The sequence below is a fragment of the Cytobacillus kochii genome, from assembly GCF_020171845.1.
GTDB classification, from domain to species: domain Bacteria; phylum Bacillota; class Bacilli; order Bacillales; family Cytobacillaceae; genus Cytobacillus; species Cytobacillus kochii.
Window position 1 is genome coordinate 1 of the sequence record NZ_JAIVAM010000013.1, and the last position, 57,671, is coordinate 57,671.

The 57,671-nt window shown below is 36.9% G+C and carries 60 protein-coding genes, 1 pseudogene and 1 other annotated feature (1 of these 62 running past the window's edge); of the genes and pseudogenes, 57 read left to right on the forward strand and 4 right to left on the reverse strand.

Annotation, left to right across the window (positions count from 1 at the left end; translation table 11 throughout):
- The 5 genes and pseudogenes from LCM23_RS19960 to LCM23_RS19980 all read left to right on the forward strand — a co-directional run.
- Nucleotides 1-584, forward strand: a pseudogene (locus LCM23_RS19960) (hypothetical protein); the annotation flags it as partial.
- A gap of 19 nt (nt 585-603) precedes the next feature.
- On the forward strand, nt 604-861 hold the full coding sequence (locus LCM23_RS19965; RefSeq protein ID WP_224938511.1) for a hypothetical protein: 258 nt from the start codon (nt 604-606) through the stop codon (nt 859-861).
- Nucleotides 862-902: 41 nt separating this feature from the next.
- On the forward strand, nt 903-1,175 hold the full coding sequence (locus LCM23_RS19970) for a hypothetical protein (protein ID WP_224938512.1): 273 nt from the start codon (nt 903-905) through the stop codon (nt 1,173-1,175).
- Complete coding sequence (locus tag LCM23_RS19975; RefSeq protein ID WP_224938513.1) at nt 1,168-1,449, forward strand: phage holin; 282 nt, start codon at nt 1,168-1,170, stop codon at nt 1,447-1,449. The genes LCM23_RS19970 and LCM23_RS19975 overlap by 8 nt, the downstream gene beginning before the upstream one ends.
- Nucleotides 1,450-1,466: 17 nt before the next feature.
- Nucleotides 1,467-2,450, forward strand: coding sequence for an N-acetylmuramoyl-L-alanine amidase (locus LCM23_RS19980; protein WP_224938514.1), 984 nt, complete (start codon nt 1,467-1,469; stop codon nt 2,448-2,450).
- Nucleotides 2,451-2,487: 37 nt separating this feature from the next.
- On the opposite strand, the gene LCM23_RS19985 is transcribed toward LCM23_RS19980, so the two are convergent.
- Together LCM23_RS19985 and LCM23_RS19990 are read right to left on the reverse strand one after the other, a co-directional pair.
- The gene (locus tag LCM23_RS19985) at nt 2,488-3,219 is read right to left on the reverse strand and encodes a DUF4352 domain-containing protein (RefSeq protein WP_224938515.1); all 732 of its coding nucleotides are present in this window, start codon (nt 3,217-3,219) and stop codon (nt 2,488-2,490) included.
- A gap of 47 nt (nt 3,220-3,266) precedes the next feature.
- Complete coding sequence (locus tag LCM23_RS19990) at nt 3,267-3,485, reverse strand: helix-turn-helix transcriptional regulator (protein WP_224938516.1); 219 nt, start codon at nt 3,483-3,485, stop codon at nt 3,267-3,269.
- A gap of 154 nt (nt 3,486-3,639) precedes the next feature.
- On the opposite strand from LCM23_RS19990, the gene LCM23_RS19995 reads away from it, so the two are divergent.
- The 9 genes from LCM23_RS19995 (at nt 3,640) to LCM23_RS20035 (ending at nt 8,976) form a co-directional block, all read left to right on the forward strand.
- Nucleotides 3,640-3,822, forward strand: coding sequence for a hypothetical protein (locus LCM23_RS19995; RefSeq protein WP_224938517.1), 183 nt, complete (start codon nt 3,640-3,642; stop codon nt 3,820-3,822).
- An 11-nt stretch (nt 3,823-3,833) separates the two neighbouring features.
- Nucleotides 3,834-4,097: a hypothetical protein gene (locus tag LCM23_RS20000; RefSeq protein WP_224938518.1), complete on the forward strand. Its 264-nt coding sequence runs from the start codon at nt 3,834-3,836 to the stop codon at nt 4,095-4,097.
- A gap of 3 nt (nt 4,098-4,100) precedes the next feature.
- Complete coding sequence (locus LCM23_RS20005; protein WP_224938519.1) at nt 4,101-5,228, forward strand: FtsK/SpoIIIE domain-containing protein; 1,128 nt, start codon at nt 4,101-4,103, stop codon at nt 5,226-5,228.
- A gap of 127 nt (nt 5,229-5,355) precedes the next feature.
- The gene (locus LCM23_RS20010; protein ID WP_224938520.1) at nt 5,356-5,988 is read left to right on the forward strand and encodes a hypothetical protein; all 633 of its coding nucleotides are present in this window, start codon (nt 5,356-5,358) and stop codon (nt 5,986-5,988) included.
- 16 nt (nt 5,989-6,004) lie between these two features.
- Nucleotides 6,005-6,160, forward strand: a complete 156-nt coding sequence (locus LCM23_RS20015) for a hypothetical protein (protein ID WP_224938521.1) — start codon at nt 6,005-6,007, stop codon at nt 6,158-6,160.
- A 312-nt stretch (nt 6,161-6,472) separates the two neighbouring features.
- Nucleotides 6,473-6,994, forward strand: a complete 522-nt coding sequence (locus tag LCM23_RS20020; RefSeq protein ID WP_224938522.1) for a YceD family protein — start codon at nt 6,473-6,475, stop codon at nt 6,992-6,994.
- 149 nt (nt 6,995-7,143) lie between these two features.
- Nucleotides 7,144-7,317 (forward strand): 50S ribosomal protein L32, encoded by a 174-nt coding sequence (rpmF, locus tag LCM23_RS20025; protein WP_095369631.1) that lies wholly within the window; start codon nt 7,144-7,146, stop codon nt 7,315-7,317.
- 223 nt (nt 7,318-7,540) lie between these two features.
- Nucleotides 7,541-8,302 (forward strand): enoyl-CoA hydratase/isomerase family protein, encoded by a 762-nt coding sequence (locus LCM23_RS20030; RefSeq protein WP_224938523.1) that lies wholly within the window; start codon nt 7,541-7,543, stop codon nt 8,300-8,302.
- A gap of 92 nt (nt 8,303-8,394) precedes the next feature.
- Nucleotides 8,395-8,976: an RsfA family transcriptional regulator gene (locus LCM23_RS20035; protein WP_224938524.1), complete on the forward strand. Its 582-nt coding sequence runs from the start codon at nt 8,395-8,397 to the stop codon at nt 8,974-8,976.
- Nucleotides 8,977-9,089: 113 nt separating this feature from the next.
- On the opposite strand, the gene LCM23_RS20040 is transcribed toward LCM23_RS20035, so the two are convergent.
- Nucleotides 9,090-9,575, reverse strand: a complete 486-nt coding sequence (locus tag LCM23_RS20040; RefSeq protein ID WP_095369628.1) for an N-acetyltransferase — start codon at nt 9,573-9,575, stop codon at nt 9,090-9,092.
- 264 nt (nt 9,576-9,839) lie between these two features.
- Here LCM23_RS20040 and LCM23_RS20045 point away from each other — a divergent pair, with 264 nt between their 5' ends.
- From LCM23_RS20045 to LCM23_RS20055, 3 genes are read left to right on the forward strand one after another with little or no spacing between them, the layout of a single operon-like run.
- Nucleotides 9,840-11,186 carry an acetyl-CoA carboxylase biotin carboxylase subunit gene (locus LCM23_RS20045; RefSeq protein WP_224938525.1) on the forward strand — a complete coding sequence of 449 codons (1,347 nt, stop codon included), beginning with the start codon at nt 9,840-9,842 and terminating at the stop codon, nt 11,184-11,186.
- 23 nt (nt 11,187-11,209) lie between these two features.
- The gene (locus LCM23_RS20050; protein WP_095369626.1) at nt 11,210-11,422 is read left to right on the forward strand and encodes a biotin/lipoyl-binding carrier protein; all 213 of its coding nucleotides are present in this window, start codon (nt 11,210-11,212) and stop codon (nt 11,420-11,422) included.
- A gap of 13 nt (nt 11,423-11,435) precedes the next feature.
- Nucleotides 11,436-12,977, forward strand: a complete 1,542-nt coding sequence (locus LCM23_RS20055; protein ID WP_224938526.1) for an acyl-CoA carboxylase subunit beta — start codon at nt 11,436-11,438, stop codon at nt 12,975-12,977.
- A gap of 88 nt (nt 12,978-13,065) precedes the next feature.
- On the opposite strand, the gene LCM23_RS20060 is transcribed toward LCM23_RS20055, so the two are convergent.
- On the reverse strand, nt 13,066-13,512 hold the full coding sequence (locus LCM23_RS20060; RefSeq protein ID WP_224938527.1) for a PH domain-containing protein: 447 nt from the start codon (nt 13,510-13,512) through the stop codon (nt 13,066-13,068).
- Nucleotides 13,513-13,817: 305 nt separating this feature from the next.
- On the opposite strand from LCM23_RS20060, the gene LCM23_RS20065 reads away from it, so the two are divergent.
- The 40 genes from LCM23_RS20065 to carB all read left to right on the forward strand — a co-directional run.
- The gene (locus LCM23_RS20065; RefSeq protein WP_224938528.1) at nt 13,818-14,717 is read left to right on the forward strand and encodes a 2-dehydropantoate 2-reductase; all 900 of its coding nucleotides are present in this window, start codon (nt 13,818-13,820) and stop codon (nt 14,715-14,717) included.
- A complete protein-coding gene (locus LCM23_RS20070) occupies nt 14,714-15,103 on the forward strand; it encodes a DUF3397 domain-containing protein (protein ID WP_224938529.1) in 390 nt (129 codons plus the stop codon). The genes LCM23_RS20065 and LCM23_RS20070 overlap by 4 nt, the downstream gene beginning before the upstream one ends.
- A gap of 165 nt (nt 15,104-15,268) precedes the next feature.
- Complete coding sequence (gene bshC / locus LCM23_RS20075; protein ID WP_224938530.1) at nt 15,269-16,903, forward strand: bacillithiol biosynthesis cysteine-adding enzyme BshC; 1,635 nt, start codon at nt 15,269-15,271, stop codon at nt 16,901-16,903.
- 394 nt (nt 16,904-17,297) lie between these two features.
- Nucleotides 17,298-17,729 (forward strand): division/cell wall cluster transcriptional repressor MraZ, encoded by a 432-nt coding sequence (gene mraZ / locus LCM23_RS20080; RefSeq protein WP_095373480.1) that lies wholly within the window; start codon nt 17,298-17,300, stop codon nt 17,727-17,729.
- Between the two features lie 72 nt (nt 17,730-17,801).
- Nucleotides 17,802-18,734 carry a 16S rRNA (cytosine(1402)-N(4))-methyltransferase RsmH gene (gene rsmH / locus LCM23_RS20085; protein ID WP_095369621.1) on the forward strand — a complete coding sequence of 311 codons (933 nt, stop codon included), beginning with the start codon at nt 17,802-17,804 and terminating at the stop codon, nt 18,732-18,734.
- A gap of 30 nt (nt 18,735-18,764) precedes the next feature.
- Complete coding sequence (gene ftsL / locus LCM23_RS20090; RefSeq protein ID WP_095369620.1) at nt 18,765-19,127, forward strand: cell division protein FtsL; 363 nt, start codon at nt 18,765-18,767, stop codon at nt 19,125-19,127.
- Entirely contained in the window at nt 19,127-21,364 is a 2,238-nt protein-coding gene (locus LCM23_RS20095) for a penicillin-binding protein (RefSeq protein ID WP_224938531.1), read from the forward strand. Before ftsL ends, LCM23_RS20095 begins: the two co-directional genes overlap by 1 nt.
- 86 nt (nt 21,365-21,450) lie before the next feature.
- Nucleotides 21,451-23,397 (forward strand): stage V sporulation protein D, encoded by a 1,947-nt coding sequence (locus LCM23_RS20100; protein WP_224938532.1) that lies wholly within the window; start codon nt 21,451-21,453, stop codon nt 23,395-23,397.
- Between the two features lie 305 nt (nt 23,398-23,702).
- Nucleotides 23,703-25,175 carry a UDP-N-acetylmuramoyl-L-alanyl-D-glutamate--2,6-diaminopimelate ligase gene (locus LCM23_RS20105; protein ID WP_224938533.1) on the forward strand — a complete coding sequence of 491 codons (1,473 nt, stop codon included), beginning with the start codon at nt 23,703-23,705 and terminating at the stop codon, nt 25,173-25,175.
- A 124-nt stretch (nt 25,176-25,299) separates the two neighbouring features.
- Nucleotides 25,300-26,274: a phospho-N-acetylmuramoyl-pentapeptide-transferase gene (mraY, locus tag LCM23_RS20110; protein WP_095369616.1), complete on the forward strand. Its 975-nt coding sequence runs from the start codon at nt 25,300-25,302 to the stop codon at nt 26,272-26,274.
- Nucleotides 26,274-27,626 (forward strand): UDP-N-acetylmuramoyl-L-alanine--D-glutamate ligase, encoded by a 1,353-nt coding sequence (murD, locus tag LCM23_RS20115; protein ID WP_224938534.1) that lies wholly within the window; start codon nt 26,274-26,276, stop codon nt 27,624-27,626. The genes mraY and murD overlap by 1 nt, the downstream gene beginning before the upstream one ends.
- A 110-nt stretch (nt 27,627-27,736) precedes the next feature.
- Complete coding sequence (spoVE, locus tag LCM23_RS20120; RefSeq protein WP_224938535.1) at nt 27,737-28,837, forward strand: stage V sporulation protein E; 1,101 nt, start codon at nt 27,737-27,739, stop codon at nt 28,835-28,837.
- A 276-nt stretch (nt 28,838-29,113) separates the two neighbouring features.
- Entirely contained in the window at nt 29,114-30,211 is a 1,098-nt protein-coding gene (gene murG, locus LCM23_RS20125; protein ID WP_224938536.1) for an undecaprenyldiphospho-muramoylpentapeptide beta-N-acetylglucosaminyltransferase, read from the forward strand.
- A gap of 65 nt (nt 30,212-30,276) precedes the next feature.
- Entirely contained in the window at nt 30,277-31,185 is a 909-nt protein-coding gene (gene murB, locus LCM23_RS20130) for a UDP-N-acetylmuramate dehydrogenase (protein WP_224938537.1), read from the forward strand.
- Between the two features lie 162 nt (nt 31,186-31,347).
- Nucleotides 31,348-32,148, forward strand: a complete 801-nt coding sequence (locus LCM23_RS20135) for a cell division protein FtsQ/DivIB (protein ID WP_318247544.1) — start codon at nt 31,348-31,350, stop codon at nt 32,146-32,148.
- Nucleotides 32,114-32,827 carry a DUF881 domain-containing protein gene (locus tag LCM23_RS20140; protein WP_224938538.1) on the forward strand — a complete coding sequence of 238 codons (714 nt, stop codon included), beginning with the start codon at nt 32,114-32,116 and terminating at the stop codon, nt 32,825-32,827. The genes LCM23_RS20135 and LCM23_RS20140 overlap by 35 nt, the downstream gene beginning before the upstream one ends.
- A 57-nt stretch (nt 32,828-32,884) precedes the next feature.
- On the forward strand, nt 32,885-33,616 hold the full coding sequence (locus tag LCM23_RS20145; RefSeq protein WP_224938539.1) for a DUF881 domain-containing protein: 732 nt from the start codon (nt 32,885-32,887) through the stop codon (nt 33,614-33,616).
- Nucleotides 33,616-33,978, forward strand: a complete 363-nt coding sequence (locus LCM23_RS20150; RefSeq protein ID WP_095369611.1) for a small basic family protein — start codon at nt 33,616-33,618, stop codon at nt 33,976-33,978. The genes LCM23_RS20145 and LCM23_RS20150 overlap by 1 nt, the downstream gene beginning before the upstream one ends.
- A gap of 149 nt (nt 33,979-34,127) precedes the next feature.
- Nucleotides 34,128-35,411 carry a cell division protein FtsA gene (gene ftsA, locus LCM23_RS20155; RefSeq protein ID WP_095369610.1) on the forward strand — a complete coding sequence of 428 codons (1,284 nt, stop codon included), beginning with the start codon at nt 34,128-34,130 and terminating at the stop codon, nt 35,409-35,411.
- Nucleotides 35,412-35,568: 157 nt separating this feature from the next.
- The gene (gene ftsZ, locus LCM23_RS20160) at nt 35,569-36,735 is read left to right on the forward strand and encodes a cell division protein FtsZ (RefSeq protein WP_224938540.1); all 1,167 of its coding nucleotides are present in this window, start codon (nt 35,569-35,571) and stop codon (nt 36,733-36,735) included.
- A 368-nt stretch (nt 36,736-37,103) separates the two neighbouring features.
- Nucleotides 37,104-38,024 (forward strand): sigma-E processing peptidase SpoIIGA, encoded by a 921-nt coding sequence (gene spoIIGA, locus LCM23_RS20165; protein WP_224938541.1) that lies wholly within the window; start codon nt 37,104-37,106, stop codon nt 38,022-38,024.
- A gap of 38 nt (nt 38,025-38,062) precedes the next feature.
- On the forward strand, nt 38,063-38,782 hold the full coding sequence (gene sigE, locus LCM23_RS20170; protein WP_095369607.1) for an RNA polymerase sporulation sigma factor SigE: 720 nt from the start codon (nt 38,063-38,065) through the stop codon (nt 38,780-38,782).
- Between the two features lie 145 nt (nt 38,783-38,927).
- Nucleotides 38,928-39,707: an RNA polymerase sporulation sigma factor SigG gene (gene sigG / locus LCM23_RS20175; protein ID WP_191812371.1), complete on the forward strand. Its 780-nt coding sequence runs from the start codon at nt 38,928-38,930 to the stop codon at nt 39,705-39,707.
- 356 nt (nt 39,708-40,063) lie between these two features.
- Nucleotides 40,064-40,342, forward strand: a complete 279-nt coding sequence (locus tag LCM23_RS20180; protein ID WP_224938542.1) for a YlmC/YmxH family sporulation protein — start codon at nt 40,064-40,066, stop codon at nt 40,340-40,342.
- 59 nt (nt 40,343-40,401) lie between these two features.
- Entirely contained in the window at nt 40,402-41,220 is an 819-nt protein-coding gene (pgeF, locus tag LCM23_RS20185) for a peptidoglycan editing factor PgeF (RefSeq protein WP_224938543.1), read from the forward strand.
- Nucleotides 41,221-41,224: 4 nt separating this feature from the next.
- A complete protein-coding gene (locus LCM23_RS20190) occupies nt 41,225-41,902 on the forward strand; it encodes a YggS family pyridoxal phosphate-dependent enzyme (RefSeq protein ID WP_224938544.1) in 678 nt (225 codons plus the stop codon).
- A gap of 15 nt (nt 41,903-41,917) precedes the next feature.
- Nucleotides 41,918-42,409 (forward strand): cell division protein SepF, encoded by a 492-nt coding sequence (locus LCM23_RS20195; protein ID WP_224938545.1) that lies wholly within the window; start codon nt 41,918-41,920, stop codon nt 42,407-42,409.
- A 7-nt stretch (nt 42,410-42,416) separates the two neighbouring features.
- Complete coding sequence (locus tag LCM23_RS20200; RefSeq protein ID WP_224938546.1) at nt 42,417-42,683, forward strand: YggT family protein; 267 nt, start codon at nt 42,417-42,419, stop codon at nt 42,681-42,683.
- 163 nt (nt 42,684-42,846) lie between these two features.
- Complete coding sequence (locus LCM23_RS20205) at nt 42,847-43,623, forward strand: YlmH family RNA-binding protein (protein ID WP_224938547.1); 777 nt, start codon at nt 42,847-42,849, stop codon at nt 43,621-43,623.
- Between the two features lie 144 nt (nt 43,624-43,767).
- Nucleotides 43,768-44,283 (forward strand): DivIVA domain-containing protein, encoded by a 516-nt coding sequence (locus LCM23_RS20210; RefSeq protein WP_095369599.1) that lies wholly within the window; start codon nt 43,768-43,770, stop codon nt 44,281-44,283.
- Between the two features lie 74 nt (nt 44,284-44,357).
- Nucleotides 44,358-44,608, forward strand: a binding site (T-box leader).
- A gap of 97 nt (nt 44,609-44,705) precedes the next feature.
- Nucleotides 44,706-47,477: an isoleucine--tRNA ligase gene (gene ileS, locus LCM23_RS20215; protein WP_224938548.1), complete on the forward strand. Its 2,772-nt coding sequence runs from the start codon at nt 44,706-44,708 to the stop codon at nt 47,475-47,477.
- A gap of 384 nt (nt 47,478-47,861) precedes the next feature.
- Nucleotides 47,862-48,155 carry a hypothetical protein gene (locus tag LCM23_RS20220; protein WP_224938549.1) on the forward strand — a complete coding sequence of 98 codons (294 nt, stop codon included), beginning with the start codon at nt 47,862-47,864 and terminating at the stop codon, nt 48,153-48,155.
- An 88-nt stretch (nt 48,156-48,243) separates the two neighbouring features.
- Entirely contained in the window at nt 48,244-48,729 is a 486-nt protein-coding gene (gene lspA, locus LCM23_RS20225; RefSeq protein WP_095369597.1) for a signal peptidase II, read from the forward strand.
- Nucleotides 48,710-49,615 (forward strand): RluA family pseudouridine synthase, encoded by a 906-nt coding sequence (locus tag LCM23_RS20230; protein WP_224938550.1) that lies wholly within the window; start codon nt 48,710-48,712, stop codon nt 49,613-49,615. The genes lspA and LCM23_RS20230 overlap by 20 nt, the downstream gene beginning before the upstream one ends.
- A gap of 186 nt (nt 49,616-49,801) precedes the next feature.
- Nucleotides 49,802-50,344: a bifunctional pyr operon transcriptional regulator/uracil phosphoribosyltransferase PyrR gene (gene pyrR, locus LCM23_RS20235; RefSeq protein ID WP_224938551.1), complete on the forward strand. Its 543-nt coding sequence runs from the start codon at nt 49,802-49,804 to the stop codon at nt 50,342-50,344.
- Nucleotides 50,345-50,475: 131 nt separating this feature from the next.
- Nucleotides 50,476-51,753, forward strand: a complete 1,278-nt coding sequence (locus LCM23_RS20240) for a uracil-xanthine permease family protein (protein ID WP_224938552.1) — start codon at nt 50,476-50,478, stop codon at nt 51,751-51,753.
- A 203-nt stretch (nt 51,754-51,956) separates the two neighbouring features.
- Nucleotides 51,957-52,892, forward strand: coding sequence for an aspartate carbamoyltransferase catalytic subunit (locus LCM23_RS20245; RefSeq protein WP_224938553.1), 936 nt, complete (start codon nt 51,957-51,959; stop codon nt 52,890-52,892).
- The gene (locus LCM23_RS20250; protein WP_224938554.1) at nt 52,855-54,141 is read left to right on the forward strand and encodes a dihydroorotase; all 1,287 of its coding nucleotides are present in this window, start codon (nt 52,855-52,857) and stop codon (nt 54,139-54,141) included. The genes LCM23_RS20245 and LCM23_RS20250 overlap by 38 nt, the downstream gene beginning before the upstream one ends.
- Nucleotides 54,138-55,226, forward strand: a complete 1,089-nt coding sequence (locus LCM23_RS20255; protein WP_224938555.1) for a carbamoyl phosphate synthase small subunit — start codon at nt 54,138-54,140, stop codon at nt 55,224-55,226. The genes LCM23_RS20250 and LCM23_RS20255 overlap by 4 nt, the downstream gene beginning before the upstream one ends.
- On the forward strand, nt 55,223-57,671 hold the 5' portion of the coding sequence (gene carB / locus LCM23_RS20260; RefSeq protein ID WP_224938556.1) for a carbamoyl-phosphate synthase large subunit. It continues 770 nt past the right edge of the window; only the first 2,449 of its 3,219 coding nucleotides appear in the window; it begins with the start codon at nt 55,223-55,225; its stop codon lies off the right edge, out of view. Before LCM23_RS20255 ends, carB begins: the two co-directional genes overlap by 4 nt.

The following is a 57,671-nucleotide window of genomic DNA, read 5'->3' on the forward strand; positions in this document are numbered from 1 at the left end:
TTAATACAGATGGATTAGGGTTTAGTCGAGACGCTGGCAAGACATATCGAAGTGCAATTACCTATGAAGGGATAGTTGCTGACGCAATTACTTCAGGTAAATTAGATGCGAATAACGTTAATGTCACAGGAGCTGTTAATATTGTAAGACCAGATAATGCAGTAGCAGTTTTAAACGGCGTCATGCAGAGTGATTTTTTAATTGATCGTGCAACACCCTTCTATATGGATCCCGAAGTAACTGTTAGCAATAATTTCTTTATGACTCGTTCATTTACAAGTGTCATAGCCGATGCCTTGTATTTTAAACATTCTGGACGTTACCTTACACTTGTTGTATGGGCACGAACACTACAGGCTGGCTGTCGTGTAGATTTGGTTAATATGGATTCAGGAGAAACTGTAAAGGTGAATGCTACTTTAGGATTTCCTTATAACAACGTAGATGATTCCACTTTTCAAACTATAACAATTGATCTAGGGCGTCCAACATTTAGAAATATAGGTGTTTATCTTAAATTTAATAGTTATGCTTCAGGTGTCTCAACATATATGAGGTATACAATTAAAACAATAAGTGGGTGATAATATGTTAGAGGCATTTATGGACACAGATAATGAAGGAAATATTACTAAAACTTACTGTGGTATTAACATAGTAGCTAAAGAACCCTTTCCTTTCTTTTTTCGAATTGAGGATTATATGGAACATCAATTGTATAAATGTAAGGTAGTTATTACGGATGGTAAGCCAGAACTAGTGGTAAAAGATGGAGAAGTTATTGAAGTACCTGAATTAACGGAAGAAGAAAAACGCATCAAAGAACTTGAAGAAGAATTAGCGAGATTAAGAAATGGTTAAGCCGAGTAAGGCTTTTTTATTTTGCATAAGGGGGGAGAATTTTGACTTTTATCGGATTGACCATACAAGAATGGGCGGCAACTTTAGCTGTCGTAGGTACTCTCTTTGGGGGTATCTCTTATATTTTTAAGACAATTATTATCAAGCCATTAAGTGATGCAATTGCCAATTTGCAAAAATCTATAGATGAGTTCCGTGAGCAAATGAAAGAGAGTGATGATGATCGTAAAGCCATCCACATGAGAATTAACAGATTAGATAAAAGGGTGCATGGTCTAGAAATCCAGTTGAAAGGAGGTGAGAGACATGATTAATGATGTGGTAAAACAAATAGTGGGCTTCTTCTCAGCGATTATGCTGTTTTTAGGTACATTGAACATTGAATTTCAGTGGTTAACTGATGCGAGCATTAATGCCTTTGGTGTAGTCTTATCAGGTGGAATTCTTCTTGGTGTAAATTTGTACACGATTTATAAAAATCATTACGGCTTTACCAAAAAAGCTAAACAACAAAAGGCTTGGTTAGAAAAGGAAAATAAATTAAAGGCTGTCCAAAAGGGCAGTCTTTTTTATATCCAAAAATATTAAAAAGGAGTGTTATTTAAATGGCAGGATTATTAAATATACCAAAATTTGTGGACTTTAGAAACAAAGTGAAAAGGCATCCTGTTTTAAAGTTCCCTGTATTAAGTTTAAAAGGTAAAACGACATTAGCTATTCATCATAGTTTAACTAAACAAGGTCTTGCAGGTTCTAATGCTGAAAGCTATGCTCGTTATCATGTAGATACACACGGTTGGCCAAGCATTGGTTATAGTTATGTAATTGAGCCTGATGGGACAATTAAATTTTGTAATGACATCGAATTACGTACCTACCATGTTGGGGATCATAACAATTATGCCATCGGTATTTGTTTAACTGGTGATTTTAGATATGAGAAGCCTACTAATGAGCAAGAGGAAAGTTTACGTAACTTAGTTGAAGCGTTACAAAAGGCATACCCAACCATAAAATATGTAAAAGGGCATAATGAATTTAGCGGTTATTCATGGAAACAATGTCCTGTATTTGATTATAAAGCAGTGCTGAACAAAAAGGTTACGCCTTCAAAGCCGAGTGTTTCTAAGCCTGTTCCAAAACCAGTTGAAAAACCTTCAACGAAGGAATACACAGGCACAAGTATTATAGATTATCTAAAATCCATCAATGTGGATTCTTCCTTGGCTAATAGAAAAAAACTGGCTGCGAAGTACGGTATTGAAAATTATTCTGGCAAAGCGGCTCAAAACACAAAACTCTTGAATTTAATGAGAGGCAATACCAAACCAGCAACTAAGCCAAAACCGAAGCCGAAAAAAGAATATGTTACTCTACCAGCTTCAGCAAAGACATGGAGGACTTATAAGCTCAATGTAGCTCCAGTTACTAAAAACTCTGATTGGTCACTTACTCCTGCTGCATTTGGAGGGTTAACGTACGAGATCATTGATAAACCGCAGGCAAATGTCGTCACCATTAAAACATCTAGAGGTAAACGTAATATTTATGTCGGTTCTGATACTAGTGCTAAAATTTTTAAGAAGTAAAAAGTAAAAGCCCTTCCTATTGGAGGGGCTAATTTTATTACTCTTTGCCATCTTTCTTTTTTGCATCTTCCCAGTTTAAAACCTCAAATTTAATGCGTTTTTCTTCCCCTTCATCTTCCCAGTTCTCTGTTTTATAAGGAGGACTTATAATCATTGTTAACTCTTTAACGTCCTTCTCTAAGTCTTTTAACAACCACCATGTTTGACCTTCTTTAGTTACCTTCCCCAAGAAATCTCCACCAGCATCACCCATCAACATCAGATCAGATTCAACTTGCTCTCCTGTATCAGTTACTATGATTGCGCTATTGGGGTCGAAAGTTATGTCATCATCAGATGTGTTTTCAACTTTCATATCAACGATAACTGCTCTTGCTTTATCTTTATCATCAAACATAAATTTCATATCTTCGTTTGGTTCAACATCTAATATTGCTACGCTCTCGATAAATAATTTCATAGGTCCCATCTCGATAGGTTTTATTGGGGCATCAGTACCGTCGATTCCTACTTCATCACTAAAACCTACACCTACTGTCTTCATTATGCCGAATTCAGGATCAATAATTTCTCCAGTTTCTTCAAAGTGAGCTTCTTGCTCTTCTTCAGTTAGTTCTTTATCATTATCTTTTTCTTGATTTTCTATCCATTCAGATTGACTCATATCTTCTTCATTTTTTTCTTTATTTTCTGGTTCATTCGATGCTTCACTTTTACCACAAGCAGCTAAAAATAAAGAAATTACTAAAATAAATAATACTTTTTTCATTATTATCCCCCTAATTTTGTCTTTTTAGGTATTACATACGAATTATACTATAATTTGGATTCGGTTTTTTCCTCTTTTTCATTTTCATATAAATCATCGACTTTTACATTTAACATTTCAGCTAGTTTAAACGCCTTTTCTAATGGTGGAAACGAACGGCCGCTTATCCAATTAGAAAGTTGAGTCTGAGATATACCTAACTTTATAGCTACATATTTCTTCTTAAATCCTGCATTTTCAATCGCTTCGCCTACCTTACTTTTCATCAGCTCCTCACCTCAATATTATATTCTTGGCGTGTATTTAAATAACCTTCAAAATAATATTTTGAAAAAAATCAAAATAAAATTTAAAGTACAAGCAATTTTTTAGACGTTCGCCCATACACTGAACTAGACACTGAAGAAAGGATGATGACACATGGACCCGATAACATTTGGATTAGTAGCTATTGGAGTAGCTGGAGGTAGCTTGGTAGGGGTAACAATTATGGAGGGTTACGGCATTAAGGTTAATCAGACAGCAATTAACTTGGCTTTAGAAGTAACTAAATATGGAGGCATGCTATATCTGCTTCAACATTTAACGAATTTATTTTTATAGGAGGAATTTAAATGATTAATAACTTTATAAAGTCGTTTTTTGATGGATACAAAGAGGCGAGAATTAAAAATGGTTATTACAAAGATAGAGATTTCAGTGAGTTAGAAGGTCCCTATTTATTCAGTTCTGAACATCTAAATAACTTATATAACCAGGCGGATTGTGAAGAAGAATATGAGAGTATTTTAGATCACCTTTATAGACATGATGCGATTGATGTCGAATCCTATAGTTTACTTGAGAAAAAAATAATAGATAAGTATTGGGAGGGTTAATAAATGTTAGAATGGTTTGCTCCACCTTTACTAATTGCTGCTGCCGCGATGCTCCCAAAGAGAAAAATGTCAGACGGGAAAAAGATTGAGGAAATATTCAAGAATGCCAGAATTTGTGTGAAAGATGGAGAAACATATAGTTACCCGAAGTTATACAAAACAATTAAACAAGAGCATAAAACCACTTTTCTATATACACTACCACTCGGAATACCAAGCGAAATCTTTAATAAGATTAAACCTGTTTTTGAAGATGGATTAAATAAAGATATTGAAATTGAGTATGAAGGATTATTAAAAATAAACGTTTATAATCAAAAACTTCCCCAAAAATGGACGTTTGATAATAATATTCTTGCTCATAAATGGGAAGTGCCTATAGGGAAAAATCATGAAGGCACACTTTACCATGACTTTGATAAATATCCTCATATGCTTGTTGGAGGCGTTACTCGCTTTGGAAAGACAGTGTTTATTAAAGAGATTTTTTACTCATTAGCAATAACAAATCCAGATGATGTTGAGTTTTATATTTTAGATTTAAAAGGTGGTATGGAGTTCAGTAAATATGAAGGGTTACCCAATGTAAAATCCATTGCATGTGATTTGTTTGAATCAACTAAAACGTTAGCATACATTCTAGAGGATATAAAAAAGCGCCAAAAACATATGAAAAATAATGGTTTTACAAATATTGTTGATACTCCAATAAAAAAACGGACATTTGTAATTGTGGATGAAGGTGCTGAATTATCTCCAGACATTATTGCTGATAAAGACTTAAAGAAGTATGCTCGTTTTTGCCAAGGAGCCTTATCAGAAATCGCACGTATCGGAGGAGGATTGGGTTATCGACTTACATTTTGCACTCAGTATCCAACGCGGGAGGCGGTTCCTATGCAAGTGAAAATGAACATTGTAGCTAGATTATCTTTTATAGCTGCCTCACAAATAGCAAGCAGAGTAATTTTAGATGATAATGGTGCTGAAGAATTACCAAGCATACCTGGACGCGCAATATACAAAATAGAAAAAAATCGAGTTATTCAAGTACCATATATAAATGATGAGTTTATGTTAAAAAATTTAAGTGAAGTGATCACACAAAAACAAAAAAACATAAAACAATAGAGTATACGTAGTATAGTCCCAATTAAAAAGAACAATTAAAAATAACCCTTAACCTTAGTCACACATAAAAAAGAACAATACACTGAACAGTTCACCTAATGAACAGTTCAGAGAAAGGTGAAAAGAAATGAACATTGAACGTATAGAGCATATCCTATCAGTTATTGATAAGTTAGGTGTTGTGAGTATTAAACAGTTACATGAAATCTTAAAATTAGGATCATATCGTAATACGTGTAAAGTCATTCATGGATTAGGAGAATATTTACATGTGACTCGCTCCACTCAAAAAATTGTTTACCTAAATAAAGATGGTCGTGACCTTATTGGATCTGACAAAGAAATTAAAAAATCCATCTTATTTGATCATATGCTTTTATGTAACCACGCTTATATTTACTATGGATGTCCTTTCGACTGGAAAAGAGAATATCCAATTGAAACTACAAAGGAGCAAGGATATAACTTTGGCATACAAATTAAAGGATTAACTGTGGTTAATAAAGAAGTCATTATTCCTGATGCTGGCTTCACACGAAATGGATATGTAAATTTAGTTGAGATAGATAACATACGAAAAATGCAGGATAACCGAAAGAAAATAATGAAATATATTGAAATGTGGTCAGAAATACAAAATCATTTCAACTTAATGCCTAAACTTTGCTTCTTCACATGTAGTGATAAGCGCAAAAAAGAGATCACAAAACTATGTGCCAGCATACCGAGTGAAGTAAAAACCTTTAATGAGGTTAAATAGAAAATGAGGTGCTTTTATGAAAGCGATTATTAAACGTGGACCTTACACAGATATTAATATGAAGAAATGTTATGATATTCTCGCAGAGATAGCAAAGAAAGAACTAAGTTATGATAGCGAATTAAAGAGGTATCTTGAAAGGGATTTGGTAAGAAAAGAAGAAAAAACTTAATTGAAAGATATAATATGAAGGAACAAAATTAAAATTCAAGAAAGATAACAATAAGATTGCATATGGGTATAGAATGTGTAATAATGTCCTAGCTAAGAGTCCACTATTAAGAAAAAAAAGAGTGACCACCTAAGTGACCACTCAATGTTTGCGGGCAGTTCATTTTGTACACACTATGCACAAAGGGAGTTCAAGAAAACCCCTTTATATCAACAATATGCACAGTATGCACTTTTCAAGCCGTAAAGAAAAAATATTGACAAATAATTATATGAAAGCTATAATTACCTTTGTTGCCTTGGGGTGATTTATATGAAATGGACTTTAAGTCAGTTACAGAAATATCGAAGCAAGGACTTCTCTTTTGATGAAATCGTCAATGTGGATGAAGTAGTCAAAATGGATGCTGAAATCAGAGATGCATCGCCAATGAGGATTACTGGTCGAGCAGATATTGATTCTGAGAAAGTGATTATCCATTTTAAAATGGAAGGTCATTTGATTCTCCCTTGTTCTCGCACATTAGTTGACGTTAAATATCCAATTAATGTGGAAACAATTGAAACATTCCTCTTGAAAGCTAGTGATTATGAAACTGAAGAGGAAGTTCATCAAGTGCAAGGTGATGTAATAGACATGATGCCTATTATACATGAACTGCTTGTGCTTGAGGTCCCTATGCAAGTATTCTGCGATGATAGCGGTGAAGAGGGCGCTCCTCAATCAGGAAAAGATTGGGAGGTCATTTCCGAGCAAGAGAAAACGGAAAAGATTGATCCACGTCTTGCTGGACTTGCTCAGCTACTTAATCAAAAGGATTCTTCTGACTCATAACTGGAAGAAAACAGTGAAAACTGGTCTTAATAATTTTTTCTTCATAGTGTATGTTCAAAATATAGAGAGGCCTTTTCTACTCTATTTTATTAATAGAAGTTAATCCTCAAGTTTGAACGACTCTAAATCTCTATAAGGAGGTGGGAATAATGGCTGTACCTTTTAGAAGAACATCTAAAACTGCAAAAAGACAACGTCGTACCCATTTTAAATTACAGGTTCCTGGTATGGTAGAATGCCCAAATTGTGGTGAAATGAAACTTTCACACCGCGTTTGTAAAGCTTGTGGAACTTACAAAGGAAAAGAAGTTGTAAACAACTAATTTTTCATATGACAAAACGCTGGAGCAATAAAAGCTTCAGCGTTTTTTCTATTGTCAATTTAGCTGGCATAGTAGATAAGATATGTAGTGAAGTATTCTTGAGCACTTGTAATCACCTATTACGCATCATCCAAGGTATAAGCACAATGGACCTAAATGCTTTGCAAAACGGATTCCTAATTATCTTAGTTATATTATACTTTTTAAAGGAGATTTGATGATAATGAGCAGTTATCTAATACATAAAGAAGAAAATTTGCTTGTGTTCACGATTACTAGAGAACATAAGAGAAATGCCATTAATTATGAGGTAATGGATGGCCTACTTAAAGTAATTGAAATGACTAAACAAGAAGCAAACATAAAAGGCTTGGTCATCACTGGAGAAGGAGAGAGTGCTTTTTGCTCTGGTGGTGACTTATCTGCTTTTCAAAATTTGATCACTGCAGAAGATGCCTATAACATGCTATCTAAAATGTCAAAGATTTTATATAAGCTCACTACACTCAACAAGCCGACAATTGCCCTTATTAATGGAACGGCAGTAGGTGGTGGATGTGAACTAGCTACAGCATGTGATTTCCGCATCGCTAAAAAAGGAACGAAAATGGGCTTTATTCAAGGTACTTTAGCCATTACTACAGGTTGGGGCGGAGGTAGCCTATTGTTAGAGAAGTTGGAGAACGAAGTCGCTTTAAAGTTACTGATGGAAGCTAGGCCACTGCCGGCAGAAGACTTGTATAAAAAAGGTTTTATTCATGCTATTTATGATCAAGTGAGTATGGAAGTAGTGCAACAATTCTTTGCCAACATTAATAGAATTCATACAGATGTTTTATCTGCCTATAAAGAGATCCTTGTTCGTAAGTGGAAGGTCACACAATTAGAAAAAAGAATGGAAGAAGAAGTTCGCACTTGCTCGACCCTTTGGAGTATGGAAAGTCATCATCAAGCGGTCAATAAATTTTTAACAAAAAATAAGTAAATAAAGAAAACGAGTGAATATCCCATGTTTAAGTCTATCTTTTCTAGTATAAGCATAAGATGAAATAAAAACACTACTAGGAGGGGTTAGGGATGTCTTCTACTCGTCAAGATGCGTGGTCACAAGATGAAGATATTTTGCTAGCGGAAGTCGTTCTTCGCCAGATAAGAGGGGGAGGAACACAACTTCAAGCATTTGAAGAAGTGGGTAAAAAGCTATCGAGAACAGGCGCTGCATGTGGGTTTCGTTGGAACTCTTATGTAAGAAAGCAATATAAGAAAGCGATAGATGTAGCAAAGAAACAACGGAAAGAATTAAAGAACCGTAAAAAGGACCCAGAACTAACATCATTGGTTGTTGAAGAGGCGGCAAAAGATAAACAGGTTTCAAGCCACCAGCAATTAAGCTTTAATGAAATTGTAGAGAGCCTTAAATCTGTATATGAACAAGCGGAAAACGCCAATTCTGCTGAAAAAAACTCATTATCTCAGTATGAGGGCAAAATTATTTCTTTAGAAAAACAAACTTATTATTTAGCTGCTGAAAATGAAAGGTTATTAAAAGAAATACAAACATTGGAGCAGGATTATAAGGCGCTTGTAGAAATAATGGAGAAGGCAAGAAAAATGGTTGTACTAAAAACAGACGATCGCGAAAAAAATGTTCGTGTTTAGTTTCTATCTAACAATTACTAATGATACTATTTATACTTAAATTTCCTTATACAGTTTATTTCAAATTATAAACATAAAAGAGCACTCCATCCTAATGGAGTGCCTATTTATGTTTATTCGTCTTCTTTTAAAGATTCCTTTACCATACCTTCGGGAAACCATAGAACAGGATTTTCCCCTAAATCCCTATCCATATCATATTGGGCTGAAGTGAAGCCCATCTTTTCCCAGAATTCCTTTGACTTAATTCTCGTGTTTGTCTTAATAGGTAGGTTAAAGCTCTTGGCGAAGTTAACAAGTGCTGTTCCATAACCTTTTGATTGATAATCCTTCAATACTTCAAGCTTCCAAAGTTCTAAATAATCATGAGAAGGTTGGAAGTAACGGTCGAATTTAGCTTCTACTTTATAAAGGCTCATGCGGGCAACGAGTAGGTCCCCAAAGTAAATGCCATAAAAAGGCGATTGGCTTCCGTTTTCTATTATATTGCCTTCTAGATCCTCGAGCATTGATAATTCTTGAAGACCATATTCTTTAAACTTTTTAAAATCTTCTAAGGTTCTGTAATTTACTTTTAGTCTTTCAACTTTATAGCTCATGATTCATCCCCCTAAAACACCTATGTAATTTATTGAATGCGCTTACTCTATATCATTATATAACAATATTAAGAAAATTTCTTTAGTAAACTGTCATTCTTTTATCATTCAAGACATAAAAATGTATTGTTCAAAAATAAACGTAAGCGTTTTCAATAAAAAAGAAGGAAAAAGAGCGAACCTTGTAGAAATAGGGAATATTGCGATAAATTATATTTATTTGCATTTGGTTATTGTAACAACGAACGAAGGGAGAATAAATGATTGCAGAAAATTTTAATTGCCAATAGAGGAGAAATTGCCTTAAGAATTATTAAAACTTGTAAAGCACTGGGAATCGAAACGATAGCAATATACTCAGAGGCAGATGAAGGGTTGCCTTTTGTTATCGAGGCAGATCAAGCATTTCTCATTGGACCACCACCGGTCAATCAATCTTATTTAAATGTTGAGAAAATCATTCAAATAGCTTTAGCAGAGAAAGTTGATGCCATTCATCCAGGCTATGGTTTCTTATCTGAGAATGCAGAATTTGCTAGGAGAATTCATGCAGCGGGTATTATCTTTATCGGTCCAAACCCTGACACAATTGAAAAAATGGGAGATAAGATTATTTCCAGGCAAACGATGGAAAAAGCGGGTGTACCTATTGTGCCCGGTAGCAATAGTGGTGTTGTAACAGTCGAAGCTGCTCTTGCTTTAGCTGAAACATATGGTTACCCTATTATGCTTAAGGCAAGTGGGGGCGGTGGTGGAATCGGTATGGTGCGCTGTGAAACTGAGCAAGCGCTCAAAAATGCCTTCTCCTCGACAAAATCAAGAGCGAAAGCATACTTTGGCAGTGATGAAGTATTCGTAGAAAAGTGTATAGAGGGTAGTCGTCATATTGAGGTACAAATATTTGGTGATGATAAGGGACAAATTGTTAGCTTATTTGAAAGAGATTGTTCTATTCAAAGAAGGCATCAGAAAGTCATTGAGGAATCGCCTAGCCCTTCTCTATCAACGGAAACGAGGGATAAGATGCTTGAGACTGCTATTAAAGCAGGCGAGGCAGTAGGTTATAAAAATGCTGGTACCGTTGAATTTATCGTCGATGCGGATGAGAATTTCTACTTTCTTGAAATGAATACTCGTCTCCAAGTCGAGCATCCTGTCACAGAACAAATCACCGGGATAGACCTCGTGGAATGGCAAATTGAGATTGCTAAAGGGAATGAACTTCCCCTTAAGCAAAGTGAAATTAAATCAGTTGGACATGCGATGGAGTTCCGCCTGTATGCGGAAGATCCCGTTACATTTATGCCTTCACCTGGTACGATTAGTGAACTAAAATGGGGAAACCTTGATAGTGTCCGTATTGATTATGGCTATGTTGAAGGTTCTAAAGTAACTCCATTTTACGATCCAATGATAGCAAAATGTATTATAAACGGGGAGAACCGAGAGGAAACATTACAAAAGGCAGCACAATTTTTTAATGATCTAGAAATTTCCGGTATTAAAACGAATGCTCCGTTGTTTGTAGAAATTTTAGATGATCAAGATTTTAGTAAAGGTAAATATACAACTGATTTTTTGAAAAATAAATCTTTAATAAAAAAACAGTAATACAACCCAAGGAGGAAAAGAAAATGAAAGAAATCGTAGCAAATATGGCAGGTACAGTTCTTAATGTGTTAGTTGCAAATGGTGATGAAATTACTGCAGGGCAAGAAGTGCTTGTCTTAGAAAGTATGAAAATGGAAATTCCTGTTGAGAGCAATGAAGGCGGTAAGGTAGCTGAATTAAAAGTTAATATCGGTGATTTTGTAAATGAAGGCGATTCTTTATTAGTTTTAGAATAAGGAGAGATAAATCATGACAACGATACAAACATTAACAGACGATTTAAAAGAGAGACGAAAGAAAATTGAAGCGGGTGGTGCACCTAAATACCACGAAAAGCTGGAAGGCCAAAATAAATTATTTGCACGAAAGCGTTTGGAACTATTATTGGATGATGGTTTTTACGAAGAAGATGGTAAGTTTGCTAACTGTAGTGAGGAAGGATTGCCAGCTGATGGAGTCATCACAGCAGTAGGAAAGATTAATGGGCGCACAGTTTGTGTGATGGCGAATGATTCTACTATTAAAGCAGGATCATGGGGAGCTAGAACAGTTGAAAAGATTATTCGAATTCAAGAAACAGCTGAAAAACTTAAAGCTCCTTTGCTTTATTTAGTAGATTCAGCCGGTGCAAGAATAACTGATCAATTAGATATGTTTCCAAACCGTAGAGGTGCTGGGAGAATTTTTCATAATCAAGTAAAACTTTCAGGTGTTGTACCACAAGTTTGTTTACTATTTGGACCATCGGCAGCAGGCGGCGCGTATATTCCCGCTTTTTGTGATATTGTCATTATGGTAGACGGGAATGCTTCTATGTATTTAGGATCACCAAGAATGGCGGAAAAAGTGATTGGGGAAAAGGTTTCCCTAGAAGAAATGGGCGGTGCAAGAATGCATTGTTCTGTTAGTGGTTGTGGTGATTACTTAGCATACAGTGAAGAAGAAGCGATTACAGTTGCACAAAACTATTTATCTTATTTTCCGGGGAATTTTCAAGAGTTACCTCCAACTAAAGAATCTGTGGCGCCTAAAGCTGGTAAGTCTTTAGAAGAGATCATTCCTGTGAATCAAAATGCCCCATTTGATATGTATGAATGTATTGAACAACTCGTTGATGAGAATAGTTTTTTTGAAATGAAGAAATTATTCGCAGCTGAACTTATTACTGGAATAGCGAGAATAGATGGAAAGCCAGTCGGAATTATAGCGAATCAGCCAAAGGTTAAGGGTGGCGTTCTTTTCGTTGACTCGGCTGACAAAGCAGCAAAGTTTATCTCACTATGCGATGCTTATCATATTCCATTGTTATTTCTAGCGGATGTTCCAGGGTTTATGATTGGCACAAAAGTAGAAAGAGCAGGTATTATTAGACATGGTGCGAAGTTAATTGCGGCAATGAGTTCCGCGACAGTACCGAAGATTTCAGTTATTGTCAGGAAAGCTTACGGTGCGGGATTGTATGCGATGGCGGGACCTGCTTTTGAACCGGATTGCTGTATTGCCTTACCAACTGCTCAAATAGCCGTTATGGGACCTGAGGCTGCAGTTAATGCTGTTTATTCTAATAAGATTAATGAAATTGAAGATATGAAAGAGCGCATTGCGTATGTACAAGAAAAACAAAAAGAATATAAGGAAACAATTGATATTTATAAATTGGCATCGGAACTCATTATAGATGATATTATCGCTCCTGACGAGCTTAGAAGTGCCCTTATTAACCGCTTTGAGTTATACGCAACAAAAGATATACCAATCGTTTCGAGAAAACACCCAGTAAATCCAGTTTAAAGACCCTACCCTGACCTTTCTTAGGAGAGTAATCAGGGTTTTTTCTTTTATAGATATTGATTGATTGAATATCTGGAAAATGTACAACCTACCCATTGACCTTATCGGTGCTAATATTTAAGTTTTGCTTTCTCAGTTGATTGATAAACTCAGTTTTGTTTTTAGGTGAAATGGCAATTGTTTTGAACTTCCCATAATTAATTTCAAGTTTATCAATAGACAAAGCAGGAGCTGTAAACGGGTTTTTCGTTTCCGTAACGCTGTGTATTTCAGCTATCTTGATTGTCCACCTAAAAGGGCCATATTGAATAGTAAGAACATCGCTTTTAATTGTATACCCTGTCTTAAGCCAAATCCACAGCAGACATAATCCAATGAGCGATAAAGTAAAGATTTTTATCCATGGTTTATCTAGAAACGATGGGCTTATCCAAACACCGAAGTTTGGAAAGAAGATGGGTGGAATAATAAAAATCAATGCACATAACCAATAGGTTATTGACAACCATAAATCTTTCTTTGATGGAAAATACATATCATCATTTCCTTTCGTTATTATGCATACGCTTTTCTTGTTTAATCGGTTTCGTAAATGTTAAAAAATTTACAAGTATTTACTTATTAGCTCCTATCATTATTTATTTTTAAAAGTGATACGAATGTACTCTGTTTAGATCTATATGGTTTATTTGGGTGTAGAATTTCTTAGTAATAATTATGTTATAGCTAGTCAAACAAAAAAGAAAAATAGATGAAACTTTCAAGAAAAAAAGAATCGTCTCACCTTTCAATAGCTAAATTTGCTAAAATGAGACTAAATACATTGTAAGTGAAGTGATAATGATGAAAATCGGGATTATTGGCGGGGGTTCTATCGGACTATTATATGCTTTCTATTTAAATAAACAACATGAGGTTACTCTTTATGTGCGTTCAGATGAGCAAAAGGACATTATCTCCTTAGAAGGTATCTTTTTAAATACGAAAGAAAATCGGAGGAATGAACGTATTCATGTTGAATATATACATAATTGGAAAGGGCAAGACGAGATTACCTTTGTTGCTGTAAAAGAATATCACCTTGACTCACTCCTTGCCACTCTTAGCATACATACAAAAACGTTATTTATCTTTCTGCAAAATGGTATGGGTCATTTAGAAAAGCTCGAACGGTTAAAAAATCAACAAGTCTATATTGGTACAGTTGAACATGGTGCACTAAAGGTAAATAAAAATGAAGTAAACCATACGGGGTTAGGAGTAACAAAGCTTGCTCCTTTAACTGAAAATGCTGAACCCATCCAACTTTTAAATGTAATGGCTAATAGCGAAGATTTTCCATTCATGCTTTATCAGAACTATGAGGAAATCATGCTGAAAAAATTAGTTGCAAATGCTGTGATTAACCCTTTGACAGCCATTTTAAAGATAAGAAATGGTTTACTAATTGAAGATCCATCTTATTTTAAAGTATTTAAAATCTTATTTACAGAAGTAACAGCTGCGCTTTCAATTAAAGAGAGTCAAGAGATCGAAGCATATGTTGTATCAATTTGTAGGAAGACTGCTCATAATCAATCATCAATGTTCAAAGATATTGTTGAAGGCAGGAAAACAGAAGTTGATGCAATTGTTGGTTACTGTCTTACTCAAGCAAAGAAAAATCAAGAGAGTGTACCATTATTAACATCTTGTTATTTTATGATCAAGGGGATGGAGAAAAAGGGGGAGAAGGATTGAGTGTATTTTTATCCTCGATGATTGCGACATTTATTACTATACCATTTCTAGGGTATTTACTCGTTTTTATCATTTGTAAACAAGTGACGAAAAAGCATAAGAAATCTGTACATCTAGCTCTTGATATTAGCACATTGCTGCTCATTCTCTCTGTCCATTTTATGATTGCTTCAATTTGGAATCGCTCATACATTTGGTTGATTTTTCTTTTCCTTATTAGTACTGCTATACTTTATCTATTGTATTATTGGCGGGTTAAGCAAGAAATAGATTACGGTAAATTGTTCAAAGGATATTGGCGCATTAATTTTTTGTTTTTTCTCACTGCTTACTGTGTTTTAATAGCAATTGGTATTTTTAACAGAATTAGTCATTTGATGTTTTAAAAAAGACTCTTTAGTTGGCTAAGGAAATATATTATCATTATGAATGATGAAATCAAAAGAAGTTAAAATCTAGCCCATCATAAGCAAAGTTTTTTTCTTTTCTTTTCTGACAATGCTATACTCATAAAGATACTTGGAAAATGTGTTTAGAAAGGAAGTTCATAGATGGAGATTTTGCATCTCACAATACCGGCCACTAATCGGTTTGCAACAGAGTATACTGCTCAAGATGAGAAAATTCAGCCATACTTCCACTACCGTTATAATCATATTAGTGATTTAAAGAGACGTATAGAAGAACTTGGTCAGAGAAATTTTTCACGAGATAAGCTAGTAAGTCATATAAGTGATTTCATGAATGGCTTTCCAACATCTGAGAAGGTACAAGAATCTCTTAAAAAGCTAAATGATGATAAAAGTGTAGTTGTTATTGGAGGGCAGCAGGCAGGTATAATGACTGGACCTCTTTATTCCATACATAAAGTCATTTCTATCATTGCCTTTGCTAAGGAAAAAGAGCGGGAATTAAATATTCCTGTTGTACCTGTTTTTTGGATTGCTGGTGAGGATCATGATTATCAAGAGGTAAACCATATTTATCGTTATGAAAACAACCAAATGAAAAAGCTGGTTTATCCAGAATCACCGAATGATAAAAAGATGGTATCAAATATCGCTATTGATTCAGATGTTTGTATCAAGTGGGTTGACGACATCATTGAGTCATTTGGTGAAACCGCATTTACAAAAGATATTATGTCATTCATTCATAAGGCTATAGAACAATCGAAAACATATGTAGACATATTTGCTCATTTAATTATGGGGATGTTTAAAGAACATGGTCTTTTATTGGTTGATTCAGGTAATGCGCAATTAAGACAATTGGAAAAGGGCATATTAGCTGAGCAAATCAAAGCTTCGACAAAAATGACAACAGCTGTGCTTGAAAATCAACAGAGATTACAAGCTGATGGTTATGCAAAAATGCTAGAAATTAGTAAAAATGCTGCTAATCTCTTCTATTATGATGAAGTTTTTAAAGAGAGAATCCTACTTGATTACAATCATCAAACCCAATGTTTTGTGAATACAGATGCTAAAATAAGCTTCACATTAGAAGAAATGTTAACGATGGCTGAAACAACACCCGAGAAACTGAGTAATAATGTTGTTACAAGACCTTTAACACAGGAATTACTTTTCCCCACATTAGCGTTTATTGCTGGACCAGGGGAAATCGCGTACTGGGCTGAACTGCAAAAAGTATTTGAGCAGTTCTCTTTAAAAATGCCGCCACTTGTTCCGCGCTTGAATTTTACGATTTTAGAGAGAGCAATTGAATCGGAAATGACAGAGCTTGGATTACAATTAGAAGACGTGTTAATGAATGGTACTGAAGAACGAAAGAATCAATTTCTTCAATCAGTCCAAAGTAAAGAACGAGATGAAATCTTAAGCGAATTACAAGCGAAAATTGAAGAATCTTACAAACAGTTGTTAGCTTATACTTCAGAGAAAGAAAAGGGTATGTACCCACTCGTAGAAAAAAATCAAGCACTTGTACAAAAGCAAATTGCATTTATACAAACTAAATTTAAACAATCGACTGAGCAAAAATATACAAATATACTCTCGAAATTTGATCGTATCCAATCTTCCGTAAAACCAGACGGTATCCCACAAGAAAGGGTTTGGAATGGACTTTATTTTATCAATAAGTATGGTTTATCATTCTTCTCCCGGATTCTCGATCATGAACTACCTTTTGATGGTACGCATAAAGTGATGAAGGTATAAAGCAAAAGACTTAAATACTTCTCAATATTAGAGGAGGATTTAAGTCTTTTTTTGTGCACAAAGTAAAATAATAGGCACATAAAAGGTGGGAGAGGTTTAGGCTAGCCAAACGACAAGGGAAGATTTTGTAGTTGTCCGTAAGAATATGTCTTTGTCGATTTTTAAAATGTGTGACTAACGAATCTTCTTCTTTTGACAATTCTCTTTCAGCTTAATTCAAAATGAAATGGATAAGGTAAAAAAAGCAAATATTTTTGTAAAAAGATAGCGAAAGAAAAATATTTGAAAAATAAAAAAACAGCAGGAATTTATTGGACGTGAGCGAATCATTTAAAATAGTGGAGGAAAGTGGGGGAATGTGGTACATTTGTGTTAGAAAGTGGGTGAAGCGGGTATGTTTATGGGAGAATACCATCATAATGTTGATACAAAGGGCCGCTTAATCGTACCTGCTAAATTTCGTGAGAACTTAGGAGAGACATTTGTATTAACACGAGGTTTGGATCAATGTTTATTTGGTTATCCCTTAACAGAATGGAAAGAGCTTGAAGAGAAACTTAAAGCTTTACCCATGACAAAAAAGGACGCCCGCGCTTTTACCCGATTTTTCTTCTCGGGTGCAACAGAATGTGAAATTGACAAACAAGGACGAGTAAATATCGCTTCCCCACTAATGCAATATGCAAAATTAGATAAAGAATGTGTCGTATTAGGTGTTTCCAACCGAATTGAGATTTGGAGTAGAAGCCTTTGGGAAGAATATTTTGCAGAGTCAGAAGAATCTTTTGCTGAAATTGCAGAAAATATGATTGGCTTTGATATTTAAACAAGGCCTAACCCGAATGAATACATAAGGGGACTTTTACACACAATTATAGGTTGGGAAGGATGAGCAACAATGTTTAATCATACAACAGTACTTTTAAAAGAGACCGTAGATGGACTAAATGTGAAAGAAAATGGGATATACGTGGATTGTACTTTAGGTGGAGCTGGGCATAGTGAATATTTATTATCACAGCTCTCAAGTGAAGGAAGATTATTCTCTTTTGACCAAGATGAAACGGCAATTGAGAATGCGAAGGAGAAACTTGCTAAGTACAGTGGGCAAGTGACACTGGTAAAAAGTAATTTTAGTCATTTAAAGGAAGAATTGAATGCAAGAGGGATTTCTGAAGTGGATGGTATTTTGTATGACCTAGGTGTTTCATCTCCTCAATTGGATACACCGGAAAGAGGTTTTAGTTATCATCATGACGCTCCGCTCGATATGAGAATGGATAAGCAAGCGGAGGTTTCAGCCTATGATGTTGTCAACCATTGGTCATATAACGAACTTGTGAAAATCTTTTTTAAATATGGTGAAGAAAAATTTTCTAAACAAATTGCAAGAAAAATTGAGTTAGCAAGAGAAAAAGCGCCGATAAAAACAACAGGTGAATTAGTAGATTTGATCAAGGAAGGCATACCTGCCCCAGCTAGAAGAAAAGGGGGTCATCCAGCTAAGCGGATTTTCCAAGCGATACGCATTGCTGTTAATGATGAATTAGGGGTATTCGAGCAGTCATTAGAGCAAGCGATGGGCTTGCTAAAAAGTGGTGGGAGAGTGAGTGTTATTACATTCCACTCGTTAGAGGATCGTATTTGTAAAGCGGCTTTTAAAGAGGCCAGCTCAACACCAGATCTACCACCGGGACTGCCGGTTATTCCTGATGAATATCAACCTAAGATGAAATTAGTGAACAGAAAACCTATTATTCCATCTGAAGAGGAGTTATCCCATAATAATCGATCTCGTTCAGCTAAACTCAGGATTATAGAAAAAATATAAAATAAAAGATACACACTCAGGAGGGGAAATATGGAGAATGTAGCTCGTAAACTACAGCAAGAACAACATGTATCTAATCAGCCGGCTCAAGCGCCAAAAAAGAAAATAAAAGATCGTAAATCATTGCTCTCGCCTGGAGAAAAAATAATGGGTATCGTATTTGCGGGTGCAGTTTTCTTTGGCGCCACAACAATTATTTCAAATCAAGCAGGTTTATATGAAGTAAATGCGGAAATTCAAGACACGCAAAAAGCAATCACTGAACAACAGAGTGTGAATAGTGATTTAAAAATGCAAATCGAGGAATTAAGTCGTCCAGACCGTGTAAAACAAGCAGCTGAAAAATCTGGCTTTGAAATGAATGAATCTCCTAAGGTTGTTGGTGGTGAGTAATGTATAAGAAGCAAAGAAATATGAATGTTGGAGCAGCGATATTGTTTATGATATTCAGTCTGCTCTTTTTTGTCTTGCTTTTCCGGTTTATCTCTATTCAAGTGTCTGGTGAAGCGGGTGGTAAAGTCATTGCTGCACAAGCTGAACAGTTGTACCAAGGTTCAACAACCATTGAATCTAAACGTGGGACAATTTACGATCGTAATGGCAATGTCATTGCTGAGGATAGTACAGCTTACACTTTAGTTGCCGTCTTATCAGAAAAAATGACCAAGAATAAAGATAATCCGAAACATGTGGTTGAACCAGATGAGACGGCAAAGCAATTAGCTGAAGTCATTGATATGGAAGAGTCTGAAATCTACGAAAGATTAACAATCAATGAGAGGCGAGGCAAGGATGAACAGTTATTCCAAGTGGAATTCGGCCGTGCAGGTCAAAAATTAACAGTTAGTCAAAAGAAGAAAATAGAAGAGTTAGAGTTGCCAGGTATTGTTTTTCAACCGCAAACCATCCGTTTTTACCCTAATGGAACTTTTGCCTCGCATCTTATCGGGTATGTTGATTCCGTAGAAGGTGAAGATGGAAAACTCGAAGACAAAGGAATTATGGGCTTAGAGAAGAGCTTGAATGATTTAATGTTAGGGGAAGATGGCAAGTTTTCTTATGAAAAAGATATTTGGGGATACTTATTACCAAATGGTGAAGAAGTCGTAGAAAAAGCAGAAGACGGAAATGATGTATATTTAACAATCGATAATAAAATTCAAATCTTTTTAGAAGAAGCAATGAGCAAAGTAAGTGAAAAGTATGACCCAGAAAAGATGGTCGCCGTTGTCGCTGACCCGAAAACGGGCGAAATTCTTGCGATGAGCCAACGACCTACATTTAATCCAGAAACACGGGAAGGTATTGATCAAACATGGCGTAATCTCGCTATTGAGGATTCGTTTGAACCAGGTTCAACAATGAAAGCTTTTACGTTAGCAGCGGCAATTGAGGAAGGGGTGTTTACACCTAATGCAACCTTCGAATCTGGTACGTATAAAGTTACGGAAAAATCTCCACCAGTAAGAGACCATAATAATGGACAAGGATGGGGTTCAATTACGTATTTAGAAGGCATTCAACGTTCCTCTAATGTAGCAATAGCGAAAATGGTAAAAGATCAACTAGGCTATGAAACATATCGAGAATACTTGACGAAATTTGGTTTTGAAGAACCAACCGGTATTGATTTACCTAATGAAGCTGGAGGGAAAATTGTTTACGAATGGCCATTTGAAAAAGTAACAACGGCTTATGGTCAAGGAACCGCTATTACACCCATTCAACAAATACAAGCGGCGACTGCTATTGCTAGTGATGGATCTATGAAGCAGCCTCATGTAATAAGTGAAATAATTAACCCAAACAATGATAAAGTGGTAAAAGAAGCAAAAGAAGAGATTAAGGGTCAACCGATTTCTGAGAATACAGCCAAGGAAGTGAGAAAGGTATTAGAAACGGTTGTCTCTTCTGAGAATGGGACAGGCCATAATCATTATCAAATTGATGGCTACAAAGTAGCTGGTAAAACAGGAACCGCACAAATACCTAAAGAGGGTGGTGGCTATATTACAGGGCGAGAAAATTATGTGTTCTCCTTCTTAGGAATGGCACCTGCTGAAGACCCTGAATTACTAGTATATGTGGCTGTTCAGCAACCAGAGCTTGAAAATACAGAAACAGGCAGCGATCCTGTTTCAGAAATTTTTAAACCGGTTATGAAGAATAGCTTAAGTTATTTAAGTATTGAACCTACTGACTACGATAAACTTCAAGTGAGTAAAGGATTGAATTTTGAAGGAAAATCTGTTGAACAAGCGAAAAAGTCATTGGAGAAAAATGGAATGCAGCCAATTGTTATCGGTGATGGTAAAAAGGTTGTAGAACAATCACCAGGTGCTACAGAAAGTGTGTTAGAAGGTGAAAAGGTTATTCTTAAAACGGATGGGAAGCTTACTGTCCCAGACTTAACTGGTTGGTCGATGAGAGATGTGATGAAGTTTGTTAAGCTATCTAATCTTAAGCTTAACAGTGTGGGCAACGGTTTTGCTGTCAAGCAAAATCTAGCTCCAGGAAGCGCTATAAAAGAAGATGAATATTTAATCGTTGATTTTCAACAAAGTGGAAAAAAATCCTCTTCTAATGAGGGAGAAGAACTGAAGGATGATAAAAGTGCGAGCGAACAGTAGAAGTTAAAGACGAGCTTCTGTTCTAAAAATAATGTACAAGCATAAAATGGAACGAGCCAGATAAAAAAGGAGGGTTCGTTCCATTTATGCGTGTATCTAATGTAACCGTTCGAAAAAGATTAATTGCTGCATTATTTATTGGGTTATTTGTGTTTTTAATTATTGATGTTCGCTTGGGCTATGTCCAATTTTTTATAGGAAATGTTCTCACAGATGGGGCCAAAGAATTATGGAGTAGAAATATCCCTTTTGAGCCTGAAAGAGGAGAAATTGTTGATCGGAACGGAGTCGCTTTAGCAACCAATGTAAGTGCACCAACGGTTTACGTCGTCCCGCGACAAATTACCGAGCCTGACGATGCTGCTGAAAAGTTAGCCGCTACACTTCATTTATCTAAAGAGAAAGTATTTGAAGAAATTACAGAGAAAAAGTCGAGTGTAAGAATTACTGGTGGCAGAAAAATCACCCATGAAAAAGCAAAAGAAGTAAGATCATTAAATATAGATGGTGTATATATCGGTGAGGATTCTAAAAGGCATTATCCGTTTGGCGATTATCTATCCCATGTCCTCGGTTTTGCTGGCGTTGATAATCAAGGGCTGATGGGTCTCGAATTATACTACGATAAAGAACTAAGTGGAGAAAAAGGATCGGTCAAGTTTTATGCTAATGCCAAAGGACAAAGAATGAATGATATGGCTGACGATTATCAAGCACCTGTTGACGGTAATACATTAAAGTTAACTGTTGATACAAAAGTACAAACAATTATTGAGAGAGAACTTGACAATGCCGAGGCTAAGTATAATCCTGATGGGTTAATAGCGATTGCGATGGATCCAAATACAGGAGAAATTCTTGGAATGTCTAGTAGACCGACATTTGATCCTGCAAATTTTCGTAATGTACCTGCAGATGTGTATAATCGTAATTTACCTATTTGGAGCTCCTACGAACCAGGATCAACTTTTAAAATTATTACATTGGCAGCCGCATTAGAAGAGGGGAAAGTTGATCTAGATCATGACCATTTTCACGATCCAGGTTATGTAGAAGTAGGCGGAGCTAAGCTTCGCTGTTGGAAAAAAGGTGGACATGGTTCACAAACCTATTTAGAAGTGGTACAAAATTCTTGTAACCCAGGTTTCGTTAATCTTGGTGAACGGTTAGGAAAAGAAACCTTATTTAAATATATTCATGATTTTGGTTTTGGAGAAAAAACGGGGATTGACTTGCAAGGAGAATCTACAGGAATACTATTTAACTTAGATAAAGTAGGGCCAGTAGAGCAAGCGACAACGGCATTTGGTCAAGGGGTATCAGTCACACCCATTCAGCAAGTTGCCGCCATTTCTGCCGCCATAAACGGGGGAACATTGTATACACCATATATTGCTAAAGAAATCGTTGATTCTAAAACAGGCGATGTCATAAAACAAGTCACACCTGAAGCGAAACGAGAGGTAATATCAAAAGAGACATCAACCGAGATTCGCAGAGCATTAGAAACCGTAGTTGCTCAAGGGTCAGGTAAGAATGCATTTGTTGAAGGGTATAGAGTAGGTGGTAAGACAGGAACAGCCCAGAAAGCTCAAGGTGGTAAATATCTGGAAAACAACCATATTGTTTCCTTTATTGGCTTTGCACCAGCTGACGACCCTGAGATTGTCGTTTATACAGCTGTTGATAATCCGAAAGGGACGGTCCAATTTGGTGGTGTTGTAGCGGCTCCGATTGTTGGTAACATTATTGGTGATAGCTTACGAGCTATGGGAGTTGAACCTAGGAAAGATCAAGTAGAAAAAGAGTATGCTTGGCCAGATACACCGCTTTTAGAAGTACCTGATTTAGTAGGTATAACAAAATTGGAGTTAGGTGAGATGATGATTAACCTTCAAATTGAAGCTAGTGGACAAGGAGATACAGTTGTAAAACAATCGCCTCTTCCTGGTACAAAAATCAAAGAAGGTTCCACCATACGCCTCTATTTCAACGATGAACAGCATGATGACACTGAGGAAGGCGGCGATTAAAAGCCGCCTTTTTCTAAGTTTATGATTATAATCAATCATCATATGTAACAAAGGAGCTAGAGATTGAGTCCAATTATTAGTAAGGTTTAAATGGCGTATAATGGATGAAAAGAAGGCTTTTGGTGGATCAAGTGCTATTATTTTTATAGAAAAAACCGTTTAAACGAGGCATTTATAAGAAACTCATAGAAAATTATCGCTGAATCATGTAAAATATTATACGCCTATCACCTTTAACGCATAGGTTAGACAAAATGATCGTAAAAATGTTTTATGAGAAGTTTGTATGAGAGGAATGGATTTTTATGAAATTACATACGTTGCTACAAAAGTTGCAACCTTATCTTCAATATAATGATGTAGACAATATTGAAATTCAATCAATTGAAAATGATAACCGTAAAGTAGAAGAAGGTAGCTTATTTGTTTGTATAAAAGGCTACACAGTTGATGGTCATGACTTTGCTGCTTCAGCTGTCGAAAAAGGAGCAGTAGCCGTTATTTCTGAGAAGGAGCTCTCCTTAAAGGTACCCGTGATTGTTGTGAAGAGTACAAGAAGAGCACTATCTTTACTTTCAGATGCCTTTTACGGGCAGCCAAGTCAACAGTTACACTTAATAGGTGTGACAGGTACAAATGGGAAAACAACGACAACACATATCATTGATAAAATTTTATCAGATGCTGGTCAAAAAACGGGTCTGATGGGCACAATGTATACTAAAATTGGTCAGCAAAAATATGAAATTAAAAACACAACGCCTGAGAGTCTTACTTTACAGAGAACATTTAAAAAAATGAAAGATACTGGCGTCACATCAGCAGTGATGGAAGTGTCATCTCATTCATTAGATGAAGGTAGAGTACATGGTTGTGATTTTGATGTAGCTGTATTTACAAATTTAACGCAAGACCACCTAGATTACCACCATACAATGGATGAATATCGTCGTGCTAAAGGTCTTCTGTTCGCACAACTGGGGAATGCCTATCATTATGATCGACCGAAATATGCTGTTTTGAATGTAGATGATCCAGCGTCATATGATTATGAAAAATCAACTTCCGCATATATACTAACGTATGGAATTGATCGAGATGCGGACTTTCGGGCAAGAAATATAGAAATGAATGCTTCTGGGACCACATTTGAATTAGACAGTCCAATCGGAAACTATTCTCTTCATATTCAGTTAATAGGAAAATTTAGTGTATATAATGTATTGGCAAGTATTGCTGCAGCTTTTGCTTCTAATATTTCTATGGAGCAAATTATCCAGTCTGTTGAAAGTGTAGCTGGCGTTGCAGGGAGATTCGAAACGGTAGATGCTCATCAAGATTTCACCGTTATTGTAGATTACTCTCATACGCCAGATAGTTTAGAGAATGCATTAAAGACAGTGCAACAATTAGCAAAGAAACGAATCTTTACAGTTGTCGGTTGTGGAGGAGATAGAGATCGTACGAAAAGGCCTTTAATGGCTCAAATTACTTGTAAACATAGTACTGATGCTATATTTACATCTGATAATCCCCGTACCGAGGACCCTGAAAGTATTTTAAAAGACATGGAAGCTGGTGTGAAAAACGAATCTTATGTTTCAATTATTGATCGAAAAGAGGCTATACAATATGCAGTGAATCAGGCAGAACCTGGGGATTGTATATTAATAGCAGGTAAAGGTCATGAAACATATCAAATAATTGGTCATGAGCATTTTGATTTTGATGATCGATTAGTAGCGAAGGAAGCCATTGAAAAAAAAGAAAACAAGTAGTAAATGACTAAAAAAATAACACGATCATGAATGATTGATTGAAAGGTTTAGAATATATGATAAAACGATTAAGAAAAAAACAAGTAAAACAATTCTCAATACCCGTTAAAGGTTGTGAACAATGATGATGGAGCAAGTGATATTATTTACAATTATTCTAGGTTTTTTAATTACCGTACTCATTTCTCCTTTGTTCATACCTTTTTTAAGGAGACTTAAATTCGGTCAAAGCATAAGAGAAGAAGGACCAAAATCCCACCAGAAGAAAACCGGGACGCCTACAATGGGTGGCTTAATGATTCTGTTTTCAATTACATTAAGTACGCTCATTATGACTGCTAAATTCCAAGGACCGACAAGTACCACATATTTGCTGCTTCTCGTTACTTTAGGTTTTGGTTTATTAGGATTCTTAGATGATTTTATTAAGGTAGTGATGAAAAGAAACTTAGGTTTAACTTCATTGCAAAAACTAATCGGACAGATTATTATTTCAATAATATTCTTCTTTGTATTAAAGCAAACCGGTTTTAGTACAGAAGTAGCGATTCCTTTAACTGATTTTTCCATTGATTTAGGATGGGGCTATGCCTTATTTATTATTTTTTGGCTCGTTGGGTTTTCAAATGCTGTGAACTTAACAGACGGGTTAGATGGATTGGTAAGTGGGACAGCAGCAATCGCATTTGGTGCATTTGCCGTCCTTGCTTGGAGTCAATCATTATTTGAAGTATCCGTGTTTTCAGTAGCAGTTGTTGGTGCACTTCTTGGATTTCTTGTATTCAATGCACATCCAGCCAAAGTTTTTATGGGTGATACAGGATCTCTTGCTTTGGGTGGAGCAATTGCGGCGATTGCCATCATGACAAAGTTTGAACTGATCTTACTAATCATAGGCTTCGTATTTGTTATTGAAACATTATCAGTGATTATTCAAGTAGCTTCTTTCAAGACAACAGGTAAACGTGTATTTAAAATGAGCCCATTACATCATCACTACGAGCTTGTAGGGTGGTCAGAGTGGCGCGTTGTTGTGACATTTTGGACAGTAGGTCTTCTTTGTGCCATTCTCGGAATCTATGTAGAGGTGTGGATGTAATGAAAACAGTGAATCATTATCATCATAAAAAAATACTCGTGTTAGGACTTGCTAAAAGTGGTGTCGGTGCGGCATCTTTACTACATAAGTTAGGTGCTTTTGTAACGGTAAATGACTATAAACCTTTAGATGAAAATCCGGAGGCACAAAGCTTATTACAGCAAGGTATTACCGTGATTTGTGGAAGCCATCCAGTCGACTTGCTTGATGAAGGGTTTGAATATGTGGTAAAAAACCCTGGCATTCCATATAGCAACCCTATTGTCCAAGGGGCGATTGATAGAGGGTTGCCGGTTATTACGGAAGTAGAACTTGCTTATCAAATCTCCCAAGCTCCATTTGTTGCTATTACTGGTACAAATGGCAAGACAACAACGACAACGCTCATTAATGAAATCTTTCAGGCTGCTAATAAGTCTTCGCTTATTGCTGGTAATATCGGAAAGGTATCTTCTATCGTTGCGGAAAACGCGAAGAAGGAGGATACAATTATTATTGAGTTGTCTTCTTTTCAATTAATGGGAATTGAAGCATTTCGCCCGAAAATTGCTATTTTAACCAATCTTTATGAAGCACATATTGATTATCATGGCACAATGAAAGAATATATCAGTGCAAAAGCGAATATCACAAAAAACCAAACGAAGGAAGATTACTTCATTGTAAATGCTGATCAAGAGGCAGTGATGGAAGTAGCTGCCCATTCGAAAGCGACAATTATCCCGTTTTCTACCACTAATGAGTTGGAAAAAGGTGGATATGTCAAGGACGGCATTATTTACTTTAATGAGGAAGCAATTATATCTATTGCTGATATTGTTCTTCCAGGGGCACATAACTTAGAAAACATACTATCTAGTATCATTGCTGCCAAATTGTCCGGTATTGATAATGAAGCCATCTATCAAGTTTTAACGACTTTTCAAGGAGTAGCCCACCGTCTACAGTTCGTTGGCGAAAAGGATAAAAGACGTTTTTATAATGATTCAAAGGCAACAAATATTTTAGCGACAACGAAAGCTTTAGCTGCCTTTGATCAGCCTATTGTTCTTCTAGCTGGCGGTCTTGATCGTGGTAATGCCTTTGATGAGCTTATACCAGCACTTACAAATGTGAAAGCTGTCGTAACTTTCGGTGAGACGGCTGAAAAAATTGACGCTGCTGCCGCTCATGCAGGGATAAAAAGCATTCTACATGCCAATAATGTGGAAGATGCTGTGCCACTGGCTTTTGACCTTTCAAAAGAAGGAGATATTATCTTACTTTCGCCCGCGTGTGCAAGTTGGGATCAATATAAAACTTTTGAAGTAAGAGGAGACATTTTTATAGAAGCGGTGCATAAGCTTAAGTAAAGGGCTTGTCTGCCGGTTCAAATGATCCTATTCCTTGAGCTAAGATTGATTTTGTTCGGTAGAGGAAACTGCAAACAGCCCTAAAACTTGCATTTAGAGGTGTGTTGACTTTGCCAACTAAAAAAGCCACTCCAGATATGATATTAATTATTGTTACGCTCATGCTCTTAGCTGTTGGATTAACGATGGTTTATAGTGCCAGTGCCATTTGGGCAGATTACAAGTTTGATGACGCTTTTTTCTTCGCAAAAAGGCAGTTACTATTTGCAGTTGTGGGTTTAGTAGCCATGTTCTTTCTTATGAATGTTGATTATTGGACATGGAGAACATGGGCAAAAGTCATCATCATTGTTTGTTTTGTGTTGCTATTATTAGTATTAATACCTGGTATAGGAAATGTTAGAAATGGGTCAAGAAGTTGGATAGGGGTTGGTGCATTCTCTATTCAACCTTCCGAGTTTATGAAACTAGCGATGATTGCTTTTCTCGCTAAGTTTCTTTCCGAAAAGCAGAAACTCATTACCTCATTTAAGAAAGGCTTAGTACCTTCATTAGGCCTAGTATTTCTTGCTTTCGGCTTAATCATGTTACAGCCTGATTTAGGCACGGGAACTGTAATGGTAGGGACTTGTATAGTAATGATATTCGTGTCAGGTGCAAGAATTAAACATTTTGCATTTTTAGGTTTGATCGGTATAGGAGGCTTTGTTGCTTTAGTACTCTCTGCACCTTATCGAATCAAAAGAATTACTTCCTTCTTAGATCCTTGGGAGGACCCTTTAGGAAGCGGATTTCAAATTATACAATCTCTTTATGCAATTGGTCCAGGTGGGTTATTCGGTTTAGGTTTAGGAGAAAGCAGACAGAAATTCTTCTATTTACCAGAACCACAAACAGATTTTATTTTTGCCATATTATCTGAGGAATTAGGTTTTATAGGGGGCACATTCGTGATTTTACTCTTCGCTCTTCTTTTATGGAGAGGAATTAGAGTAGCGCTTGGTGCACCAGATTTATATGGTAGTTTTTTGGCAGTAGGGATTATCGCCATGGTTGCCATACAAGTAATGATTAATATTGGTGTAGTCACAGGTTTAATGCCAGTAACTGGTATCACTTTACCATTCTTAAGTTATGGAGGATCTTCATTGACCCTTATGTTAATGGCTATTGGTGTGCTGCTTAATATTAGTCGGTATTCTCGTTATTAATGAAACCCATTTTAGGGTTTCTTTTTTTGCTGATAGGAGAATCGCAAATTAAAAAAGAATATATAGTTAAAGCTTCAATTAAGTGGTATTACTTGGGTTAATTTGTTAGTGTAGAACATTCATTTATTTCAAAAGGGAAAGAGTTTTTCCAAATTCATTACATTTGCATGACATTGTAGGTTATCATTTCTTCCTTTCAGTGCAAATATAGTAGAATAGGATAAAGTAAGACTAGTAAACAGTAAGGAAACTAACAGCTTTGTTTGAGGTGAAAGCATGAAAATTGCATTAAGTGGTGGTGGCACAGGTGGACATATTTACCCTGCGCTTGCCTTAATACGAGAAATTCAAAAGCAAGATAAAAACACAGAATTCTTATACATAGGTACTAAAAATGGGCTAGAGGCATCAATTGTTCCTCGTGCAAATATACCTTTTCAGTCAATTGAAATTTCAGGATTTAAAAGAAGCTTATCTTTAGATAATGTGAAAACGATTTGGCGCTTCTTAAAAGGTGTTCAAGATAGTAAAAAAATGTTGAAGGAATTTCAGCCAGATGTCGTAATTGGTACAGGTGGTTATGTATGTGGGCCAGTTGTATACGCTGGTGCCAAGTTGGGAATTCCAACAATCATTCATGAACAAAATAGTGTACCTGGTTTAACTAATAAGTTCCTTAGTAAATATGTTGATAAAGTGGCTGTATGCTTTGATGAAGCTGTGGCAAGCTTTCCTAAAGGAAAGGTAGTTATGACGGGGAATCCTAGAGCAACAGAAGTGCTTGGACAAAATGCCATTAATGGTAAATTATCTGTCGGTCTAGATCCAGCTAAACCATCTGTGCTGATTTTCGGTGGTAGTAGGGGAGCAAGGCCGATTAATGATGCCGTGTTAAAAACATTTACCCAGTTAGCATCTAGGCCGTATGAAGTATTATATATCACCGGTGAGGTCCATTATGAAAGTGTAAAGAAAGAGGCTGAATTGGCTGGAAATCCCGATAATATCAAAATCAAACCTTTTATTCATAATATGCCAGAAGTATTAGCGGGAACGGACCTTGCTGTAACGAGAGCGGGTGCAACAACCCTTGCTGAATTAACATCATTAGGCATCCCAAGTATATTAATACCAAGCCCATATGTAACGAATAATCATCAAGAAAAGAACGCGAGAGCATTAAGCGACCATGGCGCAGCAGAATTACTCCTAGAAGGAGATTTGAGTGCGAATAAATTAATTGAATCGATTGACCGGATTTTATTAGATGAGGACAAAATTGTCGCAATGAAATCTGCTGCAAAGAAGATAGGCGTCCCAGATGCAGCCGATCGGTTATATAATGTCATGAAAAAATTAATGAAAGATAAGTAGTAATGTAGCCCATTCTTGATGGTATTAGCATAATATAGAATGACGATACAGAGAGGGCGGATGTTATGCAGAGCGTATTTAGTGAGTTGAAAAACGTTATAAATGGAACGGTGAAAGAAAAAGAACCGCTTGCTTATCATACAACGATGAAAATAGGTGGACCGGCCGATATTTTTATTGAACCTAAGACAATAGAAGATTTGCGTAAAGCGATGGATGTTATTGTCTCGCATAAAATGAAATGGACTGTCATAGGAAGAGGCTCTAATTTACTAGTAGCTGATGATGGCATTGAGGGAGTAGTTATTAAATTCGGTAAAGGCTTTACCCACCTCGAACTAGAACAGGAACTCCTGAGGGTCGGTGCAGGATATCCCCTTGTAGCATTAGCTACCAAAGTGAGTAAACAAGGGTATGCAGGGCTAGAATTTGCAAGTGGAATTCCTGGTTCTGTTGGTGGAGCAGTCTTTATGAACGCAGGTGCACATCAATCAGATATCGCAGCTATCCTTGAGAAAGCGAATATCCTTTTTCCGAATGGTGAAATGCACTGGTTAACAAGCGAAGAAATGAAATTTTCGTATCGAACGTCTATTTTACAAAAAGAACGACCTGGCATTGTTGTTGAAGCGATTTTTCGCTTAGTGCAAGGAGAGAAAGAAGCGATTACTGGTAGGATGTTACGTAATAAGGCTTATCGAAAAGAAACACAACCATGGGATGCCCCTTGTGCAGGGAGTATTTTTAGAAATCCACTACCACATCATGCTGGTCAGCTGATTGAAGCAGTTGGTTTAAAGGGGCATTCACTTGGAGGTGCCCAAATCTCGCCCATGCACGGGAATTTTATCGTGAATAGTAATCAGGCAACTGCTGAAGATGTTTTGGGTCTGATTCAACATGTGAAGGATACGGTATTAGCAGAGAAGGGCATAGCATTGCAAACTGAAGTTGAAATAATTGGGCGCGAGTAGCGAAAAAGACCAACTTCCATTCCAATTATTGTGATATAATCATTCAATAGAATGATGATAAGTGAATAAAGATTTAGGTATATTATCTCATTATGTTAATATATTAGTTTAATTAACCGAAAATAAGGATATATGCTGTGAGTAACGATGTACGAGGTGATGATGCTGGAACAAGGAAAAATAGTATCCATTGAAGATAGAATTCCTAAATTAAAACAGCAGAGAAAAAAGAAAGCGAACCGTAGACTCATTTTCCTACTTATTTTCTTTTTATTTCTGATTGCCTTAGTAGTTTATTTCCAGTCACCGTTGAGCAATATAAAAGCAATTAAAGTATCAGGTAACACTGTCTTCAGCAATGAAACGATTGTAGAACAAAGTGGATTAACTGAAGATATGAATATATGGAAAGTTGATGAAGCTGAGATTGAGCAAGTGCTTTTAAAACTACCAGAAATGAAAGAGGTAAAAGTAGCAACTGAGTTTCCAAATACAGTCGTTATTTCGGTGAAAGAACATAAACGAGTAGCTTATATTATGGAAGGTGAGGATTATATACCCGTTCTTGAAAACGGTAAAACTCTCTCAGTAAAAGGTGAAAGTGAGTTCCCAGCCAGTGCGCCTATTTTATTTCAATTTTCTGAAGGAAATGTGTTAGAGAAGATGATTGCGTCTCTTGGTCAATTACCAGAAGAAGTTCGTAATTCAATTTCAGAAATACACGCGACACCTAAAGAAACAGATAAAGAGGCAATTACGCTATATATGAATGATGGATATGAAGTAATCGCTACATTAGCAACCTTTGTCGATAAAATGTCTCATTACCCGGCAATTGTCGCTCAACTTGATCCCGATGTAAAAGGAATTATTGATTTGGAAGTGGGCTCTTACTTTAAGCCTTATGGCGAAGGGGGAGCTAATGAGAATGAAAAAAAACAAGAAGAGGAAGTTGAAGAATAATCAGGTTATCTTTTCACTTGTTTTCATTGGATTAGGTTTTCTGATTGCTTATTCCTTTCAATTGGCGAAAGATACAAAAGGTGACAGTAGTATAACGAGTAACCAGTGGGAGAGGGATCAGCAATTAAGAAGTGAATTGATTGATTTGGAAGAAAAAAATCTTAGCCTTCAACAAGAATTGTACAAGACTCAAGATGCTCTGCAAGAAATAGAAAAGGAATTCTCTCAAGATGAGCAAGTATATAGTAATCTTGCCGAGGATGCCGATAAATATCGAATGTATTTAGGAAAAGTCAAAGTGAGTGGCCCTGGTGAAAATGTCACTCTCTTGGACGGGGAATACAATCCTCAAGCCGATTCAGCGAATAATTACATCGTACATGAACATCATGTGTTTCAAGTTATTAATGAGTTATACATTGCCGGTGCTTCAGCTGTCGCCATTAATGGTCAGCGTTTAACGCATTCCTCTTATATTGTCTGTAACGGACCAGTCATTGAAGTGGACGGGAAGCAACACCCAGCCCCATTTGTTATATCTGCGATTGGAGATGCGGATGTTCTCACATCGGCACTAAATATTGCTGGCGGCGTTAAAGACTTACTTGTCAATGAAAATATTCAGTTTTCATTAGAAAGTAAATCAGAAATCATAATGGACCCGATAATTGGTAGTTAGTGCTTTTTCTATCATGATAGGTGTAATAATTGATGGAAAAAGAAGATAGGTGAAACGATGAACAAAAAGCAATGGGGTTTTACAATAATTACAGTCTTAATTGGTGTCATGCTAGCCATTCAGTTTAAAACGGTCAAGAATACAGATGTAAGAGATACAAGAGATACATGGCAATTGCGGGAAGATCTGCAAAATGAGGAAGCATTACGGCTTGAGTTGCTAAAGGAAATCAGATCACAAGAAGAAAAAATAGCGCAATATGAAAATAATATAGCTGCTAATAAGGAAGAGATTCTGAGAACAACATTGGATGAGCTCAAAACAGAAGTAGGGTTGACAGAAAAATCAGGTCCAGGTTTGATATTAACGATACAACCTATTGCTGAGGAATTGACTATCGGCTCACAAGTGGGGAAGGTCACACCCGATTTATTGAAGAGGTTATTAAATGAACTCAACCGTTATGGTGCGAAAGAAGTAGCAATCGGTGGTCATCGGGTAATCAACTCTACTGTGATAAGAGATATTAATAATATAACGAAAATAGATGGTTACTCTATTCAGACCTTACCGTTAGAATTGAGGGTTATTGTAGAGAATGAGCATGATGCGGAACAAATGTATAAAAGAATGCAAGTTTCTAAATCTATAGAAGACTTTTTTATAGAGAATTTAACACTCGATATAGAACTAGCGGAAAATGAGATTACTGTACCAGCCTACAATGAACCAATTCACATGACTGATATGAAGGAGGCGGGCAAGAAGAGCGAAGGAGGACATTCATAATGTGGCTACCCATCTTAGGTTTATTTATCGGGTTGTTTATCGGGTTTATGACAGATTTTCAAATTCCCGATGAATATGCCAATTACTTATCAATCGCTATTCTTGCTGCACTTGATACACTTTTTGGTGGTATTAGAGCCCATTTACAAGATGTATATAGTGAAAAAATCTTTGTATCCGGATTTTTCTTTAATATTATGCTTGCAGCAGGTCTTGCTTTTCTAGGGGTTCATCTTGGTGTAGACTTATATTTAGCAGCTGTATTTGCCTTCGGTGTGAGGTTATTTCAAAACATCGCTGTTATTCGAAGGATTTTATTAGCCAGGTGGACAAGTAAGAATGAAAATTTAGAAAAAAATTGATTTTAAAAAAGGGAATAGTTTAGTTTTGACGAATAATTTTATTAATATCAAATTTGGTTTATCAGTTTAATATATAAAGGTTTTATAATGAAAACTGCAAGAGTAAGTAACTAAAAAAAGTAGACTCGCAAAAAGGGAGGTGCCACAGAATGAACAGCAATGAAATATATGTCAGCCTTGACATCGGTACATCCAGTGTAAAGGTAATCATTGGTGAGATGGTCAATGATTCTTTAAACATTATTGGTGTTGGCAATGTAGCTTCCGAAGGATTAAGAAAGGGCTCCATTGTTGATATAGATGAAACCGTTCATTCTATTAGAAGAGCAATTGAACAAGCTGAAAGAATGATTGGCATGGAGATTAGAAGAGTGATAGTAGGTATCACAGGTAACCATGTTATGCTTCAGCCTTCTCACGGTGTAGTCGCCGTGTCAAGTGAAAATAAGGAAATCTCAGATGATGATGTAGCGCGTGTAATGGATGCTGCCCAAGTGGTATCAGTGCCACCTGAGAGAGAAATTATTGATGTTATCCCAAGGCAATTTATTGTAGATGGATTAGATGAAATCAATGATCCAAGAGGTATGATTGGTGTAAGATTAGAAATGGAAGGTACCATCATAACCGGATCTAAAACTTTATTACATAATACGCTTAGATGCGTTGAACGCGCAGGCCTAGAAATTATGGATATAACCCTTCAGCCGTTAGCAGCAGGTGCTTTCGCCTTATCTAAAGATGAGAAAAACTTAGGTGTGGCACTCGTTGATATAGGTGGTGGTTCAACAACGATTGCTATTTTTGAAAATGGTGTACTAAAGGATACAAGTGTATTGCCTGTTGGAGGGGAACATATCACTAAAGACTTATCGATTGGTTTACGAACTTCAACTGAAGATGCTGAAAAAATTAAGATAAAACATGGGTATGCTTTTTATGATCACGCTTCAGAGGAAGAGGTATTTAGTGTACCAATTATCGGCAGTGATCAACATCAGCAATTTAATCAGCTAGAAATAGCAGATATTATTGAAGCAAGAATGGAAGAAACCTTTGATCTTATTCAACATGAGATAAGAAGGCTAGGGGCATCAGACCTTCCAGGTGGTTATGTCTTATGTGGAGGGGTTGCAAATACGCAAGGGGTATTAGAACTTGCTCAAGTAGTCTTCCAGAATAGAGTGAGAATAGCCGTACCTGATTATATTGGGGTTAGAGAACCACAATATTGTACAGCAGTTGGCTTAATACAGTTTGCATATAAAAATGCAAAGATTCAAGGAAAGAACATGGAGGCAATTGTCGATCAGCCTGAAGCAAATGAAAAGAGAACACAAAAGCAAACGCAGCCGAAGAAAAGCACAGAAAAAGAGCCGGAACAAAAAGTGACATCAAGAGTTAAAAAGTTCCTTGGATACTTTTTCGAGTAGCAAAAACAAAACATTGTATTGTAATAGATTAATAGCAAGGCAGATTGTAAATTTACAGTAGATGTTAGTTAGCTATTAAACAGTTAATCATCAAGATAAATGAGCGAATCGAAAAAAAGGTGTTCTTAGGAATATCGACGAATTAGGAGGATTTGTCATGTTGGAATTTGATACGAATTTAGATTCATTAGCAACGATAAAAGTAATTGGAGTTGGTGGCGGAGGAAATAACGCCGTTAACCGTATGATTGAGCATGGTGTACAAGGTGTTGAATTTATTGCAGTGAATACAGATGCTCAAGCACTAAACCTATCCAAAGCCGAAGTAAAGATGCAAATTGGTGGTAAATTGACAAGAGGGCTTGGTGCAGGTGCCAATCCAGAAGTAGGAAAAAAGGCAGCTGAAGAAAGTAAAGAGCAAGTTGAAGAAGCATTAAAAGGTGCAGATATGGTATTTGTTACTGCTGGAATGGGTGGAGGAACAGGTACTGGTGCTGCTCCTGTAATAGCTCAAATCGCACGTGATTTAGGCGCTTTAACAGTGGGTGTTGTGACAAGGCCTTTTACATTTGAAGGTCGTAAACGTTCTACTCAAGCAGCTGGTGGAATAGCTTCTATGAAAGATGCTGTGGATACATTGATTGTCATCCCTAATGATCGTTTATTAGAAATTGTAGATAAAAGTACACCGATGCTTGAAGCATTCCGTGAAGCAGATAATGTTCTTCGCCAAGGGGTTCAAGGTATTTCAGATTTGATTGCCACACCTGGTTTGATTAACTTGGACTTCGCTGATGTAAAAACAATTATGTCCAATAAAGGTTCTGCACTTATGGGAATCGGATTAGCTGCAGGAGAAAATCGAGCAGCAGAAGCTGCCAAGAAGGCCATCTCTTCTCCATTATTAGAAAAGTCTATTGATGGTGCGCAAGGGGTTCTGATGAATATTACAGGCGGATCAAACTTAAGCTTGTATGAAGTACAAGAAGCAGCAGATATTGTTGCATCAGCATCAGATCAAGATGTTAATATGATCTTTGGTTCTGTTATCAATGAGGATTTGAAGGATGAGATTGTTGTAACAGTTATCGCGACTGGCTTCAATGAAGAAGTTATTCAAACAAAGCCTTCAAAGCCGGCATTCGGCCAGAATAAAGGGAACGTTGGTGTAGGATCACAGGTGCAAAAGCGTGAAACGTATCGTGAACGCGAGCGGGAAGAAGCTGCAACACATGAGCAGCCAACAAGGAATACAGCAAAGGAACATCCAGAAGATACATTAGATATCCCAACGTTTTTAAGAAACCGTAACCGCAGAAGATAATTCAATTTGTGTAAGAAAGCTAATGTCCTAATTTAAGGACATTGGCTTTTTTTTGTTTTAAAAAAAGAATGCCCCACAAATAGATGTACGATTAGTAAAATACTTTTTTATATTAATGTTAATCAAAGATAAGAACTCTCTAAAAAGTTAGTCATATTAAAAACTGCCCCATTTTCGCCATTCCCCCCAGTTGAGACAGACCGCAAAAAACTGACAAAAAAAGAAAAGAATAGTGAAAATTTCTGCTGTTTTACCAACAGAAAGTGACATCTTTATCTTGATGAATAGGCTATACTTTTTTTAGCACATCAATAAGACAGCCACCCATAAGAATATACATTGTTAGTTTTAGGGGGGAAGAAGGCAGATTGGCCATTTATTTAGATATTATTTGGGCATTAAATTTGTTGTTTGATAGTCTTCTCCTATATTTAACGTCTATTCTTCTGAAAATCGAAGTTAAATTATGGAGAATAGCCACAGGAGGTTTGGTAGGCTCAATAATAATCTTATTATCCATTACACCGATTCATGCATACTCCAGTCATCCAATAGGTAAGTGGTTATTTTCTATTTTCATGGTTTTTATTGTATTTGGTTTTAGAAGATTAACATTTTTTATTAAAGCGTTAAGTACATTTTATGCAGTAACCTTTTTAATCGGTGGTAGTTTAATTGCTGTTCATTATTTTATTCAATTTGATTTAGATCTAACATCAACCGTGATGCTTGCATCCGTAAAGGGCTTTGGTGATCCTATTAGCTGGCTGTTCGTATTATTAGGTTTCCCTATTGCCTGGCATTTTTCAAAGAAAAATTATGATTCTATTGAAATGACCAAGATCAATTATGAGTCAAATGTGAATGTCCAAATTCAACTAAAAGGCGAAACTTATGAGTTCCAAGGTCTAATAGATAGTGGTAATCAGCTTTACGATCCATTAACAAGAGTACCTGTGATGATTGTTTCGATTGACCAGTATAAAGAGTCTTTTCCAGAAGCGATTACGACAATGGCAAAAGATCCAGATGGTGCGATAGAAGGCAGGTGGGAAATCCCGAACGATTGGATGTCAGTTGTCCGCGTGATTCCTGCAAAGGTGGTCGGTAACGATAATCAAATGCGACTTGCCCTCAAACCAGAGAAAATTACTTTGGTTAAAGATAATGAAGTCATTGCAGTGGATAAAGGACTAATTTCATTTACTATGCAAAAATTGTCCCCAGAGAATCGCTTTCAATGCATCGTACATCCAAAAATGTTAACAGGTGCAAAGAAGGTTAGTTAAATTGCATGAGAAATAAACCATTATAGGGAGGAGAAAGAGTGCGTAAACTTAAATTTCGCTTATCATATTATTGGTATAAGCTTTTAATGAAATTAGGTTTAAAGACAGATGAAATATATTATATAGGTGGTAGCGAAGCTCTTCCCCCGCCACTTAGTAAAGAAGAAGAAGCAATATTGTTAAACAAGCTTCCTAAAGGAGACCAAGCAGCAAGGTCAATTTTAATTGAACGGAATTTGCGTTTAGTAGTGTATATTGCACGCAAGTTTGAGAATACAGGCATTAATATTGAAGATCTCATTAGTATAGGAACTATTGGCTTAATAAAGGCAGTAAATACTTTTAATCCGGAGAAAAAAATCAAACTGGCTACATATGCCTCACGATGTATTGAAAATGAGATATTAATGTATTTACGTAGAAATAACAAAATTCGCTCGGAAGTCTCGTTTGATGAACCACTTAATATTGATTGGGATGGGAATGAATTATTATTATCAGACGTTCTTGGCACAGAGGAAGATATAATCACTAAGGATTTAGAAGCAAATGTCGATAAAAAGCTTTTAATCAAAGCACTTCATCAATTATCTGATAGAGAAAAACAAATCATGGAATTGCGTTTTGGACTTGGTGAGGATGAGGAAAAAACACAAAAAGATGTTGCCGATATGCTTGGGATTTCTCAATCCTATATTTCAAGATTAGAAAAAAGAATCATTAAACGTTTGAAAAAAGAATTCAATAAAATGGTGTAAAAAAATTTTTTTCGTCGTTGAAATATCTGTTAAATAAAGGATATTTCTTTTTTTTGCAATTTATGCGCATTTTTCTTGTGCATATTTTTCCTTCTCGCGGAGATACTGATTTTTGTACAGCAGCTCCTGTGAGGAGGGAATGGGATTGACTCGAAATAAAGTAGAAATTTGCGGAGTAGATACATCAAAGCTTCCAGTACTAAAGAACGAAGAAATGAGAGCACTCTTCAAGCAAATGCATAATGGAGATATATCAGCAAGGGAGAGCCTAGTAAATGGGAACCTCCGACTCGTTTTAAGTGTCATTCAACGGTTTAATAATAGGGGTGAATTTGTTGATGACTTATTTCAAGTTGGCTGTATCGGTCTTATGAAATCTATTGATAATTTTGATTTAAGCCAAAATGTAAAATTCTCCACTTATGCTGTTCCTATGATTATTGGAGAAATCCGTAGATATTTACGCGATAATAATCCAATAAGGGTATCTCGTTCCTTACGTGATATCGCCTATAAAGCCTTGCAGGTAAGAGAACGCCTAATGAGTAAAACTTCAAAAGAACCAACAGCTGAAGAGATTGCGAAAGAATTGGATATTCCGCATGAAGAAATTGTTTTCGCCCTTGATGCAATACAAGATCCTGTATCACTTTTTGAGCCTATTTATAATGATGGCGGCGACCCAATCTTTGTAATGGATCAACTCAGTGATGAAAAGAATAAGGATATTCAATGGGTAGAAGAGCTTGCACTGAAAGAAGGCATGAGACGCCTGAATGATCGAGAAAAAATGATATTACGCAAAAGGTTTTTTCAAGGAAAAACACAAATGGAAGTTGCTGAAGAAATTGGTATTTCTCAGGCACAGGTCTCACGCTTAGAAAAAGCAGCTATTAAACAAATGAATAAAAATATTCAAAGCTAATATGCCAGGAGAGTTTGACACAAATGTGTTAAGCTCTTTTTTATTTGTATGGATGTGAGTGCTATTCCAAAAAAGATGCTTCCGTGAGAGCTTGCATAACATAAGGGAAAATGTAAGAAATCTCATAGAAAATATATACAAATAGGTAAAACTGGATACAATATTTGATTTGCATTAACGGACAAAAGCAGAAGAACTACTTCGCAAAAAAGTAGGATACACCTACAATACATGCTTGCTTGACAAATATTATAAGTAAACATCTTGAGATCTACTTAGTCTCAAATCACACCAAATTTGAACTCGGTATTTTTAATCTTTCTCAACATATATTGTAATAAAAGGAGGCGTTTTAGATGATGAGGATCTCAAGTTTTCAAATGAAAGATGTTATTAATGTTGCAGATGGTAAGAAGTTAGGATTTATTAGTGATATTGATATCGATGTAGAAACTGGGAAAATAGACTGTATTTTCATTAGTCAACAAAACAAGATGCTTCCTTTTTTTAATAAGCTGGAGGATATTGTGATTGAATGGGGCGATATCTTAAAGATTGGGGAGGACGTGATCCTTGTCCGTTTTCCTCATCAATATCAATTAAATGAACCAAAAGAAGAATATAGCAATCGATAGTTATAGCTGTAAACCTTAATCGCAATATGGTAAACTAAAGAAAAAAATGGGGAAAGTGTATGGAGCCATTTCAATTAACGAATGAAAAATATTTGATCATAAAACATTGGTTTGAAAAATATGGACTTACCTGCGGGTTTACAACTAAAAATGATGGGTATAGTGACAAAGTTTACACATCGCAAAACTTTGGCTTTCATGTAGGTGACCAACAAGTGCATGTTATACAAAATCGAATAGCATTAGCACAAGAATTACAATTTCCATTAGAGAATTGGGTGGGAGCAGAACAAACTCATGGTGTTCATATTGAATATGTTCAAACTAAAGATAGAGGTAAAGGCGCAAAAGAGTATGATACAGCATTTGCTGCTACAGACGCCTTGTTTACAGATGAAAAAGATTTATTATTAACCATGTGTTACGCTGACTGTATTCCACTATATTTCTTTCATCCAAAGAGTCAGCATATGGCTGTTGCTCATGCAGGATGGAAAGGGACGGTCTTTGAAATCGCTAAAAATGCGATTGCTGCCTTCCGTGAAAAAGGAATTCATCCACAAGAGGTCGAAGTTGTTATAGGCCCGGGCATATGTCGCTCTTGTTATATTGTAGATAATCATGTTATTAACAAGGTGAACGATTGCCTAGGAGAAATAGCTCCTAGTGTTTATAATGAAATAGCTAAAGGTCAATATCAATTAGATTTAAAACGATGTAATCAGCTCTTATTGCAGAAATATGGTGTTTTACAAGATAATATTCATACTACTGAATATTGTACAAGCTGTCATGACTCCTTGTTTTTTTCACACCGAAGAGATGACGGAAAAACGGGTAGAATGATGAGCTTTATTGGTTTGCGTGAGGAGGAATAGCATCTTGAATGTACAAACAAACCTAGAGAATATACAGGAAAATATACAAGCTGTTTGTGAGAAAGTTAATCGTTCTAGTGATGAAGTGAAAATTATCGCTGTGACAAAATATGTATCAACAGAAAGAGCGCAGGAGGCAATTGCCGCGGGGGTTAATAACCTTGGAGAAAATCGTGATGAAGGCCTATTAGAAAAACAAGCTGTCATTAAAAATGGGGCTGTTTGGCATTATATCGGAAGCTTACAATCTAGAAAAGTAAAAAATATCATCAATAAGGTGGATTATATCCATTCATTAGATCGTATGTCTCTGGCAAAAGAGATTGAAAAGCGAGCGAATAAACCAATTAAATGCTTTATACAAGTTAATGTGTCTGGAGAAGATTCGAAGCAAGGGTTATCCAAAGAAGAAATCATTCCTTTTGTTAAAGCACTGTCAGATTTTAAACAAATAGAAGTAGTTGGTCTAATGACAATGGCACCACTTACAAGTGATGAGACAGTATTAAGAAATTGTTTTCGAAATTTGAAGTTACTTCAGCAAGAAGTATTATCCCTTCAATTATCTCATGCACCGTGTAAAGAATTATCAATGGGGATGTCCAATGATTATCAAATTGCTATTGAAGAAGGGACAACAATGGTCCGTATAGGAACGGCTTTAGTTGGAAAAGAAAAGTAAGGAGGCTAGGTGCAGATGAGTATAAAATCAAAGTTTAAATCATATTTCTTTTTAGAAGACGAAGAAGACAACTATGAGACAAGAGAAGATGATTACGCTAACAGTAGGGATCGTAAAGAAGAGCAAGAAACAACCTCTGTGCGGGCTTCTCAAAGGCAGCATGCTGCAACAAAACAAAATGTCGTAAGTTTACAATCCGTCCAAGGACAAGGCGGTCAGCAAAAATCATCAAAAGTTGTCCTTGTGGAGCCGCGCGTCTATGCTGAAGCTCAAGAAATTGCTGATCAATTGAAGAATAGAAAAGCTGTTGTGGTTAATCTTCAAAGAATTGATAAAAGCCAGGCAAAGCGCATTGTTGATTTTTTAAGTGGAACTGTGTATGCCATTGGTGGAGATATACAAAAAATTGGAATGGACATCTTTTTATGTACACCTGAAAATGTCGAAGTATCTGGTAATATTTCACAAATGATTCAGGAACAGGAAGAAGAAAACTCGAGGTGGTAAATTAAATATGGCAACTTTATTTTCGATTATTATAACAGCCGTGGAGATTTATTCATGGGCATTGATTATATACATACTCATGTCATGGTTTCCGAATGCAAGAGAATCTAGTATTGGGCAAATTTTAACAAAAATTTGTGAACCCTTTCTTGAACCATTTAGACGTGTCATTCCGCCAATTGGTGGGATGTTAGATATTTCGCCGATTGTAGCCATATTAGTATTAAATTTAGCTACATCCGGAATTAGACAAATATTTTTTTGGATGATGTAGAAAATACGAGCTAATGCTTAGCTCGTATTTTGTTTTTTCAATGACTATTCATCGGGATTCTAAGACAATTGTAAAACAAATAAAAAATAAATGTTATACTATTATACAATTGTTAAACATAGTTAGGCTTTTCTTGCCTAACCAGTTTTAAAGGAGTAAGCAAATGTCAAATCTATATCAACATTTTCGTACGGAAGAGAGAGAGTTTATTGATCAAGTGTTAAGTTGGCGACAAACGGTTGAACAAACGTATGCGCCTAAGCTTACAGATTTTCTCGATCCAAGGGAACAAGATATTTTACACACCATCATTGGTTCTCAAAGTGATGTGCGCGTACAATTTGACGGTGGACATAGAAACGCTGAAAGAAAACGCGCGCTTATTTTTCCAGATTATTTTATACCGGAAATGGACGATTTTCGCTTAGAATTATACCAAGTAAATTATCCGCATAAATTCGTATTAATCGAGCATCCTCAAGTACTTGGAAGCCTGATGTCACTCGGATTGAAAAGAAGTAAATTTGGAGATATTTTGTTTGAAGGTCATACGATACAAGTAATTGTCTCTAAGGAAGTATCCTCTTATATTTCTATGCAATTAGAATCTGTTGGGAAAGCTTCTGTTCAACTTGAAGAAAAGCCATTTGCATCTGTTATCGATGCAAAAGAGCAGTGGCAAGAAAAAGTTTTTACAATGTCATCCTTAAGACTTGATACGCTGATTGCATCGATTTATAATTTTTCTAGACAAAAGGCGCAACAACTCATTTCTGCAAAAAAAGTAAAAGTAAATTGGGCAATGAAAGAAAATGTAGCATTCGATTGCCGTGAGAGTGATACAATTTCAGTAAGAGGCTATGGGCGCTGTAAGGTTATTGCGATTGAGGGAAAAACGAAGAAAGAAAAATGGAAAGTAGTTGTCGGTATACAAAAATAATCTTTTTTAGCTATAATGATTATAGTGTGTTACCGATATAAAATTGAAAGTGTATCGAATTTTATGCAGGAATCTGCAAGAAACTGTCGAATTACATGTTAACAAATGTACATAATTTGACCAACTGATCTAGGAGGTGGCCTTATGCCATTAACACCATTAGATATTCATAACAAAGAGTTCAGCAAAGGTTTTCGTGGATATGATGAAGATGAAGTAAATGAGTTTTTAGATCAAGTGATTAAAGACTATGAAATCATTATTCGTGAGAAGAAGGAATTAGAAGAGCGTTTAAACGACTTAAATGAAAGAGTCGGACATTTTAATACGATCGAAGAGACGTTAAATAAGTCGATTGTTGTTGCGCAAGAAGCTGGGGAAGAAGTGAAGCGAAACGCACAGAAAGAGGCAAAGTTAATTATTCGGGAAGCGGAGAAAAACGCCGATAGGATTGTGAATGAATCATTATCTAAAGCAAGGAAGATTGCGCTAGATATAGAAGATTTGAAAAAGCAATCGAAAGTATTTAGAAATCGTTTTAAAATGTTAATTGAAGCCCAATTAGATATGCTGCAGAATGATGACTGGGACCACTTAATGGAGTATGAGCTAGATACAACAGAATTAAAGTCTACAAAAGAAGAAGAATCTAGAGTATAAGATACTTTTATCTTTTAAGATAAACGACGACTTGACGAAGTTGTATCCTATCGCATATAATCTAGAAAAAACATGATAAAACGATGACAGGGATAGTAGCATTCTATCTTACTTAAAAGAGTGGATTTCCACTTCAGCGATTCAGGGTAGGTGAAAGCCTGATATTAAGAAGAAGAATTTGAACATCACCCTTGAGTTCCTTACTTGAGCTAAAAAGTTAGAGTAAGGCGTAGACGTTCACGTTACGAATTGATTTTTGAGCGGATAGGAATTTCTCTATCTACAAGGGTGGTACCGCGGGAATATATAACCTCTCGTCCCTTTTTTGGGATGAGGGGTTTTTTGTGTTTTTTCCGCGTACCTTATGTATGAACGCTACTTTGGTCATAATGTTATGTAGTATGTTGAGGAGGAAATGAGCTATGGATTACAAAGATACTTTATTAATGCCTAAAACAGATTTCCCAATGAGAGGAAATTTGCCAAAAAGAGAACCTGAAATGCAAACAGAATGGAATGAACAAGATATTTATGCAAAAGTGCTTGAGCGCACAAAAAATCAACCTTTGTTTGTTCTGCATGACGGACCTCCTTATGCGAATGGCGATCTTCATATCGGACATGCATTAAATAAAATTTTAAAAGACTTTATTAACCGCTATAAATCAATGAGTGGTTACCATGCACCATATGTTCCTGGTTGGGATACGCATGGATTACCCATTGAACAAGCATTAACGAATAAAGGTGTAAAACGTAAAGAAATGACGGTAGCAGAATTCCGTAAGCTTTGTGAAGAATATGCGTACGGTCAAATCGAAAATCAACGTGAACAATTCATGCGATTAGGTGTTCGTGGAGATTGGGAAAATCCCTATATTACATTAAAACCTGCCTATGAGGCCCAACAAATTAAAGTTTTTGGTGAGATGGCGAAGAAAGGTTATATCTATAAAGGGAAGAAACCTGTTTACTGGTCACCATCATCTGAGTCTGCATTAGCTGAAGCTGAGATTGAATATAAAGATAAGCAATCCGCTTCCATTTATGTAGGATTCAAAGTGAAAGATGGCAAAGATGTTTTAACTGATGACGTACGTATTATTATTTGGACAACCACTCCTTGGACAATGCCAGCTAACTTAGGTATTTCTGTCCACCCGAAACTAAAATATGTTGTCGTTGAAGTGGATAACGAAAAATATTTAGTAGCTGAAGACCTGCTAGCGACAGTGTCAGAAGAGATTGGCTGGGAAAATCCTAAGGTCGTTCAAACCATTCAAGGTAGTGACTTAGAATATGTGACTGCTGAACATCCATTATATGGCCGTGATTCACTTGTTATGCTTGGTGACCATGTAACTACAGACGCTGGTACTGGTTGTGTTCATACGGCTCCAGGACATGGTGAAGACGACTTTTACATCGGAAGTAAATATGGCTTAGATGTATTATGTCCAGTAGATGATAAAGGTGTAATGACAGAAGAAGCACCTGGCTTTGAAGGTCTTTTCTATGATAAGGCGAATAAACCAATCACTGAAAAATTAGAAGAAGTCGGCGCGTTATTGAAGCTTTCTTTTATCAAGCATTCTTATCCACATGATTGGCGTACAAAAAAACCAGTTATTTTCCGTGCAACGGCTCAATGGTTTGCTTCAATTAAAGATTTTAGACAGGAATTATTGCAAGCAATTAATGATACAACATTTACACCAGCATGGGGCGAAACAAGGCTTTATAATATGGTTCGTGATCGTGGCGATTGGTGTATTTCTAGACAGCGCGCATGGGGTGTGCCAATTCCTGTCTTCTATGCAGAAAATGGAGAAGAGATTATTACAGACGAAACCATTAATCATGTATCCAACCTATTTAGAGAGCACGGTTCTAATGTGTGGTTTGAAAAAGAGGCAAAGGAATTATTGCCTGAAGGATTTACTCATCCAGGTAGCCCAAATGGTGTATTTACAAAAGAAACTGATATTATGGATGTGTGGTTTGATTCAGGTTCTTCGCATCAAGCAGTATTGCTAGAGCGTGAAGATTTACAAAGACCAGCAGATCTTTATCTAGAAGGGTCTGACCAATATAGAGGTTGGTTTAACTCATCATTATCAACAGGTGTCGCTGTAACTGGTAAGGCGCCATATAAAGGCATCTTAAGTCACGGCTTTGTTTTAGATGGTGAAGGGAGAAAAATGAGTAAGTCAATTGGTAATGTCATTGTACCTTCAAAAGTGATGAACCAATTAGGTGCAGATATTTTAAGACTATGGGTTGCATCAGTTGATTACCAAGCAGATGTAAGAGTATCTGATCCAATCTTAAAACAAGTAGCAGAAGTTTACCGTAAAATTAGAAACACTTTCCGCTTCTTATTAGGAAACTTAGCTGATTTTGATCCAGCAGTACATCGCGTTTCTTATGATGATTTACGTGAAGTCGATCAGTTTATGTTAGTGAAGTTAAATAAACTAATCGAAACATCGCTTCAATCATATGAGAACTATGAATTTGCAGGTATTTACCATGCTGTGAATAATTTCTGCACATTAGACTTAAGTTCGTTCTATTTAGACTTTGCGAAAGATGTGTTGTACATTGAAGCGCAAGATCAACATGATCGTCGTGCGATTCAAACAGTGCTTTATGATAGCTTAGTTGCCCTTACTAAGCTTGTATCACCGATTCTTTCTCATACAGCTGATGAAGTGTGGCGTCACATTCCAAGCGTGGAAGAGATGAGTGTTCAATTGACAGATATGCCGTCAGTAGAAACTTTTGCCAATGCGGAAGAATTAACGGCAAAATGGACAGCATTCATGAAACTAAGAAATCATGTCCTAAAAGCTCTAGAAGAAGCACGAAATGAAAAAGTAATCGGTAAATCATTGACAGCAAAAGTAACGTTGTATGTCGATAACGAAACCAATTCATTACTTGATTCTATTTCAGAGAGCCTACCACAACTCTTTATCGTTTCTGCATTTGAAGTGGCAGGCAGCTTAGAACAAGCACCAAATGAAGCACATAAATTTGACAATGTAGCAATCCTAGTTTCCAAAGCTGAAGGCGAAACATGTGAACGTTGTTGGACTGTCACACCAGAAGTTGGGGAAGTAGATGAATTTTCAACACTCTGCCCACGTTGTGCTACTGTCGTGAAAGAAAACTATAGCCATTTGAGCTAAGTGGTACTAGGTTAAAAAGAACTACCCTAATTTTGGCCCGGACGAACCGTTCGGGTCTTTTTCTAATTATATAAGAAGAATGAATGAAGATAGAAAATGAAGTAAAGCTAAATGACTTTTGCCTTATTTATAATAAAAGCGACTGTAACAAAATGCATCAGATGAAGAAAATGTTAGCCAATATTTTAGTGCATCATTTTTATTATGTCTCGGCTTTTCACACTTTCCATTTCTTTAATCCTTCTTGATTATGAGTAAAAACTAATAAAATTTTCCTCAACCTGCAAAACTTGTTCACCTTGTAAAATCTTTAGAGGCGTTCAAAATTAGCCAGTTGCTCATAATAACTTTATGAACAATCTTGTAGGATGAAGGGGGATTTTTTTGAACAATCAACCACATGTTATTCCACTAATTGAAGAGCTTCGTAATACGAGACAAGAGTTACTTGAGAGGTTAATGCAAAGTAATCTTCACCCCTTTATAAATGAAATGATATTAGATGAATTATATGATGTTGAAAAGGCGATTGAGAAGTATGAAAATGGCCAATTCGGCACATGTGAAATTTCTGGTGAGTTTTTGCCAGAAGATTTATTAACATTAATCCCTACGTTAAAAACAATGGACGATTGTCAGTCTCTTAAAAGGTTCTATCGTAAAGCCCTTTATGATTAAAACGATCGCTTAAAGAGCAAAGCTACCGTTTTTTATGGGTTTATGCTAAAATGCAAAGGTATACAAATGAATATTGGAGGTTGCCTTTGTGTTTTTCTACATAATCGCTTTATTGATTATTGCTTTTGATCAATGGACTAAATGGTTAATTGTCAAGAATTTTACGCTTGGTGAAAGTATTACTGTCATTGAAGATTTTCTGTATATTACTTCCCATCGGAACACAGGTGCAGCCTGGGGAATATTAGAAGGTCAAATGTGGTTCTTTTATTTGATTACTGTTATTGTCATCATCGGAATCATTTATTATATGCAAACACATGCGAAGGGAAAATGGCTTCTTCAGCTCTCATTAGCACTTATATTAGGTGGTGCAATTGGAAACTTTATTGATCGTCTTTGGCGAAAAGAAGTGGTTGATTTTATTCATACTTTCCCGTTCGGATATAACTTCCCGATATTTAATGTTGCGGACTCCTCTCTATGTGTAGGTGTCGTGTTGTTATTAATACAGATGATACGAGAGGAAAGAGAAGTGAAAAAGGAGAAAGCAAATGAGCAAAGTGGAACATAATGTCACCGATAATCAAGCGGGTGATCGAATTGATAAGGTGCTGGCTAATCTGAATGCAGAATGGTCAAGAACACAAGTACAAGAATGGATAAAAGCAGGACATGTGCTTGTCAATGGTAATAAAGTGAAAACAAATTATAAAGTAGTAAATGAAGACCATCTTGATATTATTATTCCTGATCCAGAGCCATTAGATGTAGTTGCTGAGGATATGGACTTGGATATTTATTATGAAGATAGTGATGTTTTAGTTGTCAATAAACCGAGGGGAATGGTTGTACACCCTGCGGCTGGGCATGGAACAGGTACTTTGGTAAACGGTTTATTAGCACATTGTAAAGACTTATCAGGTATAAATGGGGTTATGAGACCAGGTATTGTCCATCGCATTGATAAGGACACTTCCGGCCTTCTGATGGTTGCTAAAAATGATCTTGCCCATGAGAAGTTAGTAGATCAACTTGTTAATAAGACGGTGACGAGAAAATATAAAGCGATTGTTCACGGCGTTGTCAATCATGATCATGGCACAATTGATGCCCCAATTGGGAGAGATACGAAAGATCGTCAAAGTATGACGGTGGTTGATAGTGGTAAACATGCTGTAACGCATTTTAATGTTATCGACCGTTTTAAAGATTTTACTTTGATAGAATGTCAACTCGAAACGGGAAGAACGCATCAAATACGTGTTCATATGAAATATATTGGCTTTCCATTAGCTGGCGATCCGAAATATGGGCCGCGAAAAACGGTTGAATTCGGCGGACAAGTGCTTCATGCAGGTGTGTTAGGGTTTAATCATCCAAGAACAGGTGAGTACCTTGAATTTACTGCACCATTGCCAACGGATTTTAAACAGCTAATTGCTATGTTGGAAAAATAATAGTTGACACATAAGTTGAAGTGTTATAAGATGAATTCAGTTAAATAAGTCCTTTAAGAACAGTCCCGTGAGGCTGGGAAGGAAACGGTATGAACATACGGTTGTTGTATGTTCAAATAAAGTACAATCGTTTACCCTCTCGTCCTTAGGTGAGAGGGTTTTTTAGTATAAAATGAGGTGAAAAAGATGTCACAAAAAGCCATTGTACTGGACGAACAAGCGATAAGAAGAGCACTAACAAGAATAGCTCATGAAATGATTGAAAAGAATAAGGGCATAGAGGATTGTGTACTTATTGGAATAAAGACAAGAGGAATTTATATTGCTAATCGCTTAGCAAAGCGAATAGAAGAAATTGAAGGTGCCAAAGTTTCGGTTGGTGAAATTGACATTACGCTATATAGAGATGACTTATCAAAGAAGACAGATAATCAAGAACCACTCGTTAAGGGTTCAAATATCCCGATTGATATTAACGATAAGAAAGTGATTGTTATTGATGATGTCCTTTATACTGGAAGAACGGTAAGAGCAGCATTAGATGCTTTAATTGATATAGGTAGACCTTCAGCTATCCAATTAGGTGTGCTTGTCGATCGTGGTCATAGAGAATTACCGATTAGAGCCGATTATGTGGGGAAAAATATTCCAACTTCAAGTTCGGAAAAAATAGTTGTCGAACTAAATGAAATTGATCAAACAGATCAAGTTAGTATTTTTGAAAAATAAATGAGCCCTTTTTAAATGCAGTCCAGAGAGGCTGACAAAGGGGGAAGTAATAGACTGCTCCTGTCTATGCTTACCAACCCTCTTTGTCCGCAGGCAAAGAGGGTTTTATATTAAAGGGGAGAAATACCACCATGAATAAACCAGTATTAGACATACATGATAAACCAACGCCAGTACATTGGCTCACCCTTAGCTTACAGCATTTATTCGCCATGTTTGGTGCGACCATCTTAGTACCATACTTAGTAGGATTAAGTCCGGCTATTGCACTAATCTCAAGTGGTATCGGAACACTTGCCTTCCTAATGATTACAAAATGGAAAGTACCAGCTTACCTAGGTTCGTCTTTCGCATTTATTATTCCTATACAGACGGCTCAGCTCGAAGGTGGACCTGGTGCTGCTATGATAGGAAGCTTTATGGCAGGTCTCGTTTATGGGATTGTCGCTCTTATTATTAAGCAAGCAGGTTATCGTTGGATTTTAAAATTATTACCACCAATTGTTACAGGACCTGTTATTATCGTTATCGGACTTGCGTTATCAGGAACAGCGATAGACATGGCAATGAACAACCCCGTAACAGGAGAATATAGCATGCTTCACTTCTCGGCAGCTTTAATTACACTTGCTGCTACAGTAGTTATCTCAGTATATGGAAAAGGGATGTTTGGAATGATTCCGATTCTTGCTGGTATAATTATCGGTTATGTATACTCACTCATGATTGGTATTGTTGACTTCTCAGTGGTTGCAAAAGCTGCATGGTTTGAAATGCCTGAATTTATCTTTCCTGTGATGGATTATGATATCAGAATTACTCTTGATCTTGCTCTATTGATGATCCCGGTAGCTGTTGTCACTCTTTCTGAACATATCGGTCATCAACTTGTACTCGGAAAAGTCGTTGGCAAAGACTATATTAAAGACCCAGGCTTACATCGCTCAATCTTAGGTGATGGGATGGGAACAATGTTATCAGCACTAATAGGAGGGCCACCGAAAACAACCTATGGAGAAAATATCGGTGTACTTGCGATCACCAAAATTTACAGTGTTTATGTAATTGCAGGTGCAGCAGTGATTGCCATCGTCTTCGGTTTTGTCGGAAAAGTAACAGCTTTAATAAGTTCAATACCGACACCTGTTATGGGCGGTGTTTCAATCCTTCTATTCGGTATCATAGCTTCTTCAGGATTAAGGATGCTTGTAGATAATAAAGTAGACTTTGGTAATAACCGTAACTTAGCTATCGCCTCTGTTATCTTAGTATTAGGAATTGGCGGTGCGCATTTACAACTTTGGGTATTCAACTTAGAGGGAATGGCGATTGCTGCAATTGCTGGGGTTATACTCAACTTAGTCTTACCGGGTAAACCGGAAGTAGATGAGAATATGTTTGAAAACTAATTACGCCTTTTAAAAGGAATCCAGAGAGGTTCCTAAGGGTGTTGAAGAGCTCAGTTCAAAGTGGGAAGAAAAATCCCACCTTTGTACACTCATGTTTATTCGACACCTTGACTTGTTTTTGTCAAGGTGTTTTTTAATAGCAAAGCAAAGAAGTTAAGGGTAATCAACCTTTACGTTTCAATAAAAAAAGGAGGTTGTCTTTTATGGAACATTGTCTCACTACAACTGATCTAACAATAGACGAAATTCAAGGGATCTTAGCCGATGCAGAGCATTTTATTAAGGGTGAAATGTGGAAACCTAAAAACAAAGTTTTTATCGCTAATCTCTTTTTTGAAAACAGTACAAGAACAAAGTGTAGCTTTGAAGTAGCCGAAAGAAGGTTGGGCTTAGATATTATTCCATTTGAAGTGAGTACTTCTAGTGTGGCAAAGGGTGAAACGCTCTATGATACAGTAAAGACGCTTGAAGCGATTGGGGTTCAACTAGCTGTCATCAGGCATAATGAGAATTGTTATTTTGATCAACTGATTGGGAAGACCAATAGTGCGATTATTAATGCAGGCGATGGAAGTGGTCATCATCCAACACAGTCTTTGCTTGACCTACTGACGATCAAACAAGAATTCGGTAGCTTTAAAGGATTAAAGGTAGCCATCGTTGGTGACTTACGTCATAGCCGTGTTGCCAGGTCAAATGCAGAGAGCTTAAATCGGTTAGGTGCGAACGTAATTTTCTCAGGACCAGAAATATGGTTCGATCAAGACATGGCCCAACATGGACAATATGTGTCTATCGATAAAGCGGTCAAAGAAGCCGATGTCATCATGCTGCTAAGGGTACAGCATGAACGTCATGAAGGTGGTATATGGGACGCTGAAAAGTACCATAAGGCATTTGGGTTAACACTTGAACGGGAAAAAATGATGAAAAAGGACAGCATTATTATGCACCCTGCACCAGTTAACCGCGGCGTAGAGATTGCAGACAGTTTAGTTGAGTGTGAACGGTCAAGAATTTTCAAACAAATGCAAAATGGTGTATTTATTAGAATGGCGGTATTAAAAAGAATAATTGAACAATTTGAAAGGGGAGAGCGTAATGGGAATCATCATCAAAAATGGTCAATTGCTTACTAATGAAGGGGAATTACTTCAACAGGATGTGTTAATTAATGATGGGAAGATTGAAGAAATCGGTCAATCCATCGCAGTAAATGAGCATGAGGTCATTGATGCAACAGGTCAACTTGTAACAGCAGGATTTGTCGACCTTCATGTCCATTTACGCGAGCCGGGTGGTGAACATAAAGAAACAATTGCAACTGGTACACAGGCAGCGGCACGAGGCGGATTCACTACAATTGCTGCAATGCCAAATACAAGACCTGTACCAGATAGTAAGGAACAAATGGAAGCATTACATAAAAGAATCACTGAAACAGGCGTAGTGGAAGTATTACCATATGCATCCATCACTATAAGAGAAGCTGGAGCCGAACTAACAGATTTTGCAGCACTTAAAGAAGCAGGGGCCTTCGCTTTTACTGATGACGGGGTTGGCGTACAGTCAGCTGATATGATGTACTCAGCGATGAAGAAGGCAGCTGAAGTAGATATGGCAATTGTCGCTCATTGCGAAGAGAATACACTAATTCATAAAGGTGCTGTTCATGAAGGGAAGTTTTCAAAAGCACAAGGTATAAATGGTATCCCTTCAGTATGTGAATCTGTGCATATTGCAAGAGACGTGTTATTAGCAGAGGCAGCCAATTGCCATTATCATGTTTGTCATATTAGCACAAAAGAATCGGTTCGTGTGGTAAGAGATGCCAAGAGGGCAGGAATTAAAGTAACGGCAGAAGTGACGCCACACCACTTATTATTATCAGAAGAAGATATCCCTGGTCTTGATACAAACTATAAGATGAACCCTCCACTTAGAGGCAAAGACGATCAAGAAGCGCTGTTAGAGGGTCTACTAGATGGGACAATCGATTTTATCGCTACTGACCATGCCCCGCATGCAGCAGAAGAGAAGGCTGAAGGGATGACCTTATCACCGTTCGGTATTGTAGGATTGGAGACAGCTTTTCCACTTCTTTATACGAACTTTGTAAAGAAAGGTATATTCACACTAAAGCAACTCATCGATTTCTTAACAAGAAAACCAGCTGAATCTTTCTCTTTAAATAGAGGGCTATTACAAAAAGGAAGCAGGGCGGATATTGTATTGCTTGATTTGGAAAAGGAAGAAGCAATTGATCCTAATACCTTCTTATCAAAAGGTAAAAATACACCGTTTGCTGGTTGGAAGTGTAAAGGTTGGCCAACAACGACAATTGTCGCTGGAAAGGTAGTCTTTAAAAAGGGGAGTGTAACAGCATGAAAAGACAATTAATTTTAGAAGATGGCACAGTATTTATTGGTGAAGGCTTTGGTAGTGGTAAACAAACGATGGGTGAAGTCGTGTTTAATACAGGCATGACGGGATACCAAGAAGTGTTATCTGACCCTTCGTATTGTGGTCAAATCGTTACTTTAACTTACCCGTTAATAGGTAATTATGGTATTAACCGTGATGACTTTGAATCCATTCATCCAGCTATCAGTGGCTTCATTGTGAAAGAAGCAGCGGAATATCCTTCAAATTTTCGTCATCAACAATCGCTTGCTGAGTACTTTTCTATGAAAGACATTCCAGGCATCGCTGGGATTGATACGAGAAAATTAACAAGAATCATCCGTAAAGCAGGAACTTTAAAAGGAACGATTTGTAGCATGGAAGAAAATGTTGCCGAGATATTAGAAAAAATGAAAGCAACTAAACTGCGAGTCGATCAAGTAAAGCAAGTATCAACAAAAACGCCTTACCCATCACCAGGGCGTGGCAGAAGAGTAGTATTAGTTGATTTTGGTATGAAACACGGGATTTTAAGAGAATTAAATAAAAGAGATTGTGACGTCATTGTTGTTCCATACAACACGACTGCACAAGAAATCTTAAATTTAAGTCCTGATGGCATCATGTTATCAAATGGCCCTGGGGATCCAAAAGATGTGCCACAAGCAATTGAGATGGTTAGAGAGATTCTTGGGAAAGTTCCACTGTTCGGCATTTGTCTTGGACATCAAATCTTTGCGCTCGCTTGCGGGGCCAATACGGAAAAGATGAAATTTGGTCATCGTGGATCGAACCATCCTGTAAAGGAATTGGCTACAGGTAAGGTTGCGATCACTTCACAAAACCATGGCTACTCCGTAGATGAAGCATCAATTACACAAACAGACCTTGAAATAACACATATTGCTTTAAATGATGGCACAGTTGAAGGGTTAAAGCATAAATTGCACCCTGCTTTCACTGTACAGTATCATCCAGAAGCTTCACCAGGACCTGAAGATGCCAACGGACTTTTTGAACAGTTTTTAACACTAATTGAAATGAACAGACAGGAAGGTGTTTATCAATGACAAAGCGTACAGACATAAAAAGCATACTCGTAATTGGATCAGGACCGATTGTCATTGGGCAAGCAGCAGAATTTGACTACGCGGGTACACAAGCTTGTATCGCACTAAAAGAAGAAGGGTATCGAGTCATTCTCGTTAATTCGAATCCAGCAACGATCATGACAGATACAGAGATTGCTGATGCAGTCTATATCGAACCTTTAACACTTGAGTTTGTAAGTAAAATTATTAGGAAAGAACGTCCAGATGCGCTCGTGCCAACATTAGGTGGTCAGACAGGTTTAAACTTGGCCGTTGAATTGGCCAAATCAGGCGTGTTAGAAGAATGTAATGTCGAGATATTGGGTACGAAACTTTCGGCTATTGAACAAGCAGAAGATCGCGACTTATTCCGTACATTAATGAATGAGCTCGGTGAACCGGTACCAGATAGTGAAATTATTCACACGCTAGAAGAGGCCAAACAATTTGTTGATATTGTTGGTTACCCAGTCATCGTCAGACCTGCTTTCACACTAGGTGGAACAGGTGGAGGCATTTGCCACGACGAAGAAGAACTAAATGAAATTGTTTTAAGCGGTTTGAAAAACAGCCCGGTGACGCAATGTTTGTTAGAGAAAAGTATTGCTGGTTTTAAAGAAATAGAATACGAGGTTATGAGAGATTCAAATGACAATGCCATTGTTGTTTGTAACATGGAGAATATTGATCCTGTCGGCGTCCATACTGGTGACAGTATTGTCGTCGCGCCGAGCCAAACGTTAAGTGATCGTGAATATCAAATGTTAAGAAACGCTTCGCTCAAAATTATTAGAGCACTCGGTATTGAAGGGGGCTGTAACGTACAATTAGCCCTTGACCCTTACAGTTTCCATTACTACATTATTGAAGTAAACCCGAGGGTTAGCCGTTCTTCTGCCTTAGCCTCTAAAGCAACTGGCTACCCGATCGCGAAGTTGGCAGCGAAAATCGCTGTCGGATTAACTTTGGATGAAATGATGAACCCGGTAACAGGGAAAACTTATGCAAGCTTTGAACCAGCATTGGACTATATCGTTACCAAAATTCCACGCTGGCCCTTTGATAAATTTGAATCGGCTAACCGTTCATTAGGGACACAAATGAAAGCAACTGGGGAAGTCATGGCGATTGGTCGAAACTTTGAAGAGTCGATTTTAAAAGCTGTCCGATCACTAGAAGCAAATGTTCATCATCTCGCATTACAAAATGGAGATGAAATAGATGATGCCCTTTTACAAAAGCGGATTCGTAAAGCTGGCGACGAACGATTATTCTATATCGGAGAAGCATTAAGGCGCGGTGTCACCATTGAAACCATTCATGAATGGAGCCAAATTGATTTGTTTTTCTTATACAAATTCAATAAAATTGTTAAGCTGGAGGATCAATTAGCGGCGAATATTGGTGATCTAGAAATCTTGCAGGCAGCAAAAAAACTAGGGTTTGCTGATACGACAATTGCACAAATATGGTCGATGCAAGAAAGAGAAGTTTATGAAAAGAGAAAAAATGCGGGCATTACACCGGTTTATAAAATGGTCGATACTTGTGCAGCTGAATTTGAGTCAGAAACACCTTATTATTACGGAGCATATGAAGATGAGAACGAATCTGTTGTAACAGATAGAAAAAGCGTGCTCGTATTAGGATCTGGTCCGATTAGAATTGGTCAAGGGGTAGAATTCGATTATTCCACTGTCCATGCCGTTTGGGCAATTAAAGAGGCAGGATATGAAGCGATCATCATTAACAACAATCCAGAAACCGTGTCAACTGACTTCAGTATTTCGGATAAGCTCTACTTCGAACCTTTAACAATAGAAGATGTCATGCATATCATCGACCTAGAACGTCCTGAAGGGGTTGTCGTTCAGTTCGGTGGCCAAACGGCGATCAATTTAGCGGCAGGACTTGTTGAACGAGGAGTGAAAATCTTAGGAACCTCACTTGAAAATCTTGATCGTGCAGAAGACCGCGACAAGTTTGAACATGCATTGCAAAAATTAGACATTCCAATGCCAGAAGGAAAAACAGCATTATCGGTTGAAGAAGCAGTGGAGATCGCGACTGATATCGGCTATCCAGTTCTTGTCAGACCATCTTATGTACTAGGTGGTCGCGCGATGGAAATCGTCTACAAAGAAGAAGAGCTCCTGCTGTACATGAAGAATGCTGTAAAAGTAAATCCTGAACATCCGGTATTAATCGACCGTTACTTAACCGGTAAAGAAATCGAAGTCGATGCGATTAGTGATGGAGAAACGGTAGTGATTCCTGGGATTATGGAACATATCGAACGAGCTGGCGTACACTCAGGTGATTCGATTGCTGTCTATCCTCCGCAAAGTATTAGCCAAAGCATTCAGGCGAAGCTGGTTGATTATACCGAGAGATTGGCAAAAGGGCTTGGCATTATCGGATTGT

Bases quoted from the DNA above. Each gene is read 5' to 3' on its own strand.
- LCM23_RS19980 (WP_224938514.1), top strand. From the start codon at position 1,467: ATGGCAGGATTATTAAATATACCAAAATTTGTGGACTTTAGAAACAAA.
- ftsZ (WP_224938540.1), top strand. From the start codon at position 35,569: ATGTTGGAATTTGATACGAATTTAGATTCATTAGCAACGATAAAAGTA.
- LCM23_RS19995 (WP_224938517.1), top strand. From the start codon at position 3,640: ATGGACCCGATAACATTTGGATTAGTAGCTATTGGAGTAGCTGGAGGT.
- mraZ (WP_095373480.1), top strand. From the start codon at position 17,298: ATGTTTATGGGAGAATACCATCATAATGTTGATACAAAGGGCCGCTTA.
- LCM23_RS20135 (WP_318247544.1), top strand. From the start codon at position 31,348: ATGCTGGAACAAGGAAAAATAGTATCCATTGAAGATAGAATTCCTAAA.
- LCM23_RS20140 (WP_224938538.1), top strand. From the start codon at position 32,114: ATGAAAAAAAACAAGAAGAGGAAGTTGAAGAATAATCAGGTTATCTTT.
- ileS (WP_224938548.1), top strand. From the start codon at position 44,706: ATGGATTACAAAGATACTTTATTAATGCCTAAAACAGATTTCCCAATG.
- LCM23_RS20005 (WP_224938519.1), top strand. From the start codon at position 4,101: ATGTTAGAATGGTTTGCTCCACCTTTACTAATTGCTGCTGCCGCGATG.
- LCM23_RS20000 (WP_224938518.1), top strand. From the start codon at position 3,834: ATGATTAATAACTTTATAAAGTCGTTTTTTGATGGATACAAAGAGGCG.
- LCM23_RS20095 (WP_224938531.1), top strand. From the start codon at position 19,127: ATGTATAAGAAGCAAAGAAATATGAATGTTGGAGCAGCGATATTGTTT.
- LCM23_RS20065 (WP_224938528.1), top strand. From the start codon at position 13,818: ATGATGAAAATCGGGATTATTGGCGGGGGTTCTATCGGACTATTATAT.
- LCM23_RS20145 (WP_224938539.1), top strand. From the start codon at position 32,885: ATGAACAAAAAGCAATGGGGTTTTACAATAATTACAGTCTTAATTGGT.
- LCM23_RS20105 (WP_224938533.1), top strand. From the start codon at position 23,703: ATGAAATTACATACGTTGCTACAAAAGTTGCAACCTTATCTTCAATAT.
- LCM23_RS20240 (WP_224938552.1), top strand. From the start codon at position 50,476: ATGAATAAACCAGTATTAGACATACATGATAAACCAACGCCAGTACAT.
- LCM23_RS19990 (WP_224938516.1), bottom strand. From the start codon at position 3,485: ATGAAAAGTAAGGTAGGCGAAGCGATTGAAAATGCAGGATTTAAGAAG.
- LCM23_RS20035 (WP_224938524.1), top strand. From the start codon at position 8,395: ATGTCTTCTACTCGTCAAGATGCGTGGTCACAAGATGAAGATATTTTG.
- LCM23_RS20205 (WP_224938547.1), top strand. From the start codon at position 42,847: ATGTCAAATCTATATCAACATTTTCGTACGGAAGAGAGAGAGTTTATT.
- LCM23_RS19975 (WP_224938513.1), top strand. From the start codon at position 1,168: ATGATTAATGATGTGGTAAAACAAATAGTGGGCTTCTTCTCAGCGATT.
- LCM23_RS20230 (WP_224938550.1), top strand. From the start codon at position 48,710: ATGAGCAAAGTGGAACATAATGTCACCGATAATCAAGCGGGTGATCGA.
- murB (WP_224938537.1), top strand. From the start codon at position 30,277: ATGCAGAGCGTATTTAGTGAGTTGAAAAACGTTATAAATGGAACGGTG.
- rsmH (WP_095369621.1), top strand. From the start codon at position 17,802: ATGTTTAATCATACAACAGTACTTTTAAAAGAGACCGTAGATGGACTA.
- LCM23_RS20010 (WP_224938520.1), top strand. From the start codon at position 5,356: ATGAACATTGAACGTATAGAGCATATCCTATCAGTTATTGATAAGTTA.
- LCM23_RS19985 (WP_224938515.1), bottom strand. From the start codon at position 3,219: ATGAAAAAAGTATTATTTATTTTAGTAATTTCTTTATTTTTAGCTGCT.
- LCM23_RS20060 (WP_224938527.1), bottom strand. From the start codon at position 13,512: ATGTATTTTCCATCAAAGAAAGATTTATGGTTGTCAATAACCTATTGG.
- ftsA (WP_095369610.1), top strand. From the start codon at position 34,128: ATGAACAGCAATGAAATATATGTCAGCCTTGACATCGGTACATCCAGT.
- LCM23_RS20255 (WP_224938555.1), top strand. From the start codon at position 54,138: ATGAAAAGACAATTAATTTTAGAAGATGGCACAGTATTTATTGGTGAA.
- LCM23_RS20250 (WP_224938554.1), top strand. From the start codon at position 52,855: ATGGGAATCATCATCAAAAATGGTCAATTGCTTACTAATGAAGGGGAA.
- LCM23_RS20055 (WP_224938526.1), top strand. From the start codon at position 11,436: ATGACAACGATACAAACATTAACAGACGATTTAAAAGAGAGACGAAAG.
- LCM23_RS20040 (WP_095369628.1), bottom strand. From the start codon at position 9,575: ATGAGCTATAAAGTTGAAAGACTAAAAGTAAATTACAGAACCTTAGAA.
- LCM23_RS20245 (WP_224938553.1), top strand. From the start codon at position 51,957: ATGGAACATTGTCTCACTACAACTGATCTAACAATAGACGAAATTCAA.
- murG (WP_224938536.1), top strand. From the start codon at position 29,114: ATGAAAATTGCATTAAGTGGTGGTGGCACAGGTGGACATATTTACCCT.
- LCM23_RS20150 (WP_095369611.1), top strand. From the start codon at position 33,616: ATGTGGCTACCCATCTTAGGTTTATTTATCGGGTTGTTTATCGGGTTT.
- pgeF (WP_224938543.1), top strand. From the start codon at position 40,402: ATGGAGCCATTTCAATTAACGAATGAAAAATATTTGATCATAAAACAT.
- LCM23_RS20195 (WP_224938545.1), top strand. From the start codon at position 41,918: ATGAGTATAAAATCAAAGTTTAAATCATATTTCTTTTTAGAAGACGAA.
- LCM23_RS20210 (WP_095369599.1), top strand. From the start codon at position 43,768: ATGCCATTAACACCATTAGATATTCATAACAAAGAGTTCAGCAAAGGT.
- LCM23_RS20015 (WP_224938521.1), top strand. From the start codon at position 6,005: ATGAAAGCGATTATTAAACGTGGACCTTACACAGATATTAATATGAAG.
- rpmF (WP_095369631.1), top strand. From the start codon at position 7,144: ATGGCTGTACCTTTTAGAAGAACATCTAAAACTGCAAAAAGACAACGT.
- LCM23_RS20200 (WP_224938546.1), top strand. From the start codon at position 42,417: ATGGCAACTTTATTTTCGATTATTATAACAGCCGTGGAGATTTATTCA.
- LCM23_RS20100 (WP_224938532.1), top strand. From the start codon at position 21,451: ATGCGTGTATCTAATGTAACCGTTCGAAAAAGATTAATTGCTGCATTA.
- ftsL (WP_095369620.1), top strand. From the start codon at position 18,765: ATGGAGAATGTAGCTCGTAAACTACAGCAAGAACAACATGTATCTAAT.
- bshC (WP_224938530.1), top strand. From the start codon at position 15,269: ATGGAGATTTTGCATCTCACAATACCGGCCACTAATCGGTTTGCAACA.
- LCM23_RS19965 (WP_224938511.1), top strand. From the start codon at position 604: ATGGACACAGATAATGAAGGAAATATTACTAAAACTTACTGTGGTATT.
- LCM23_RS20050 (WP_095369626.1), top strand. From the start codon at position 11,210: ATGAAAGAAATCGTAGCAAATATGGCAGGTACAGTTCTTAATGTGTTA.
- mraY (WP_095369616.1), top strand. From the start codon at position 25,300: ATGATGGAGCAAGTGATATTATTTACAATTATTCTAGGTTTTTTAATT.
- LCM23_RS20180 (WP_224938542.1), top strand. From the start codon at position 40,064: ATGATGAGGATCTCAAGTTTTCAAATGAAAGATGTTATTAATGTTGCA.
- pyrR (WP_224938551.1), top strand. From the start codon at position 49,802: ATGTCACAAAAAGCCATTGTACTGGACGAACAAGCGATAAGAAGAGCA.
- murD (WP_224938534.1), top strand. From the start codon at position 26,274: ATGAAAACAGTGAATCATTATCATCATAAAAAAATACTCGTGTTAGGA.
- LCM23_RS20020 (WP_224938522.1), top strand. From the start codon at position 6,473: ATGAAATGGACTTTAAGTCAGTTACAGAAATATCGAAGCAAGGACTTC.
- LCM23_RS20030 (WP_224938523.1), top strand. From the start codon at position 7,541: ATGAGCAGTTATCTAATACATAAAGAAGAAAATTTGCTTGTGTTCACG.